We start from the raw sequence: 57,671 nt of genomic DNA on the forward strand, positions 1-57,671 counted from the left end.
TCTCTTAACTATGCGATTGTAGTTAGAATATGCATGAATATTCGATTATTCGCATTTTTGACACATCAGAAGATAAAATTCTAACTTTTTAAAATAAACATAAAAATTCAGTTGATTTTATATTTATGCATTGTTATACTAATCCCAACAGCAACGAAACAAGGAGAGAAGGCTATGAAATTACTCGAGGAAGTACAGTTAAAGTTAGTCACTAGCTTAAAAGGTAAGGACTTATTAACCTTGCTAGACTATACAAGTGAAGAGGTTCAACAGTTAGTTGAGTTATCAACACAGCTGAAAATGATTACTAAAGAAGGAAAATGTCCGAAGCTACTAGAAGGTAAGACACTCGGCATGATTTTTGAAAAACATTCAACTCGTACTCGTATTTCATTTGAAGTAGGGATGAACCAATTGGGCGGAAAAGGAATGTTTATGCATGCGCGTGATTTACAGATTGGTCGTGGTGAATCTGTTTATGATACAGCACATGTGTTATCAGGCTATTTAGATGGTATTATGATTCGCGCAAACTCTCATGCAATGGTGAAGGAGCTTGCAGAGCATGCATCTATACCGGTTATAAATGGACTAACGGATATTTATCACCCATGCCAAGCTTTAGCTGATTTAGAAACAATCTTTGAAAATAAAGGTGAACTAAAAGGGCTGAAAATTGCTTATGTTGGAGATGGCAACAACGTGGCGCACTCATTAGTAGTCGCTTCTGCGCATGTAGGAATGAATGTGGCAGTGGCAACACCGGTTGGCTATGAATGTGATGCAGATGTTATCGCAAAAGCACATGCTATCGCAGCAGCAAATGGTAGTACAATTACAATTACAAACGATCCTATAGATGCGGTTATAAACGCGGATGTAGTATACGCCGATGTATGGACGTCGATGGGGCAAGAAGAGGAAACTGCAAAACGTCTAAAAGATTTTGCAGGTTATCAAATTAATGATGAGCTTGTCGCATACGCAAAACCAAATTATATGTTCCTTCACTGTTTACCAGCTCATCGTGAAGAAGAAGTAGCATCATCTGTTATTGATGGCCCAAATTCCTACATCTTTGAGCAAGCAGAAAATAGACTTCATGCACAAAAAGCAGTGCTAGCATCAATTCTAGCTTAACTTCTTTCAGAGGGTGTCCAAACAAACATCCGCTGAAATAGAGGAACTCAGTCTAAGAGCGCCACGTCCTGTGGCAACGACTGAGTAACCAACATCGTGTTGGCCTAAGCACAAAGCCGATTCCGGACGCAATTATGCCGAGGCATAATTGATTGCAATAAATGAACATTTCGAGCAAGAACAGACGCCAAGTATTATACTTCTCAGTTTGAGAAATACTATATAGATAGAGTTCATATTGACAACAGGGGGTGTCAATGTGAATAGCATAACAGTGGTTGCAGACAGAGGGATGTAGGCCGCGCGTGATGTATGTTATCAAGATGGATGACCGCATCGCTACATAAAAAAGTAACCTGGGAGACGCTAGGTTACTTTTTTTCTTGTTGAACTGCTATTTACTTTTTTTCAGATACATTTTTAAAATATAATCCCTAGTTTTCCGATATTATATAGAGAATTAAAACGATTATCTATATAATAGGATAAATAAGTAATTTAAGGAGGGCTTTAGATGAACATTGACCATATCGAGGCGTTTTTATATGTCGTGCATTATAAAAGTATTCATAAGGCCGCAAATGCATTGTTTTTGTCCCAACCGACTGTGACGGCCCGTATTAAATCATTGGAGCGAGAGTTGAATGTAGAGTTATTTCATCGCGATGGACGAAGTGTAATATTATCGGATAAAGGCAAGGACTTTGTACCGTTTGCGACACAGATTGTGCAAACCTTTCAACAAGGAAAGAAACAATTAGAGGAAACGCAGGAGTCTGATGAAGTGTGCATTGGTACAAATGGCGTTACAGCGCAATATTTTTTAGCTTATGCATTGCCGAAATGGAAGAAAGACTTCCCGCATTTGCGTTTCCAGATCATCACGGGTTCAACTACAGTGATTTTAGAGAAACTGCAAAGTCATCAAATCCATCTTGCTCTTATTCAATACATGCATAGAGAAGGGATTGCGAATGAGTTATTGCTAAGCAATGCCGTTAAACTTGTGATGCATCGCGAGCATCCTTTTAAACAACAGCACCTAATGAAAGCAAAGGAACTGGCACAACAGAAAATGGTATTTTTTGAATGTGGGGCTTTTGATTGGAATTATGTGCATAAAATGTTTGAGGTAGAGGGCGTATCAGCAAATATTGAAGTGCGAACGGATCATTTAGAGGTAGCGAAAGAATTTATTCGTACGAGAGAGTATATGAGCTTCTTACCGTATCTTTGTGTAAAAAAAGAACTTGAAAGTGGTGAGTTTGTTGAGATTGATGTCAAACATTTACTTGATATGAATCAACACATTTTTTTAACGTATAAAAATAAACAGACGCTCGCACCAGCCTTTTGGAAAACAATAGTAGAAACAGCTGTGCAATTTGAAAGTATTCAAGAAAATCTGAATTGATAAAATTTTTTATAAGTCAGTAAATTTTTTTCTATTAAGTAGCCTATTGCAAACTGTATAAATGAACTGTATTATCTTCCTCAATCCTATTTTATTTATGAGTACCCATAAATGAAATATTTTTTTAAACATAAAACATACTTAACCACTGTGTTTAGTAAAAATAAAATTTGAGGAGGAACAAATATGGTGAGACAGGACAAAATTCGATTCGGGGCTATTATTCATGGTGTAGGTGGTAATATTTCAAGTTGGCGTCATCCTGAGGTGGCTAGCAATCAAAGTGTAAGCTTGCCGTTTTATATTCAGCAGGCACAAAAGGCAGAGCAGGGGAAATTTGATGTTGCTTTTATTGCAGATGGTTTGTTCATCAATGAAAAATCGATTCCTCATTTTTTAAATCGTTTCGAGCCAATAACAATTCTATCGGCGCTAGCAGTAACAACTAAAAACATCGGGCTAGTAGGCACTGTATCAACCTCCTATAGCGAACCATTTACAGTGGCACGCCAATTTGCCTCATTGGATCATATTAGCGGGGGCCGTGCAGGGTGGAATGTTGTTACGACACCATTAGAAAGCACTGCCTTGAACTACAATAAAACAATTGAGCAGCATCCTAGTCACGCAGAGCGTTATCAAATTGCTGAGGAATATTTAGAAGTAGCAAGAGGGTTGTGGGATTCATGGGAAGATGATGCTTTCATTGCAGATGTAGAAAATGATGTATTTTTCAATCCTGATAAGTTGCATACATTAAATCATAAGGGCAACTATTTTTCAGTTCAAGGTCCGCTAAATATTGCACGCTCTAAGCAGGGGCAGCCCGTTATTTTCCAAGCGGGTTCTTCAGATGCGGGTATTCGATTAGCGGCAAAAGATGCAGATGCAATTTTTACGCACGGTGCGTCGTTAGAAGCGTCACAGAAATTTTATAAAAGAGTAAAGACTGAGGTTGCAGCATTTGGACGCAATCCAGATGAAGTGAAAATTTTCCCAGGAATCTCTCCGATTATCGGCGATACGCTTGAGGAAGCGGAAGCAAAGTATCAGGAAATCGTTGAGCTCGTTTCAATAGAACGTGCACTTGCTTATCTTGGTCGATATTTCGATCATCATGATTTTACACAATATGATGTAGATGCTCCGTTCCCAGAGCTTGGTGATATAGGAGCAAATAGCTTTAGAAGTACGACCGATTATATTAAACAATATGCTAAACAAGAGGGTCTAACATTGCGACAAGTTGCGTTACGAGAAGCAACCCCAAAAACAGCATTCTTTGGTACAGCAGAGCATGTGGCTGACCTCGTGCAGGAATGGTTTGAGCAAGAGGCGGCTGATGGCTTTATTATAGGCGTTACTGTACCTGGAGCACTGGATGATTTTGTAGATAAGGTTGTGCCGATTTTACAAGCAAGAGGGCTATACCGTGAAGAATATGAAGCAGACACATTACGTGGTAACTTAGGTTTACCATTTAAAGAAAGCCGTTATATCAAACAGTCTGTCTAAAAACCTAGTAAATGTATAAGAATAAATGTAATTGAGGAGGCAAGGTATGAGCTATTCATTAGGCATATTAGATCAAAGCCCTATTATTGAGGATGCATCAAATGAGCGGACCTTACAAAAAACAGTGGCTCTAGCACAAAAAGCAGAGCAATTGGGCTACTCACGTTTTTGGGTGTCAGAGCACCATAATACAGATACATTAGCGGGGTCATCTCCAGAAGTATTAGTATCTTATCTCCTTGCTAAAACAAAATCTATCAATATTGGCTCAGGTGGAGTGATGCTACAGCACTACAGCCCATACAAAGTAGCGGAAAATTTTCACGTTCTCGCATCGTTGGAGCCAGGGCGAGTTGATTTAGGCATAGGGAAGGCACCAGGTGGTTTACCTCTCTCCACGAAGGCGTTGCAATACGGCACGCTCAATCAAGGCGAAGATTTTGAGGAAAGATTAACATTTTTACAGCAATTAATTGAGCAAACCGTACCAGCAGAGCACGAGTTATATGGAGTACAGGCAACGCCGATTCCAAAGGTAAAGCCAGCGTTATTTTTACTTGGGGCAAGTCCACAAAGTGCCGCTCTTGCAGGCACACTAGGCATTGCGTTCGTCTTTGCGCGATTTATTAATAGTGATAATGATGTATTAGCACAAGCAGCTACAGCCTATCGCAAGCATTATCCAAAGGGTCATTTCGCCGTTTCCATCGCAGCCCTTGCAGCCCCTACGAAAGAGGAGGCGAAAGAGCTTATTGGTGATCAAAAAATTACAAAGGTGCATTTAGCAAGTGGCAAAAGCCTAACATTACAATCGGTGGAGCTAGCAGAGAAATTTGGTCAGGAATCTGGAGAGGCATTTACAGTGAAGCAATATGATGCGGATATTTTATATGGGACTCCAGAAGACATTAAAACGATATTAGATGATTATCATGAGCGCTATCAAATTGATGAGTTTATTTTGCATACGCCAGTGTTAAAGGAATCTGAACGAGAACGATCATTTGAGTTATTAAGTCCAGTCTATTTACAACAAAAAGAAGCGGTTAGCTAAGGAGGAAATAAACATGGCAAAAAATATAGATGTAATTGTTTGGTCAAAGCAAGGCTGTAGTTATTGTGATGAAGTGAAAACATACTTGCAACAACAAGGTATTTCTTACAAAACAGTGGATGTAACACATAATGACGCTTTCCGTGACATCTTAGAAGCAAAATATGGTGTCCGTTATGTTCCGGTTGTCGAAATTGGAGCAAATGGTGTCTTTAAAGCAGTAACAGAGATTGGACTGGAGCATTTAAAAACAGCACTTGCTGTTGTTCTACCGTCGCACGCATAAGAAGAGAGGGATTTTATGAAAAAATTATCGTTTTATTTACTATTATTGCTAGCTTTACTTTTAACAGCTTGTACAAGTACGGAAAAGTCCGAAGGGGATACTAGTGAAAATAATGCAGCACAAGGTGGAAAAGGCGTTCAAAAAATTATTGTTGGTACAGGAACCCAATTTCCAAATATCTGCTTCATTGATGACAAGGGGAATTTAACCGGTTATGATGTGGAGCTTGTTCGCGCCATTGATGAGAAGCTACCAGAATATGAGTTTGAATTTAAAACGATGGAATTCTCAAATCTATTACTAAGTTTAGAGACAAGGAAAATTGACTTTATTGCCCATCAAATGGAAGTCAATAGTGAACGAGAGGAAAAATTCCTCTTTAATAAAGAGCCTTATAATGTATTCCCATTAAAAGTAACAGTCAATGCAAAAAACAATTCTATTCAATCCATTGATGATTTGAAGGGGAAAAACGTTAGTGTTTCACCAACTAGTAACTCTGCTGTCTATATAGAGAAATACAATAAGGAACATAATTTAGGTGCTAATATTGTCTATTCGTCCGGCTCGGTCGATATTCACAATCAACTTGCAACAGGTCGAATCGATGCAATCATTACAACACCGTTTGCAGTAAAGTACTATAACGAAAGCAATAAGGCACAAGAGAAGGTAGTAGGAGATGCTTTATTAAATTCAAAAGTTTACTTCTTATTAAATAAAGACGAGGCTGTCTTACAGGAGCGACTTGATGATGCTATTCGAGAATTAAGGGCAGAAGGCGTCATTAGTAAGCTAAGTAAGAAATGGCTTGGTGACGATTATACGGTAGACTTCTAAACGAAATAGGAGAGGGAGAAGGAAGTATGGCTAATGACTTTGACTTCACGCTAATCGCAAAAGTACTTCCAATATTGCTTCAGTATTTGCCAGTTACACTCGAAATTTTAGTGTTCGCCATTCTTTTTGGTATGCTGCTTGGTATAGTAATCGCTATACCAAAGCTGCTACACATACCAGTTTTGAAGCAAATCATAACGATTTATATTTCGTTTATTCGAGGTACGCCGATATTAGTACAATTGTTTTTAGTGTTTTATGGTATACCAGCATTATTAAAGCTTGTGCATATTGATGTAACAAGAATGGATGCTATGTATTTTGTAATTATTACTTATACGTTGAGCAATGCTGCATCGTTTGCTGAGATTTTTAGAGCGGCTATTTTAACAGTTGATCGCGGACAAATGGAGGCAGCTTATGCAGTTGGATTAAGTGGAATACAGGCTTTTCAACGTATTGTTCTCCCTCAGGCGATTCGTGTTGCCTTTCCTAATATGGCAAATACGATGATTAGTTCATTAAAGGATACTTCTTTAGCATTTTCAATTGGTGTCATGGATATGGTGGGACGTGGAGAAACACTTATTGCTTCCACGACAAGGGCATTAGAGATCTATTTGGCGCTGTCCATCGTTTATTTTGTCATTGTTATGCTGTTAGAAAAGATCTTAAAACGCAATGAACGGTATCTCAATCGATATATGCCAAAGGAAGCTGCATCTAACTAGGGGGAGAAGCTATGACGATAGATATTGCTTTTATTTTTGAAGCATTAAAAGAAATTAGTAAAGTATTACCATTAACTTTGTTCATGGCAGTTACACCTGTCTTATTAGGCATTTTTATCGGCATAATCGTTGCTTTTGTTCGGATACAACAAACAAAAATTCTCGCACCATTGTTGAATTTTTACGTATCTTTTTTTAGAGGCACACCAATCATTATGCACATTATGCTTGTTTATTTTGGCATACCAATTGTTGTTGATGTCATTGCAAAAGCTTTCAAGTTAGAGTTTCAATCAAGTTCTATCCCTATTTTATTTTTTGTTATTTTGGCTTTGACGCTAAGTGCAGGAGCTTATGCCTCCGAAATAATTCGGTCCGGTATTTTAAGTGTACCTAAGGGACAGCTAGAGGCAGCTTATGCAGTCGGTTTAACATTTTCACAGGCGATGCGACGTTATATTTTACCGCAAGCATTTAGTAAATCCATTCCTAACTTCACAAATGTCTTTATCGGTTTCTTACATGCCACGTCACTAGCTTTTTTCCTTTCAGTTAAAGAGTTAACAGGAGTCGCGAATATCATTGCTTCGATTAATTTAAAGTTTTTGGAGGCATTTATCGCTGTCGGGCTAATTTATTGGGGTGTTTCAGCTATCGTCGAATGGTTGGCACATCGTATTGAAAAAAGAGTAACTGCCTATAGTAAGGGTGCATTTAAATAGAGTCGATTAAATAGAAAGGGGATTGAACGATGACAGTAGCTGAAATAGTGATTGAACATTTGCAAGAGGAAGACTATGCACGGTATTTAGAGGTTCTAGTAGAAAGTTATGCACAATATGAAAAAGAATATGATAACCCAGAGGACTGGGGCTCATACTTAAGTGATATTCGGGCATCTGTTGGCAATCCTAATGCAGAGACAATTTTAGTGGCAAAGCGTGGTGATGAGATTTTAGGGGGACTGCAAATATTTACAGATTCTGAAAAAGCATATGGTTTACCAGAGCTTAACATACAGTCTACCATTGTGCGCTTACTTGGCGTGCATCCTAACGGAAGAGGGCTAGGTGTTGCTAAAAAATTATTGCACGAAAGCTTCGCCTTTGCACGCAATCGTCAGGATCAAGCATTATATTTGCACTCAGGTGATATTATGCAGGCCGCTATTAATCTTTATTTATCGCTGGGCTTTGTAAGAGACGAATCTAAAGAGTTTAATAAGGGAGATAAGCTTGTAAAAAGTTTCCGCTATGATTTATAAAAAAGAACCCGTTGATAATGGACATCAACGGGTTTTCTATGTTTGAACGTAAAAATGGTTTACATGTTGAAAATTTTCCCTGGATTCATAATATTATGTGGATCAAGTGCTACCTTTATGCTCTTCATCACTAATAGAGATGTACCGTGCTCTGTAGATTGATATTTCATTTTTCCAATACCAACACCATGTTCACCAGTACAAGTACCACCACGCAGCAAAGCATATTGGACAATATGTTCATTGAAGCGGTCTGCTTTTGCCTGCTCCTCGGCATCGTTTGGATCTAACATTAACAAGGCATGGAAGTTACCGTCTCCAACATGACCTACTATTCCACCTGCAAGACCAACATCATCAAGCTGTTCACGAGCATATAAAACGGATTCAGCAAGCATAGATATTGGTACACAAACATCAGTCGACATAAGCTTTTTCCCTGGATAAGCATGGATATATGCATAGGCCAATGAATGGCGCGCCTCCCAGAGCTTATTACGTGCCGCATTGTCTTGTTCAAATTCAACAGAAAGACAGCCAAAGTCCTCAAAAATTTCTTTAGCAAATTCTATATCGGCATGCATACCTGCTTCATTTCCGTGAAATTCTAAAAATAGTGTTGGTTTTTCATCATAGAATGTTTCATTATAAATATTTGCTTGTTTGATAGAGGCTTCATCGACCAGTTCAACACGGCCAATTGAAATGCCCGCTTGCAGCAATGCGGTTACTGTACTGACAGCATCGCCAACTGTCGCAAAAACTGCACGTCCCGCCGCTACAAATTCGGGGATACCATAGACTTGTAAAGTTAATTCTGTAAAGCAACCTAGCGTACCCTCAGAGCCAATGAAAAGGCCATTCAAGTGATAACCAGAAGAAGACTTTACAGCTAAGCTACCGGTATGAATGACTGAACCGTCTGCGAGTACAACCTCTAAATCTCGTACTTGATCGCGCATAACACCATATCGCACTGCTGTTGTACCGCTGGCATTCGTTGCGGCCATTCCACCAAGTGTAGCATCAGCACCAGGGTCAACTGTGAATTGAAGTCCATGTTTTTTTAATTCTTTATTCAATTGAGCACGTGTTACACCCGGTTGTACTTTTACTAGCAGGTCATCTGGTCGAATTTCTAAAATAGCATTCATGTCAGAGAAATCGATAGAAATGCCATTTGCAATGGGAATTGCATTTCCTTCCAAGCTTGAGCCAACACCAAAAGGTACGACTGGTATACGTTCCGCATGCGCAATTCTCAAGATGGCACTGACATCGGCCGTGGAACGAGGAAAGACAACGATATCTGGTAAGCTCATTGTATGATGAGATTCGTCCCTTCCATGTAGCTGTCGCACCGTTTCGTTTGTTGACACCTGTTCTTCAGTTAAAACCTTTTTTAGTTGATTTACTATTAATTCTACAGCAACAGTCATTCCAATCCCTCCTAATTTTCTGATAAGTTAAACTTTATCATGCATTTATTGGAAATGGAATGAACCGTCTATAAAAAATTAGTGAGCAAAGACTTTTTCAAGTTTTTGAACAAATTCATCCTGCTCAGTAGGACTAGATTGCTGCCACCATTTTTCGAAAAACACACCAAGCCCTGGAAGTAAATGCTCTTCACCACGGCTAATTGCATCTTCGACAATGTCCTTAAATTCAGCCGCTGATTGACCATGTACGTTTGTCGTAATCGCATCTCTTATTTGAAAATTCATCTATTTCGCCTCCTTAGTAGTAATTTGTCCAACCTTTTAAGAAATATGTATAGTGTGACAGCTAAAAGATATGATTTTTGAAATATCATACTGTTGTTATGTATAAATATTAAAAAGGACTTATAAAGACTTTCTAATCATACTGACAAAAGAGCTGTTCGACATCCTCCTAGTATAGTAACTAAGATAAAGGCACCTAGGAATAATGGACTGTGCACAGTCGACAGGACAATAGAATGACAACACAGCAAAATAAAAAAGAGTTATCACCTGAACTACCATTTGATGAAGTATTAGAATTAGCCCAGCCGATGATCACGTCGATTTTGGTAAAGTGCCAAATTTATAAGGATTTTGAGTATTATCGTCATATAGCAACCATAGCCGTGTGGGATGCTTGGCGTAAAGCGGATCAAACAAAAGGATTGTTTTCTGCTTATATTTATACAACTGTGAAAGGAGAAATTTTAAAAGAGCTTTCAAAGGAAAAGAGTTTTGAAAATATGAATACACCTATGGATCATGAAACGATAAATTATATTCGAGATCATGCAATAAGTGACAGAAATCCAGTTCTTATAGAATGTATTATGTCTCATTTAAAATTTGAAGACAGAAAAATATTACTACTTTTCTATGAAGAAGGTTACAGTTACTTTGAAATTGCTAAAGAACTAGGTTTATCTGTAGAGGCTGTTAAAAAAAGACGCACAAGAATAATGATTAAGCTTCGCGAGTTGTTATATTCTAAAGAAGAATAGTGCTATAAAGCATCAAAGGTATGCTAATATCAAAGAAAAATGAATATTGGCATACTTTTCATAATTGCATACAACTTCCAATAAAAATGCTATGATTCGTAATAAGTCAAAAAAAAGTACAATTTTTATTTTTTATATTTCCTTTATATAGGTGATATTACCCGTATAATTTGATGAATATTGGTATGGAGGGTTTCTGTTGGAAAAAGGGTTGAATCGATTAGAGATAGAAAAGAAAGAGATTTGGTATATAGTATTGCCATTATTCCTAGTCATGCCACTATTAGGTTTAAGCAATCAGGTATTTGTTTTTTTTAAGGAAGAAAGTTATATTTGTTTGAACTTGATTATACAAGTACTAATCATTGTTTTTACAATGGCAATCGCTATTCAATCTTGGCTCGTTTTTTCACACTTATTATCAAATCAAACATTATACATAGGTAATTTATTTTTTATTATCGCCTTGTTGGAAATGGTGAGCTTGGTTATTGCTCAATATCCAATGGCTGAAACACTATATTTGGAAATATGGTTGGATTTAATCATGCGTTTATGCTTATCAATCGGTTTTCTCTTTATTATTTTAAAGCCTAAAAAACGCTTAACGATGAATGATCGTAATTATACATATAGCAGTTCCTTTTTATTTGTACTACTGAGCCTTTTTCTAGTGTATTTCTCTTCAAAATATTTTTTACTCGAAGAACAAATGTTGCTTAAAGCAAACTCTATTGTTCATTTATTATCTGCTGTCTTACAAGGTGTAACGATAGTGATTTTAAGTAAGTATAAACAAAAGTTGCCTAAACGAGTTATGTGGCTTATTAGCGCAGCAGTTTATTTAATTATTAGTGATATTTTCTTTGCATTCATCAAAGATTTGAAATCAATTTGGGGCTTTTCAGCATTAATTTATCAATTTTTTGCATTCTTCTTTTTCCTAAAAGCCATTTACTATACAACTGTTGAAAAACCATATCAACAGCTTTTAAAAATAAAGCAAGATCTTGAGTATTCGCAGCAGGAGCTTCATTTTCGAGCTTTTCACGATGATATTACAAAGCTTCCAAATGAGCATTTATTATTGAAAACCTTAAAAGAGGATTTACATGACAATAGTCGTCAAAAAGCAATCGTTGCGATTGAGATTGATCGCCTTGCCGCTATCCGCTCATCTATAGGCATTAATTATTCTAATACAATGATGAAGCTCGTAGCTGAGAGAATTCAAGCCATATTACCTCCTCATTATTTTGCTACAAAACTTCATGAGGGGCAGTTTATTATTTATATTAATCATGTGAAGACGAGAGAAGAGTTAGTGCAATTTTGCTTGAACTTGAAGAGCGCTATGCAAAGACCATTACAAGTACAATTATTCACACTCAACGGGAATCTTAATATTGGAATTGCCCTCCATGAGGAAAATTGCTCAGGTGAAGAGCTTTTAATGCATGCGCAGTTAGCGATGAAGGAAGCGAGCCAAATACCTCAAAGAGTTCTTTTTTATAAGCCGTATATGTCAAATGGCCTTACTGATCGTATTTTGCTTGAACAAGAGCTCCATAAAGCATTAGCTAATGAAGAATTTTACTTAGATTTTCAGCCTCAAGTAAATTTAAAAACGGGTAAAATTGAATCTGTAGAAGCGCTAGTACGTTGGCGTCATCCAACCCGTGGATTTGTTTCACCTGAGTTGTTTATCCCAATTGCAGAAGAATCTGGCCTTATAATTCCATTAGGGAAATGGATTTTAGAGACAGCATGCTTTCAAGCGAATGCCTGGAAAGAGCAAGGATTGCCACCAATAAAGGTTGCCGTAAATTTGTCGCTTGGGCAATTATTTCAGCAAGATTTAGTGCAAATGGTGCAAGAGATTTTACAAAGAACAAATTTAGAACCAAACTATTTACAATTAGAAATTACGGAAAGTATGACGATGAATATCGATCAAATGACACAGTTACTTCATGAATTAAAGGCAATTGGAATTCAAATTGCTGTTGATGACTTCGGGACAGGGTATTCATCGCTTTCATATTTAAAAGATTTTCCAATCGATTGCTTAAAAATTGACCGGGCGTTCGTTCGAAATATTCAGCATAACCCAAATGATGAGGCGCTCGTTTCCATGATTTTATCAATGGCGAAGCATTTGAGATTAAAGGTTGTTGCTGAAGGAATTGAAGAAGTGGAGCAGCTTGCTTTCCTTATTAACGGTGATTGTGATTATATTCAAGGCTATTTATTTAGTAAACCGATTTCTGCTGAACAGATTTCCAATACCTTCACAGAGTTACACAATCGAGCGAGTGATATTTTAACAAAGTTTAAATATGAAGAGGATTACGTCATTTAAAGTTGGGATTTTCATAGGTGAGAAGTTGAGCGATGGATAGAAAGGCAAAAGCGACGGAAAGAAGAGTCAAAGTGGCGGATAGAGCAGCTAATGTCGTGGATAGAACCGTCAAAGTGACGGATAGAAGTTAGAATGATGAAGTGTTTGATTGGAGTGGAGGCTGGTCGACTCCTTGGGGATCATCGAACGCCCTCAGGAAAGCTCTAGCCGAAACGTTTCCAGAAGATACTTAATATTCCAGGAATAATAGTTTTTCAACAACATAAAAACTGCTTACTTCACCACAGGAAGTAAGCAGTTTTTTTATTTGAGGATAAAGTTTAATGTACGAGGTACTCTTCTTTTAATTCTCCTAAATCCACTTCGGATCGTTCCTCTAAAGAACGACGTAAATGGACAGTTGCAGTTTTACCATCATCATGAAGCTTGTCAATCCAGATAGATACGCCATTATAGCTTACTTCATATTCTTTTGGTGAGGCGACAATTTCTTGTGCACGTGTGTAATCCACTTGAAGGCCTCCTTATTTTTTCGTCTTGCCTTCTTTAGTGACTGAATTAATCATGTTCATAAACTCTTGAGAAAATTCTTCACTAGCTTTTTCACTAGCTTTTTCTGGCGCTATTTTTTGGTTTTTTGGCGTTTGAGGCAAAGACCCTTTGTTGGCGCTTTTACCTTGCTTATTGTCTCTTCCCATGTTTAGTTTCTCCTTTCGCTTTGATATTTCTTAATATGGCTCTGAATTGATTTTTTATCATGGGAAAAACTAGGGAAAGTAAGAATATATTGTAGAAATGTATAGGACTTTTTGGGTTAATAAATAAGCCTTAAATGCACATACTTAGCCATAATATCGCCTTCGTAATCAACAACTTTTTGACTAAAGTGGTTTATCGGACAACCACTGCTACCGAAAATCACCCTACGTTTATAATGAAACCTTTTTGATGGAAAACTCATTATTTAATAGTGCCCAATTTTGTGGGAAAGGAAAACCTAATGCCCAATAGCTAATACCACGAAGATTATATTCCTTCGTCATATTAAACTTAGCTTGTGCACTTCTAGCATCTTCAAACCATACCTCATGATTTTTACCTTGTTCATCAACATAACGGAAATACGGTGACTGTGCGGTCCTATCATATTGAATGGTTGCGCCATGTTTTATTGCTCTGTTAATGGCTTCTTGAGAGCTGAATGTTTCCGCCTCTTGGCCCTTAACGTGCGGTAGAAGCCAATCGCGAGCATAAATTTCAAAGCCTAAAAATATTTTGTTAGCAGGCATAACTGATAAAGCATATTCCACAACTTTTCTCATCTCGTTAATGGGTGAAATGGCTTGTGGTGGACCAAGTCGGTATCCCCACTCATATGTCATCAAAATGACAAAGTCTGCAATTCTTCCGTGTGCTTCATAATCATGTGCCTCATATAAAGTTCCTGCCTGCGTTGCGCTCGTTTTTGGAGCAAGTGCCGTTGATACTAGGAATCCTTTTGGGTGAAGACGATCAACAGCTAATTGGAGGAAAGTGTTGTAATTCTCACGATCTGCCGGTAGAACGTTCTCAAAATCAACGTTTAGCACTTTATAGCCCTTCTCCTGCATTACTTGCAAAGTATTGTTGATAACCTTTTCCCGTAAATCTGCACTAGATAAAATAACATGTGATAAGTTGGAACCAGTTTCTGTGGAAGAGAAATTCGTAAGGGTCAGCATAGGTGTAATGTTTTTGGCAATAGCTGCATCGATCATTTCTTTATCCTTTATAGGTTGTAATGTTCCATCCTCCTTCACCATATAAGCAAAGGGACTAAAATAAGTTAGTAGATGGCCGATTGCGTTAATCGACTGTACGGCTTCTTTAGGCTCTTCATACGTATAAGCATTTACTTCAATGGAAGGCTTTGCTCTCGGAATAATCAAATGCGCACCAGCATAAATCATGTTTGGATCTGAAACTCCATTTTCTAAAACAATTGCTTGAACAGTCGTTCCATATTGTGTAGCAATTTGCGATAGAGTTTCTCCTGGCAGCACAATATGTGTAGTGGGTGGAATAATTAGTCTAGTTCCAGGTGTTAAAACATCTGGATTCGTTAAATGATTTTCTGTGATAATCGATTGCATAGTCACCCCGTAATGTTGGGAGATCGACCATAAGGTGTCACCCCTTTTTACAATATGGGTTGTGTAGGTAGAAGGGATAACAAGTGCTTGCCCGATTACTAATTGATCTGGATTAGATAAAGCGTTTAATTGAATAATAGAATTGATAGGTACAGAATAGCTGTTTGCAATTTGCCAAAGCGTTTCACCTGCGCTTACCACATGAATAATCATTAGGACACCTCCTTAGTGGTTTCAATATAGCATCATATGTATGAATAAAGAGAATGAGCATTTATCTTTAATTTTTACGTGATAAAAATTTCAATCTTCATATTCTTTCCAAGTGATATGCATAGGATAAAACATATGCAATGCATCATTTGAGAGAGGAGCTGTATGTTGAAGAAAGTAAAGCTCACAGGAAGAATTGTTACCCCTAAAGATCCGGACTATGAGCAAGCAAGAACAAATAATAACTTAAATGATCCCAAATTTCCGAGTATCATTGTATTTTGTCAAAATACGAAAGACGTTATCCATGCATTAAGATGGGCGAGAGAAAATAATGAACCATTTCGAATCAGAAGTGAGAGACATAATTATGAAAATTATTCATTATTAAATGAAGGTCTTGTTATAGATGTTAGTGAAATGAATGACATAACAATTAACCAGAAAGATATGACAGCGAGAATTGAAGCGGGTGCTAATTTAGGAAAAGTGTATCGGGTATTATGGGAAAATGGGTTTACAATCCCAGCAGGAACTGAAGGTAGTGTAGGGGTTGTTGGTTTGACGCTTGGTGGAGGAATTGGCATGCTATCGCGTCCATTTGGGCTAACATGTGACAATCTACTAGAACTGGAAATAGTTGTTGCAAGTGGTCATGAAGGGGCTGAAGTAATCCAAGCTGATAAGCAGAGAAATAGTGATTTATTTTGGGCAAGTTGTGGCGGGGGCGGTGGGAATTTTGGCATCGTTACAGCTCTTACATTTAAACTGCATCCTATTTCTAACGTATCGATTTTCTCCATTACATGGGAATGGGAAGATTTTGAACGAGCGTTTGACGCATGGCAAAAATGGGCACCGTATACAGATGAACGCTTGACCTCACAGATTGAGCTTAAATCTAAGGAAGTTGGTGAAATTGTAGCTCAAGGTGAGTTTATAGGTACAGCATCTGAACTAAAGAAACTACTCCGTCCTATAAGAAAAACAGGTTCACCAACGAATATATGGATAAAGGAAGTACCGTATATTAAAGCTGTAGAATTTTTTGACTTACCGAGCGGCAATAAACCAGCTTTTCGTAAAAGGTCAGGATCCTTTATTGAAAGGCCATTCCCTCATGCTGCAATTGTTCAAATGAAAGAATTTTTATCTAACGCCCCAAATAGAGATACGTCCATTTGGCAGCAATCTCTTAGAGGGGAGGTAAGTCAAATTGCGTCAAGCCGAACAGCTTATTATTATAGAAATGCTTTAATTGCTCAGGAGTATATTACTTCATGGAAAAAGCCTAAAGAGGAAGAAAAAAATATTCAGTGGGTGGAGAATTTAAGACGAGCTTTATCACCTTTCACTACTGGTGATTATGTGAATTTCCCAGATCGTTTTATAAAAGATTGGCCAACTGCCTATTATGGTCGTAATCTTAGAATGCTTAGAGAAGTAAAGGGAAAATACGATCCGTTTAATGTATTTCATTTTCCTCAAAGTATTCCGCCAAATAAAAAATGGCTTTAGATGAGGGACAATAGAAAAAAGAAAGAGCAGACTGCAGAAGGTAATCTAACATTGCTGCTCTTTTCTCTCTACTATTCTTCTGCAAGTATTTTATTGATTGCGGGAATATCGGCAGGAGCAAAATTAAGATTGAGAAGTTCATTTCGAGGAACCCATCTAATTTCAGCATGTTCTAGCATGACCGGCTCTCCCTTTGTTATTGACGCTTTAAATGTTTCTAAGCGTACAATAAATTTTTCATATTCATAAATGGTATCCTCAACCTTTTCCTCAACTTGTATAGAGCAATCAAATTCCTCTAATATTTCACGAGATAAAGCTTGTTCAGGCGATTCGCCCTCTTCGATTTTACCACCAGGGAATTCCCAATAATTTGCTAGTACCATATTAGGATTTCTTAAGGCACAAAAAAATTCGTGCTTATCATTTTCAATAATTGCACCTACTACATGTACATTTTTTTTCATTCATTTTCACCCTTAAGTTTATTTATGAATCTTAGCCATCCCAAAAATGGGAATTGTTTGAACTATTGAAAATTATAACATGTAGTTCTGAATTGCCCCATTTTCTAGTGGATAATAATTTGTCTCATATCGTGGGGGTGATTTCCGTTCCGACTGAGCGGATCAAATGAGCCAAATATTGGTCAACAGTAAAATAACAATTAAACTGTTTTTTTGCATGACTATGTAATTTATCGTTTTCTACTGTATAATAATGAACAATATATAGGAAAAAGGCGGTACGAGGTACGATGAAAAGAATTGAATCTACGCAAAATGCGTTAGTGAAATATTGGAAGAAGCTTGCGACAACACGTAAAGAGCGTGAAAGATCTGGAGAATTCATAGTAGAGGGATTCCATTTGGTAGAGGAAGCATTAAAAAATAACGAGCAGGTGCTACAGCTAATTGTACGTGAAGGTGTAGATTTACCAATGCTTTGGCCGATTGATAATGTAGCCGTGGTTGAAGTAACAGCGGCTGTTGCCAAGGAGTTTGCTGAAACGGAGACATCTCAAGGTGTATTTGCAGTTTGTAAGCAACCTTTGTTAGAAGAAGATGTAACGGCTTCGTGGCGCACGGTGCTACTAATTGATGCCGTCCAAGATCCAGGGAATATTGGGACGATGATTCGTACTGCGGATGCAGCTGGTTTGGATGCAGTCATACTCGGTAAGGGCTGTGCGGATTTATATAATCCTAAAACGCTTCGCTCTGCACAAGGCTCACATTTCCATATTCCTGTCCTTCGTGGTGATTTAGAGGAATGGATTGAGCAGCTACAGGACAATGGTGTACCAGTATTTGGAACTGCTTTAGATGAGGATGCAGTAGTTTATAGTGATATTGAGCATACTGGTGCATTCGCTATCATGATGGGGAATGAAGGTAGTGGCATTCATCCACAACTACTTTCAATGACAGATCAAAATATTATTATTCCAATTTTGGGACAAGCAGAGTCTTTAAACGTAGCAGTAGCAACAGGAATCGTTTTATATGGATTTGTTAAGTAGTTAATAAAAGAAATCATAATTGTAATTTAAAGAATATAGTGAAATTGTTAAAATTGCCAATTATCACCATGATGAGTGGTTGATTTCCGTTCCGACTGGGCGTTTTGTTGCTGACGCTTCGCTTTCGCACAGAGCAGAGCTTCCTGGGGGCGTCCGATGAGCCGCTTGGGCCAACAGATGTTTTTTGCGCGAAAGCGTAGTGCTAACGTAGCGGCAGCAGCACCGATGTTGGTCACGAAGGCGTTATCACAGGACGTGATGGTTTTAGCCTTCGTTCCCCTATGTGCTCGCTCCAGGGTCTCGGGCCAACACGACGTTGGTCACGAAGGCGTTATCACAGGATGTGATGCTCTTAGCCTTCGTTCCTCTATCGCTGATCCCCAAGGAGTCGTCCAGTCTCCACTCCAATCAACTAAGACATGGCATATGTTTTAACTTCTTTCAGCAAGTGTTTTGGTAGCGAAAGTGAAGCGTCAGCTACAAATCTCTTTTGTACCGAAAGCGTAGCGACAGGTACAGAAGTCTCCCACCTCTATAGGTGGTGAGTTGAATGCGGTTTTATGTCACTTTTCAGTGGGTGTCCAAACATCCGCTGAAATAAGTTAAAGCCTCCGGCGGATGTCATGGAATTATGCCGAGGCATAATTGATCAAATGTCATCCACAATTTTTGATGATGAGCCTAAAATTGCAGATAGAACTATCAATATCGATGGCAATAGGCACATGGCTCTTGATTTGAATTGGTATAGTATTGTATAATCACATGTAAAATGTATATATGAATACTAAAATGCTTTGACCGGGAAGTAGTAAAGATTGTGAATGGACGACAGGGAGCGCAGGCGGAGATTGAGAGCCAGTGCCGTACCAATGCAGTTTTGAATTCACCCCGCGAGCAGCTACCGGGACCAGCGAAATGTTGTAAAGGTATGCCGGCTTTAATCTAGTCGTTATGTCAATGAAGTGATTGCTAGGAGTTTGCCTTGCAATAACTAGGGTGGTACCGCGAAAATGTCCTCGTCCCTTTTTTAGGGGCGAGTTTTTTTATGCCATCATTTGGCATTTATCTTCATTCAGCAGAAGACTCCCACCATTAATGGTGGTGAGATAAATGCGGATGTGGTTCCTTTTCAGTGGGTGTCCAAATACTTACTGAATGAAGATAAAGCCTCCGGCGGATGTCACGGATTTTCAAAGGAATGAATTGTGCCGGCACAATTCAAAATCCGGACGCATTGTTTATCTGCGCGAAAGCGAAGCGTCAGCGGCAAATGTTTTCTGTAGCGAAAGCAAAGCGACAGCTACAATTACGCCAAGGCGAAATTGATTTAATTAAGGAGGGTTTATTACATGGAAGAGCAATTAAAGCAATTAGAGCAAGAAGCACTTGCTAAAATTGAAGCGGCAGCAAATTTAAAGGAATTAAATGATGTGCGAGTAGCGTATCTAGGGAAAAAAGGACCGATCACTGATTTATTAAAAGGTATGGGGAAATTATCAGCAGAGGAACGCCCGAAAATGGGTGCTTTAGTTAATACTGTTCGTGAAAATGTAACTGCTGTGTTAGAGGGAAAAGTAACTGTACTAGAGGAAGCGGCCATTGCTGAAAAATTAGCAAGTGAGTCGATTGATGTCACTTTACCTGGACGTGAAATTAAAATTGGGAATCGTCATCCATTAACACGTGTTATTGAAGAAATTGAAGATTTATTTATCGGTATGGGTTATGAAATTGCAGAAGGTCCAGAAGTGGAAAAGGATTATTATAACTTCGAAGCACTGAACTTACCGAAGGGACACCCTGCTCGTGATATGCAGGATTCGTTCTATATTTCCGAGGAAATATTACTACGTACACAGACATCACCTGTTCAAGCTCGCACTATGGAGGCAAAAAAAGGTGAATCAATTCGCATTATTTGCCCAGGGAAGGTATTCCGTCGAGACAATGATGATGCTACACACTCTCATCAATTCATGCAAATTGAAGGGTTAGTGATTGGTGAAAATATTCGCATGAGTGACCTTAAAGGTACGCTTGATACATTAGCGAAAAAAATGTTCGGTGCAGACCGTGAAATTCGACTTCGCCCAAGCTTCTTCCCATTCACAGAGCCTTCTGTTGAAATGGATATTTCGTGCTTCAAATGTGGTGGTTCAGGCTGTAACATTTGTAAAGGCACAGGCTGGATTGAAATTTTAGGAGCAGGTATGGTGCATCCAAGAGTACTAGAAATGTCTGGCTATGATCCGAAGAAAGTGTCAGGCTTTGCATTCGGTATTGGTGCTGAACGTATCGCAATGTTGAAATATGGTGTCGACGATATTCGTCATTTCTATACAAGTGACACACGTTTCTTATCACAATTCGAGCGAACAGAGGCGTAAGGGGGATAAAAGATGTTAGTATCATTAGAATGGTTAAAAGATTATGTAAATACACAGGATTTAGCGACTGAACAGTTAGCTGAAAAAATTACACGCTCTGGAATTGAAGTAGATGCAGTAATTGACCGTGCTAACGGAATGGATAAAATTGTTGTCGGCTATGTCGTATCAAAAGAGAAACATCCTGAAGCGGACAAATTAAATATTTGCCAAGTGGATGTTGGTGAAGCTGAGCCACAACAAATTATTTGTGGTGCTCCAAACGTTGATGCTGGTCAAAAGGTTATTGTCGCTCGTCCGGGCGCACATTTACCAGGCGGCATTAAAATAAAAAAAGCAAAACTTCGTGGACATGAATCAAACGGTATGATTTGTTCATTACAAGAGGTAGGCATCGAAGGGAAACTTGTGCCTAAAGCATATTCTGAAGGTATTTATGTGCTTCCGGAGGGTGCTGAGGTCGGTTCAGATGCCCTTGCTATTTTAGGTCTACGTGACACAGTATTAGAGCTTGGTCTAACACCAAACCGCTCAGATGCACTGTCAATGCTAGGCGTGGCGTATGAAGTTGGCGCAATTCTTTCCGAAGAAGTGAAATATCCAGAAATCGCCTACAGCACATCTTCTGAAAAAGCTGAAGACATGTTAAAACTTCGAGTAGAAGATTTACAAGCGAACCCAATGTATGTAGCAAAAGTTGTGAAAAATGTAAAAATCGCAGAATCACCGATGTGGCTACAAAATCGCTTAATGGCAGCAGGCGTACGCCCACACAATAACGTTGTCGATGTAACGAACTACATTTTAATGGAATACGGTCAACCACTTCATGCCTTTGACTACGATAGCTTAGCAACAGGTGAAATCGTAGTACGTAAAGCAACAGAGGGCGAAAAAATCACGACTTTAGATGAGCAAGAGCGTACATTGAAAGCAACAGATTTAGTCATTACAAATGGCAAGGAGTCAGTAGCGATCGCAGGTGTAATGGGCGGTGCAAACTCTGAAGTAAATGATTCTACAACAACAGTTGTAATCGAATCTGCTTACTTCGACGGCTTATCTGTACGTCAAACATCTCGTCATCTTGGACTGCGTTCAGATGCTTCTGCTCGCTTTGAAAAGGGTGTAGACCCTAACCGTGTGCTACCTGCTGCAGAACGTGCTGCAGCACTACTAGCTGAACTTGCTGGCGGTGAAGTATTAGAGGGAACATGCATCGTGGATGAACTAGATAAATCACCAGCACGTGTTGTCGTTTCTCCTGATTTCATCAATGAACGTTTAGGTATGAAAATTTCGTTAGAAGAGATGCTGTCTATTTTAGAGCGTCTTAAGTTTGGTGTAGAAGCAGCAAATGGTTTACTAATCGTTGATGCACCAACACGTCGTCAAGATATTAAAATTGAAGAAGATATTGTAGAGGAAATTGCTCGTCTATATGGCTATGATGAAATTCCGATGACTTTACCAGAGGGAGCAAACCAAGCAGGTCGTCTAACGCCATATCAAGCAAATCGTCGTGTAGTTCGTAGTTACATGGAAGGGGCAGGGCTTTACCAAGCTGTCACTTACTCATTAACTTCAGATGCATTGTCACAACGCTTTGCATTGAAAGCTGAGCCAGTAACACGTTTACTAATGCCGATGAGCGAGGACCGTTCAACACTACGTCAAAGTCTTATCCCACATTTAATTGAAGCGGCTGCTTATAATGTTGCACGTAAAGCTGACAATGTAGCATTGTATGAAATCGGTTCAGTATTCCTTGGTCAATCAGAAGAGGGGCTACCATATGAGGAAGAGCATGTGGCGGCAGTAGTAACAGGAAAATGGCTTGACCATGCTTGGCAGGGTGAGAAAAAAGCAGTAGATTTCTTCGTCTTAAAAGGCATTGTAGAAGGTGTTATCGGTAAGCTTGGTTTAGAGGACCGTATTTCATTTGTGAAAGCTGAAGTAGATGGATTACACCCAGGACGTACTGCAAGCATTCTTTTTGACGGTGAACAAGTCGGCATTATCGGTGGATTACATCCAGCAGAACAAAAAGCATGGGGTGTAAAAGACACATATGTAATGGAAATGAATCTCGTAACATTATTAAATGCTAATGCAAAAGAAGCACCTCTTGCCTATACACCAGTGCCTCGTTTCCCAGCAATGTCTCGTGATATTGCGCTTATCATGAACCGTGCAACAACAGCTGGAGAAGTCATTACTGCTATTCGTTCGGCAGGCGTGAAATTATTGAAAGACGTTCGTGTATTCGACGTTTATGAAGGGGAAAAAATGGAGGCTGGTAAAAAGTCAGTGGCATTCTCCCTAACATACTTCGATCCAGAACGTACTTTAACAGATGAAGAGGTTGTTGCAGCACATAACAAAGTGTTAAAAGCTATTGCAACAATTGAAGGTACAGAAGTACGCTAAATTAATAATTTTTTTTTGAGCTGTCTCGTAATGAGGCAGCTTTTTGTTTTGTTAACATCATACAACTGCTACAAGTAGTTTTTGCAGAAAGTGTGAGAGAAGTAAGGCACGGGAGAGAAGATACTCTAAGCTAATTCTCAATTTAAGTTTTTCATCAATATTTAGAAATAACAAAAAATAAATTTTTCATCTATATTATGTGTATAGTAAGTTTTGGATAGAAAAATTTACTATGGGGTGGTAGTTATTATGAAAAATCATCGAAAAAGAAGAGGCTTTTCCGTGCGAGCCCGATTAATATGGGCGTTTACTTTGACACTTTTAATCCCCAGCATTGCTATTGGTACGTTTTCATATTTGAAGGCTTCTGATCAATATTATAAGGAATTAAGTAAAAGCTCACGCGAAAATGTCGATTTATTAAATACACTAATTTCAAATGAGATATCACCTATTCAAAGTGATGTGGAGTATTTAGCTGCTTCTTTTAATAAGAATGTGCAAGATGCAGATGCTTTAAAGGAATTAGAAAAATATAATGCTTTACATAGCAATGTCTCTGTTGTCAATTTGGCAATTGAGGGGCACAAATTTATGCGTGAACCACAAGCTGAATCCTCAACTGATTATGATCCATTTACGCGACCATGGTACTTAACGGCTATTGAATCACCTGGCAAAAACGTTATGATTGATCCATATAAATCAACGATTACAGGTGAATTAATATTAGCAGTATCAGCTGGTTTACAGGATCGTTCAGGAGTTATTTCTATTGGTCTAAATTTAGACGGAATTTCCGAGCTAGTGAATTCAGTGGAAATAGGTGATAATGGCTATGCTACATTAGTAAATGCCAATAATCTTATTATTGCTGATCCACAGTTAGAGGTAGGATCGGAGCTCAAAAAGTCATATATAGAAAAGATGCAAGGAAAAGAAGATGGTAGTTTTACCATGAAGGAAGATGGAAAAGAGTATCAAGTGTTTTTTACTACCAATAAACTAACAGGTTGGAAAATTGTTGGTACTATGGATTTAGCAGATGTAGCAACTGTCACAAAACCAATTTTAACAAACACTATGACAGTCATTGTTATTGCTCTTATCATATTTGGAATCATTGGTGTCTTCATTATAAGATCAATCATTCACCCATTACAAAAGTTGTCAACAGTAGCTGAGCAGGTAGGAGATGGTGATTTACGTAATTTAATTGAAATTAAAAGACATGATGAGATAGGTAAATTGGCGGATATATTCAATAAAATGATTCTATCTTTACGTGGAGTAGTTGGTAACATTGGTGAGGAATCAAATCAGTTAGCTGCATCATCGGAGGAACTTACAGCCAGTACATCAGAAAATAAACGAGCTACATCACAAATTGTTGATTCCATTCAAACATTTGCTGAAACGGTTGATTTGCAAGCCGAAACAATTAATGATAGCACTAACGCTGTACTTGAAATGTCTTCATCCATTCAGCAAATTGCAGTAAAGTCCGATACCGTTAATGAGATGTCGAATAAAGCAATGGAAGCTGTTGTGATAGGAGACAAAACTATTCAAACAGCAATTGGCCAAATGAAAATGATTCAAAGTACTGTCCAAGCACTTGAAAACACCGTACAAACACTAAGTGAACGTTCTAATGAAATCGGACGTATTGTAGAGGCAATTACGCAAATTGCTGATCAAACAAATCTTTTAGCTTTAAATGCTGCAATTGAAGCTGCTCGTGCAGGTGAGCATGGAAAAGGTTTTGCAGTTGTTGCTGATGAGGTGCGAAAACTTGCTGAGCAATCCGCACAATCAACAATGCAAATAAAAGATATCATTGATTATATTCAAGCTGATACAAAACTAGCGGTTGAATCGATGGCTGCTGGTTCAGCTGAGGTCGTAAAGGGAATTGATGTAACAAATATGGCAGGAAAGTCGTTCAAAGAAATTAGTGATAATGTACAAAGCGTAACCTATGAAATAGGACAAATTTCAGAGACAGCAAAAGTTATTTCTGAACACTCCAATCAAGTGGCAATGGGAATTGAAAGTGTGCTTCATCGAACAAATGAAAATACAGCAAGTGCACAAAATATTTCAGCCGCAACAGAGGAACAGCTTGCTTCTATGGAAGAAATCGCTGCATCGGCTGAAGCCCTTGCTAAAATGTCTGAAAATCTACAACAAACCATTAGACAGTTTAAATATTAAGCTAAACAAAAATCTGGTTATAATAAGTTTTTGATATAAAGAATTTCGCTAACTACAGTAGAGAGCAAGTTGTATAACTTGTAATATGCTGGAGTATAGCGAAATTTTTTTATTGTCTAGAAGACCAATTTTATTTCATCTTTTTAGCTTTCTCAGTATTCGCAAAATGCCATTTCGTAATGGAACGTAAAAATTCCTCGCCTTGTTTTCGCCAAATGCGAGCTGCTAAGGCATCTACTTTCGCTGAAGCCCCTTTCAACAACTCTATACCGGCAATCTCACTCAGTCGGTCCATTTCTTTTAAAAATGCAGCACGAGCTAATATCGATGCAGTTGCTACGGAAACATGTAATTGCTCGGCCTTCGTAGAAAACAGTACATCCTCTCGTACAATATCTCGTTCATTTTTCAAGTAATTGTAATACACGCCACGTTCCGCAAACTGATCAATCAGTATATGCTCTGGTTTTTCGGGTGCCATTTTTGATAGAGCATTTTTAAGTGCCTTATTGTGCATCATGGCTTTCATTTTACCTTGAGAGTAGCCTCGTGCTTGTAATTCGTTATATTTTTCGTTGCGTAGTACAAGCACACTATGGACGCAAGCTGCACGTAAATCAGGCGCTATTTTTCGCATGTAATCATCCGTTAGCATTTTGGAGTCTTTGACACCAAGTTCGTTTATAAGCGCAATTTTTGAGGAAGGAACATATACGGCCGCAACTGTAATTGGACCGAAATAATCACCAGTACCCGTTTCATCTGAGCCTAGTACCGACATCGCAGCAAAACCTTCTGGCAGCGCGTCGCCCTTTGCTCCAATCGATGATGTTTTCTGTGTGTTTGTTACTTCTATGTCTCCCCAGCGTGCAGCTTCTCGCTCAGCTCCTCCCCCTTGGAACATTAATTTTCCTGATTTGTACATCGTAATTGCTGTATCTTGGAGCTTTGCAGCAAAGATTACTCCTGGTGCTTTACGTTCTACAAAATGGTTTGCGTAGTAGGACATCACCTCTTTTTGTATATTTGTTGATATTAAAAGTACAATATTTGACATTTACTCGTTCCTTTCTGTCCTCGTTGTTCACAATTTTATACCTTTCATGGTATGATAATAAATAGCTTTTTTGTGTAAGCTGCTCACAATCGGAAAAATCGTGAGCACAAAATTATAAAGGAGGGTGCGACTATGGAAAATCAAGAAAAGAAAAAAATTTCTGTGGAAATATACGGTCATACATATAAAATGGTCGGCTCTGAATCCATTGGACATATGCGACTTGTCGCTTCTATTGTTGATGACCGTATGCGCGAAATGAATGTACATAATCCCTCTCTTGATAGCACAAAGCTTGCCGTTCTTACAGCAGTAAATACCGTTCACGATTATTTACTATTAAAAGAACGAATGGAGCAACTAGAAGAAGAATTGAAAAAATTAAAGGGTTGAAGTGAATGTTAGATCTAATCATATTAGCGGTACTATTAGCCGGGCTCGTCGTTGGAGCAAAACGTGGTTTCATTGTACAGATGATGCATATCGTTAGCTTTATAGTTGCCCTAATTGTTGCGTATATCTATTATAAACCATTAGCACAAAAAATGGTGTTTTGGGTCCCGTATCCAGGGGTAACGGATTCAGGTAGTCTTGGAGTAGTCATTGATAGCTTGGATTTAGACCGTACTTTTTACCGTGTCATTGCCTTTGCTGTAATATTTTTCGCGGTGAAAATTACCATGCAAATTGTGGCATCGATTTTTGATTTTATAGCGTATTTACCTGTGTTAGGTACAGTGAATCGTTGGCTTGGAGCATTGTTTGGCATGATTGAAAACTATTTAATTATGTTTATTTTGCTGTACATTCTTGCTTTATTGCCAGTTGATTCTATTCAAAGTTTAATGTCGAAGTCGTTGTTAAGTGGTCTTATTTTGGAGCATACCCCAATTATTACAAGTATGTTCCAAAACTGGTGGTATATTTATATGCAATAGCAAACTGTGCACTTCTCTCGGTTTTGAGGGAAGTGTTTTTACGATAGGAGGAATTCCCAATGAACAAAAAAACAATTATTCGCACATTCGAAAAGATTGCATTGTATATGGAATTACAAGGGGAAAATCCATTCAAAGTGTCTGCCTTTCGAAAAGCTGCTGCTGCACTTGAGGCGGACGAGCGCTCATTAAGTGAGATGGAGGATGTCACAAAGCTTAAAGGTATAGGTAAAGGTACAGCTGCTGTTATTGAGGATTTGATGACAAATGGTGAATCAAGCTTATTAAAAGAATTAGAAGACATTGTACCAAAAGGATTACTCCCATTATTAAAACTTCCGGGCTTAGGCGGTAAAAAAATCGCGAAGCTTCATCATGAGTTAGGAATTGATTCTGCCGAAAGTTTAAAGGCAGCTTGTGAGGCATGTAAAGTTCGGGAGCTAGCAGGTTTTGCAGCAAAAACTGAAGAAAAAATTTTAAAAGAACTTGCAAATTTATCAAATCGTTCAGAACGTTTACCGATTTGGCAGCTAGAGCCTGTTGTTTTACAAATTGAAGCGCTTCTAGGTAGTATGGAAGAAGTTGAGCGTGTTTCTGCTGCTGGAAGCTTCCGCCGTGCAGCAGAAACAAGTAAAGATATTGATTTTATTGTTGTAACGGAAGTAGTTGAGGCTGTACGTGAAAAGCTTCTGAATGCGCTTTCTATACAAGAAGTAGTAGCAGCTGGTGATACAAAGATTTCAGTTATTTTAGATTTAGAAGAGCCTGTAAGTGTAGATTTTCGATTAGTGAGGGATGCTGAATATGCAACGGCCTTACATCATTTCACCGGCTCGAAAGATCACAATGTCCGCATGCGCCAGTTTGCAAAAGCCCGAGGTGAAAAGATTAGTGAATACGGTGTGGAACAAGCTGATGGCACCGTTTTAACGTTTAAGGATGAAGAGGAATTTTTTGCCCATTTTGATTTACCGTTCATACCGCCTAGCTTGCGTACAGGAACAACGGAATTTGACAAAACGGATGACATTAAAAGTCTTGTAAGATTAGAAGATATTAAAGCAGACTTGCATATGCATACGACATGGTCTGATGGTGCATACTCTGTAGCTGAAATGGGCGAGGCATTAATAGCGCGTGATTATCAATATAGCGTTATTACTGACCATTCACAATTTTTAAAAGTAGCAAATGGTTTAACGCCAGAACGTTTAATAAAGCAACGTGCTGAAATTGAGGCATTTAATGAGGCACATCCAGATTTCCATTTATATGCGGGGACAGAAATGGACATTTTGCCAGATGGTTCACTTGATTTTGAAGATGATGTGCTGAGAGAGTTAGATTTTGTCATTGCCTCTATTCATTCTAGCTTTACACAATCGCAGGACAAAATTATGGCGCGTTTACTTACGGCGATGCAAAATCCATACGTTCATATGATTGCACATCCAACTGGCCGCATTATTGAGGATCGTAATGGCTATAATCCTGATATGGGACAATTAATCGCTTGGGCGAAAGAGTATGGTAAAATTTTAGAGTTAAATGCGAATCCATATCGTCTAGATTTATGTGTTGAGCATTTAGAAATGGCTTTAACAGCAGGCGTGCCTGTAGCAATCAATACGGATGCCCATGATATTGCTCATTTACGCTTTATGGATATAGGGGTGCGCTATGCGAACAGAGCATGGTTGAAAAAGGATATGATTGTGAATACATGGACGCGAGAACAATTTGAAGCGTTTATTCGACGAAATAAATAGGTTGAGGAGGTGTTCTCAGTGATTGCAGAACGCGCATTGAAAACACTAGAATATGATAAAGTACGTCAGCAAGTGGCTACATACTGTACTTCTTCAATCGGTAAATCTGCCGTTGATGAGCTTGTACCACAGACAGACTATGAAAAGGTTGTACAATTATTAGAAGAAATGGATGAAGGACTATCCATTTTACGTGTTAAAGGCAATGTACCAATGGGTGGGATTTTTGATGTACGACCAGCTGCAAGGCGTGCACAGATCGGTGGCATGCTTTCAGCGATGGAACTAATGGAAGTCTCAAGTACGATTCGAGCTAGTAGAATTCTTCGCAATTTTATTGAAGATATAGAATCGGAAGAAGTGATTGAGATTCCTCATTTCATCGCCAAAAAGGAGGCAATGCCTGTTTTGACAGGCTTGCAGCATGAAATTAATAACTGTATTGATGACAACGGCTCAGTGCTAGACTCTGCAAGCCAAACTTTGCGATCCATTCGCCAATCTTTCCGCGCTGAGGAAGCTAAAGTACGTTCTAAACTGGAAAGCCTTATACGTGGGAGCAATGCTTCAAAAATGCTCTCGGATACACTCGTAACGATTCGTAATGATCGCTTCGTTATCCCTGTTAAGCAAGAGTACCGTCATCATTATGGTGGAATTGTGCATGATCAATCATCTTCTGGTCAAACATTATTTATCGAGCCAGATTCGATTGTACAAGCGAATAATGAAATTCATCGATTAAAAATGAAAGAGCAAGCTGAAATTGAACGGATCTTACTTGCATTAAGTGCAATGGTAGAGGAAGTAGCTCCAGATCTATTTAACTTAGTAAAAGTACTAGGTGAGATTGACATCATTTTAGCTAAAGGTAAGTACGGTCAAGCGAACAAATGTACAATGCCTAAAATGAACAATGATGGCAACATTCGACTTGTGCGTGCACGTCATCCACTTTTACCAATTGAAACGGCGGTTGCTAACGATATTGAATTTGGAAAAGATATTACGGCAATTGTGATTACAGGACCAAACACTGGTGGTAAAACCGTCACTTTAAAAACAGTTGGATTGTGTACATTAATGGCACAGGCTGGATTACCAGTGCCTGCACTTGATGGTTCAGAGCTTGCCGTTTTCAAGCAGCTTTTTGCGGATATTGGAGATGAACAGTCCATTGAGCAGTCACTGTCAACATTCTCCTCTCATATGGTCAACATAGTAGATATCTTACAAAAGTTTGATGACGAATCACTCGTACTATTTGATGAATTAGGTGCCGGTACAGATCCTCAGGAGGGGGCAGCTCTCGCCATCTCCATTTTAGATGAAGTACATGGTCGTGGTGCCCGCGTTATGGCAACGACGCACTATCCTGAGCTAAAAGCATACGGCTATAATCGTCCAGGAGTTGCTAATGCGAGTGTGGAATTTGATATTGAGACATTGAGTCCAACATATCGTCTGCTTATCGGAGTACCAGGTCGCTCCAATGCATTTGAAATTTCAAGTCGCCTAGGCTTACCTGAGTCGATTATTGACCGTGCGAAAAGCTTTACAGGTACAGATCGCCATGAGGTAGAGTCAATGATTGCTTCACTTGAAGAGACTCGTCGCCAATCCGAAGATGATGCAGAACGCTCTCATGAATTAATGATAGAGTCTGAAGCCCTACGAAAAGAGCTACAAGAAAAACTACAAGCTTACGATGACCGCAAAGAGGCACTCGATAAAAAAGCGAAAGAAAAAGCTCGTAAAATTGTTGATGAAGCAAAAAGAGAAGCAGAATCAATTATTGCGGAGCTTCGAGAAATGCGCAAAAACGCAGACCAAGTTGTCAAGGAGCATGAGCTTATCGAAGCTCGTAAACGACTGGAAGAAGCTACACCGCTTGAAAACAATAAAGTGCTAAAAAAAGCGGCACAAGTAAAGGCCCGTGCACAAAACTTAGTTGTCGGAGACGAGGTAAAGGTGTTAAGCTATGGTCAACGAGGAACATTGCTCGAAAAAGTATCGAATTCCGAATGGGTTGTCCAAATGGGTATTTTGAAAATGAAAATCTCGGATAGTGATCTAGAGTACATTAAGCCAGAAAAAGAACCTGTGCAACGTATTGCTGGTGTGAAAAATCGCAGCAGCCATGTGAAATTAGAATTAGATTTACGCGGCGAACGATATGAAGATGCCATTATACGTACAGAAAAATATATTGATGATGCATTGCTTGCTAACTATGGGCGCGTATCAATTATTCATGGTGTCGGTACAGGTGCATTACGTCAAGGAATTCAAAACTATTTGAAAAAGCATAAGCGTGTAAAATCCTTCCGTTTTGGTGAAGCAGGCGAGGGGGGCTTAGGCGTCACGGTTGTGGAATTGAAATAAGCTGTAAAGGGGACGGAGAAAATGCTGAATTCTAGCTTTTGGCGATATCCAATTATCGAAACGGCAGGATATTTTAGTGTTGTTGTATTGTGTTTAGTCGTCTCGATGGCATTGTTCGAAGTCGTTACGAAATATAAAAATTGGGAAGAAATAAAAAATGGTAATGTCGCTGTGGCACTCGCAACAGGTGGGAAAATACTGGGGATCTGTAATATTTTTCGCTTTTCAATTGCGCGCCATAGTACCTTAAGTGAAATGATTGGCTGGGGCCTTTTTGGTTTTACATTACTAATTGTGGCGTATTTCTTATTTGAATTTATGACACCACGTTTTAATGTCGATCAGGAAATCGCAAATGATAATCGCTCAGTCGGCTTCATATCCTTCACTATTTCAGTCGGTCTATCGTTTGTTATTGGGGCAAGTATTGCATAGGAGTGTAATGACATGGAAAAATTAGCGAAAATACTAATCATTGTCTGCATCGCATTTTTGGCAGTCGGTGTCTATTATATGATGACCGTTTAAGCAAAAAGCGCATCCTTTTATGAGGATGCGTTTTTTTATGGGTAAAGAGAAGAACTGCTTGGGAAGCTAGCGACGGAAAGAAGAGTCAGGGCGACGGAAAGAAGAGCCGAAGCGACGGAAAGAAGGCAGGGCGACGGAAAGAATAGCCGAAGTGACGGAAAGAAGGCAGGGCGACGGATAGGAAAGCTCAAGCGACGGAAAGAATAGTCGAAGCGACGGAAAGAAGAGCCGAAGTGACGGAAAGAAGCCGGGGCGACGGATAGGAAAGCTCAAGCGACGGAAAGAATAGTCGAAGTGACGGAAAGAAGAGCCGAAGCGACGGAAAGAAGGCAGGGCGACGGATATGAAAGCTCAAGCGACGGAAAGAATAGTCGAAGCGACGGAAAGAATAGTCGAAGCGACGGAAAGAATAGTCGAAGTGACGGAAAGAAGAGCCGAAGCGACGGAAAGAAGTGTCGAAGCGACGGAAAGAAAGCAGGGCGACGGATAGGAAAGCTCAAGCGACGGAAAGAATAGTCGAAGTGACGGAAAGAAGTGTCGAACGACGGAAAGAAGGCAGGGCGACGGATAGGAAAGCTCAAGCGACGGAAAGAATAGTCGAAGTGACGGAAAGAAAAGTCAGAGCGATGGAAAGAATAGCCAGAGCGACGGAAAGAAGGCAGAGCGACGGAAAGAATAGCCGAAGTGACGGAAAGAAGGCAGGGCGACGGATAGGAAAGCTAAAGCGACGGAAAGAATAGTCAGAGCGACGGAAAGAAGAGTCAGAGCGACGGAAAGAATAGCCGAAGTGACGGAAAGAAGCCGGGGCGACGGATAGGAAAGCTCAAGCGACGGAAAGAATAGTCGAAGTGACGGAAAGAAGAGCCGAAGCGACGGAAAGAAGGCAGGGCGACGGATAGGAAAGCTCAAGCGACGGAAAGAAGAGCCAGAGCGACGGAAAGAAGGCAGAGCGACGGAAAGAAGGCAGAGCGACGGATAGGAGAGCTAAAGCGACGGAAAGAATAGTCGAAGTGACGGAAAGAAAAGCCAGAGCGATGGAAAGAATAGTCGAAGCGACGGAAAGAAGGCAGGGCGACGGATAGGAAAGCTCAAGCGATGGAAAGAAGAGCCGAAGCGACGGAAAAGAGTGAAGAACTGCTCACGCCCGAAGAGAAATCGCTAAGGTTAAGTGTGTAATCACTCCAATAGATAAAAAACTTCAATACTCTCGAAAAAAATCATAAGTTACATCCCCCTCACATCAACCCCCTCATAAAATACTACTAAAACCTATTAATATTCCTTCATCTATCTAAAAAGTTATCATTAAAAAATTATTTTTGGAATATAGAAATACTAACTCAGTCTTGTGCATGAAAAAAGAAAGAATGAATGAGTATTCACACGGCCTACTGATCCAAAATCCTAAGAAATACAGTTATATAAATGTTGTGAAATGCATAATAATTAATCGTAAATACATTTATTTTCTATTTTATGTTTGAAAGACTATTTCTTTTTCATTATAATTAAAGTAAGAGTTTACAAAGTTTGGGGCAAAGGGGAGAGGACGTATGACAACAAAACCATGGCTAAAAAATTATCCTGAAGAAATACCATCGTCTTTAACGTTTGAGGAAATTCCTGTGCAAGAGTTTTTGACACGCGCCTATAAAAAGAATCCATCCAAAGTTGCGATTCACTTTATGGGAAAGGATTTGACGTACACCGAGTTATATGAGTCAGCGCTAAGGTTCGCAAACTATTTACAAGCCCTTGGGGTGGAAAAGGGAGATCGAGTAGCGATTATGCTGCCAAACTCACCACAAAGTGTAATCGCTTACTACGGGGCAATGTATGCTGGAGCGATTGTCGTACAAACAAATCCACTTTATACTGAGCGTGAACTTCAATATCAAATGGCTGATTCAGGTGCGAAAGTTATTTTATTGATGGATATTTTGTATCCACGTGTTATGAAAATCATAAAAGAAACTGCACTTGAAAATGTAATTGTCACAGCTATTAAAGATTATTTACCGTTTCCTAAAAATTTAGTTTATCCCTATATTCAAAAAAAACAGTACGGTTTTAGCGTAAAGGTTGAACATAGTGGTCAAAATCATTTATTTACAGAAATTATGCGCTCTGCGCCCATCAAAATGATTGATATTCCATTTGATTTTGAAGAGGACGTAGCACTGCTTCAATATACAGGTGGAACGACTGGCTTCCCTAAGGGTGTGATGCTGACCCATAAAAATTTAATTGCTAATACAACAATGTGTGATGCATGGATGTATAAATGTGTACATGGTGAAGAAACCATTATGGGCATACTGCCATTCTTCCATGTTTATGGTATGACTGCTGTTATTTTATTATCTGTATTCACGCAAAATAAGATGGTGTTATTACCAAAGTTTGATGCAGAGACAGCCTTGAAAACGATTGATAAACAAAAACCAACACTATTCCCGGGTGCACCGACTTTATATATTGGTTTATTAAATCACCCGGATATTGCAAAGTACGACTTATCGTCCGTAAAAGCATGCATAAGTGGATCCGCTTCATTGCCAGTTGAGGTGCAGGAGAAATTTGAAGCGGTAACAGGGGGAAAACTTGTAGAAGGATATGGATTAACAGAAACTTCTCCTGTCACACATTCTACACCTATTTGGGGTAAGCGTGTCATGGGCTCGATTGGTTTACCTTGGCCAAATACGGATTCAATAATTTTACGTACAGGGGATACAGAGGCGCTTCCAGTCGGTGAGGTTGGTGAAATAGCTGTAAAGGGTCCACAGGTTATGAAAGGCTATTGGAATCGCCCTGAGGATACAGCTGCAGCGTTTGTAGATGGCTGGTTTTTAACAGGCGATCTGGGCTATATGGACGAGGAGGGCTATTTCTATGTAGTTGATCGTAAAAAAGATATAATTATCGCAGGTGGTTTTAATATTTACCCCCGTGAGGTAGAGGAAGTACTATATGAGCGAGAGGAAATCCAAGAATGTGTAGTTGCGGGCATACCAGACCCGTATCGAGGAGAAACAGTAAAAGCTTATATTGTTTTAAAAGAAGGATATTCGATTACAGAAGACGAATTAAATAAATATTGTCGTCAAAACTTGGCTGCTTTCAAAGTTCCCCGCTATTATGAGTTTAGAGATGAACTACCGAAAACAGCTGTTGGAAAAATTTTGCGTCGCTCGTTAGTGGACGAAGAAAAAACGAAATTGGTGAATAAAGAAGCAAAATAAATACGTGGTAAAGTATTGACAAGCAAAGATGTAAATTATAATATGAAAATATGAATGAATGACCATTCATATTTTCATATTTTTTTAGGTTTCCACGTCACATTTCCTTAAAATATATCAGTTTTAGATTGCTGATCATTGAGGGATGACATCATGTTGGTGTGTGCAAGTTTTTTTAGGTGGTGATATAAAGGTGAAACGTGATAAGCCAAAATATAAGCAAATTATTGATGCAGCTGTCATCGTTATTGCAGAAAATGGGTATCACCAAGCACAGGTATCGAAGATTGCTAAACAGGCAGGGGTGGCCGATGGAACAATCTATTTATATTTTAAAAATAAAGAAGATATATTAATTTCTGTCTTTAATGAAAAAATGGCTGTTTTTGTAGAGTCATTACAAGATATAATAGAAAATGGAAGTACGTCTAAGGACAAACTTTCACGAATGATAGAAAATCATTTTAATGTTCTAGCGACAGATCGATACCTAGCAACCGTCACACAATTGGAACTACGACAATCGAATAAAGATTTACGACTAAAGATCAATTCGGTGTTAAGAGAGTATTTACAATTACTGGATCAAATTTTAATCGAAGGTATGCTATCAGGTGAGTTCAATCAAACGATGGATGTACGCTTGGCGCGTCAAATGGTGTTTGGAACCATTGACGAAACCATTACGTCGTGGGTTATGAATGAATATCGATATGATTTGATAGAACAGGTTCCAAAAGTTCAGGCATTAATCCTGAACGGTATTAAAGCTTAAAAGGATGTGGAGAAATGGAATTTCTAAGTTGGAAAGCAGAGGATGGAGTAGCGATTATTACAATTGCACGCCCACCAGCAAACGCATTATCTCGCGGAATCATCGCCGAAGTAAATTCTGTGCTAGATGAAGTAGAACATGATGACGCTGTACGTGTCCTTGTACTTCATGGCGAAGGTCGTTTCTTCTCAGCGGGTGCAGACATTAAAGAGTTTACAGAGGTTGATTCTGGTGATGAATTTTCAAAGCTAGCGAACAATGGCCAACAAGTTTTTGAGCGAGTTGAATCGTTCTCTAAACCTATTATTGCTGCAATTCATGGTGCTGCACTAGGCGGGGGCCTTGAACTAGCGATGAGTTGTCATCTGCGCTTTGTGACAGAATCTGCGAAATTAGGGCTACCTGAATTACAATTAGGTCTGATTCCAGGTTTTGGGGGTACACAACGTCTACCACGATATGTAGGAGTTGCAAAAGCTGCAGAAATGATGTTTACAAGTGAGCCGATTTCCGGTACAGAAGCTGTACAATGGGGTTTAGCAAATCGTGCATTTACAGATGAAGCATTACTAGAAGAAACGCTAAAGGTAGCGAAGAAAATTGCGAAGAAGAGCCCAGTTGCTTTAAAAGCAGCTATTCAAACATTGCAATATGCAAAGCATGCTTCATTCTATGAAGGGATTGAGGCGGAAGCGAAATCCTTTGGTACAGTATTCGTTTCGGAAGATGCAAAAGAGGGAATTCAAGCATTTATTGAAAAGCGCGAGCCTGTGTTTACTGGTAAATAATATTCCATCAGTGTCGATAGCGACTTGAAAGAGTGTTATCGACGTTATCGACACTGAAAATATATAATATTTATAAGTTTACTTAGAATTAAAAAACGTTTCAGGGGGTATGAATATATGAATATTTTTGCATTAATTAAACGTACGTTTGATACAGAAGAAAAAATCGTTGTGTCGGGTGGTAAAATCCAAGAGGATGGTGCAGAGTTCATCATCAATCCTTACGATGAATATGCCATTGAAGAGGCCATCCAAGTACGAGACGCTGCTGGTGGTAAAGTAACAGTTGTTTCAATTGGTGGCGAAGATACAGAGAAGCAATTACGCACAGCTCTTGCAATGGGAGCTGATGAAGCGGTTTTAATTAATACAGAAGACGATTTAGATGAACTGGATCAAAATGCAGCAGCATATATTTTGGCTGAGTATTTAAAAGATAAAGACGCTGATTTAATTTTATCAGGGAACGTTGCAATTGACGGAGGCTCTGGTCAAGTAGGACCTCGTGTTGCAGATTTACTAGGCATTAACTATGTAACAACAATTACAAAGCTTGAAATTGATGGAACATCTGCGAAAATTGTACGTGATATTGAAGGTGACTCCGAAGTTATCGAGACATCATTACCACTTTTAGTAACAGCTCAGCAAGGTTTAAACGAGCCGCGTTACCCATCATTACCAGGAATCATGAAAGCGAAGAAGAAACCGCTTGCAGAACTTGAGTTAGATGATTTAGATATCGATGAAGATGATGTAGAGGTTAAGGTAGAAACGGTTGATATTTTCTTGCCAGCTCAAAAGGCAGCAGGTCGTGTTCTTGAGGGCGAACTTTCTGCTCAAGTAAAAGAGCTAGTAAACTTACTTCATACAGAGGCAAAAGTAGTTTAGGTCATCTGATGACACAAATCGAATCTTAAAGGGTAACGGAGGGAATATACTATGTCAAAAAAAGTATTAGTATTAGGTGAAGTTCGTGAAGGAAGCTTACGTAATGTTTCTTTCGAAGCAATTGCGGCTGCAAAGCAAATCGCAGATGGCGGTGAGGTTGTTGGTGTTCTTTTAGGAGATGCAGTGGCAAACTTAACAGGTCCATTATTTGAATATGGTGCTGATCGTGTTGTAACGGTAGAGCACCCACATTTAAAACAATATACATCTGATGGCTATGGTCAAGCTTTATTAGCTGTAATTGAGGAAGAAAAGCCAACAGGTATCGTTTTTGGTCATACTGCAAACGGTAAAGATTTATCACCTAAAATTGCAAGTAAATTACAAGCAGGTCTTGTATCTGATGTAACGTCTATTGAAGGTGCTGGTGATGATGCTGTATTCATCCGCCCAATTTACTCTGGTAAAGCTTTTGAAAAAGTGAAAGTAAAAGACGGCTTAGTTTTAGCTTCAGTTCGTCCAAATAATATTGCGCCATTAGAAAAAGTAGCAGGCAAATCAGGTGACATCACTTCTCTTACTGTAGATATTACAAACCTTCGTACAATCATTAAAGAGGTTGTTCGAAAATCTTCAGAGGGTGTCGATCTTTCAGAGGCAAAAGTAGTTGTAGCAGGTGGTCGTGGCGTAAAGTCGGAGGATGGCTTTGAACCATTGAAAGAGCTAGCGGATTTACTTGGTGGTGCAGTTGGTGCTTCACGTGGTGCATGTGATGCTGAATATTGTGACTACTCACTTCAAATTGGTCAAACAGGTAAGGTAGTAACACCAGACCTTTACATCGCAGCGGGTATTTCTGGAGCAATTCAGCACTTAGCGGGTATGTCAAACTCAAAAGTAATCGTAGCGATTAATAAGGATCCAGAGGCAAATATTTTCAAAGTTGCGGACTACGGTATCGTAGGTGATTTATTTGAAGTAGTGCCTCTTCTAATCGAAGAATTTAAAGCGTTAAAAGTGAATGCCTAATTAATTGATATTTAAAGTCAGGGAGGATTTATCTTCCCTGCTTTTTTTGTTGAATTTTTTGATTTTTAAAAGTTATTGCAAAATAAAATGTTGACATAATTAATTTTAGAACGTATAGTGATGAATATTAATTTAAATCAATTTGTAAACGCAAAGATTAGGAGTAGTAAAAGCTCATTATTTGGTGAAGAGAGCTGCGGGTTGGTGCAACGCAGTCCAATAAGACTTTGAACTTGCCTAGGAGCGGTAAAGATAAATGGAATTTGCAGAATATTCTATTTGTTGGACGGTTAACCTTCGTTATTAGGTTTTTAAGCAGGGTTCTTAAAGAACCAATTAGAGTGGTACCGCGGTTTGCTTATGGCATATCGTCTCTTCTTTCATTTGATAATGAAGGAACAGACGATATGCCTTTTTTGCGTCTAGGCTAAAGCGCTACATCCTCGAGGTCGCTTCGATCCCTCGGGCAAAAGTGGAGGAGCACTTACTTTTGCTTCGGGCTCTCCAGCGCTTGTCGGATGTAAACGAGCACTTTAGCGCATTTGTTGATTTTAGGAGGTAAAGAAATGGAAAATGACAATCAGAAATTACAGAGAACGATGACCTCACGGCATATTACGATGATGGCTTTAGGTGGTGCCATTGGTGCAGGGTTGTTTAAGGGAAGTAGTACAGCCATTGATATGGCAGGGCCATCAGTACTTATTGCGTACTTAATTGGTGGGATTATTCTGCTATTTGTTATGCAAGGTTTAGCAGAAATGGCAGTCCGCAATAGCGAAGCGAGAACATTTAGAGATTTAGTGCAAGCCGTTTTAGGAAAGTATCCAGCTTATTTCCTAGATTGGATTTATTGGAAAATGTGGGTGTTAAATATTGCGGCGGAATCTATAGTTGCGGCAATTTTTATTCAGTATTGGTTGCCAGATTATCCAATTTGGATACTTGCATTATCTGTTTCGGTGTTAGTTACAGCCATTAACTTGTTATCGGTGAAAGTTTTTGCTGAAACTGAATATTGGCTGGCGTTAATTAAAATTACCGTTATTGTGGTGTTCATTATAGCGGGATTAATTTTATTGCTTGTTACTTTTGGTAATCATACAGCTGTTGGTTTTTCAAATTTAACGGAGCATGGTGGTTTCTTCCCGAACGGATCAATGGGGTTGATTGCTGCAATGCTTGTAGTTATTTATTCTTATGGTGGTACTGAAATTATTGGTATTACATTAGCTGAAACGAAAAATCCAGAGAAAGTAGTGCCAAAAGCTGTTCGCAGTACATTAGTACGTATCGTGACTTTTTATTTAATTCCTTTCTTTATTATCGTTAGTTTGATTCCTTGGAATGAAGTAAATGGGGTGCCAGAAAGTCCGTTTGTAATGGTTTTTAAAATGATTGGGATTCCTGGTGCTGACCATATTATGAACGCTGTTGTTTTACTTGCCATTATTTCATCAATGAACTCGGGACTTTATGGTTCATCACGTGTTCTCTATACACAAGCTGTGGACGGGCGTGTTCCTAAAATCTTTGCCCATTTATCAAAAAGAAAAGTTCCTGTATATGCCATATTAATGTGTACGTTCGCTTTATATATAGCTGTAATATTTTCTTTATTTGCGGGAAGCAAAACTTTTGATTTCCTAATGGGTTCACTTGGATATACCGTGTTATTTATTTGGCTAATTATTGCGATTGCGCATTTGAAATCGCGTAAAAAACAGCCGGAAAAAACAAGTACCTATGCAGTAAAATGGTTCCCGTATACAACTTGGATAGCTATTATTGCGTTAAGTGCAATCCTAATTGGTATTATTTTTACAACATCTATTATCGTAACAGGTATTACATTAGCTATTTATCTCTTTATTACGTTAACGTATGTCTTTAAAGGTCGTTTTCAAGAAAATGAGGCTAAATAACAAATCAACTTAATGCCATTTTCGACCTTGTTTTTCATAAATTATGCATACTAGGCAGATTGTTCGCTCAAGAGAATTTATCCATGCTATACTACAAACATAGTAAGTTTAAGGAGGATTTCAAATGGCAATTGTACATGCAACAGATGCAACTTTCCAAGACGATATTAAAGAAGGTTTAGTACTAGTAGACTTTTGGGCTGCTTGGTGCGGACCATGTAAAATGATTGGACCAGTTCTTGAAGAAATGGATGCTGCAGGTAGTGCGGCTAAAATTGTAAAAGTAGATGTAGATAACAACCAAGGTACTGCAGCGCAATACCAAATTATGTCTATCCCATCATTACTATTATTCAAAGACGGTGAATTAGTAGATAAAACTGTTGGTTTCCAACCAAAAGAAGCGTTAGAAGCATTTATCGCAAAACATGCTTAATTTGTAAGAAAAAAAGAGTCGAGCCATCAATAGATGTGCTTGGCTTTTTTTCGTTATATAATAAAGAGATAAGTATCATAATGCATGTAAAGAACGAATGTTAGTTTGAACAAAAAGGGGGCAGGTAGGCGATGAATGATTTAATTAAACGAAAGCTTGAAATTTTACCAGATCAGCCTGGCTGCTATTTGATGAAAGATCGACAAGGAACGATTATTTATGTCGGGAAAGCAAAAGTGCTGAAAAATCGAGTACGCTCGTATTTTACTGGTACGCATGAAGGGAAAACACAAAGACTTGTAAGCGAAATAGAAGATTTTGAGTACATTGTGACATCCTCCAATATTGAAGCTTTAATTTTAGAGCTTAATCTTATAAAACTTCATGATCCGAAGTACAATATTATGCTGACGGATGATAAAACGTATCCGTATTTAAAAATTACAAATGAAAAACACCCACGCCTTATTACAACACGAAAAGTGAAAAAGGATAAGGCAAAATATTTTGGTCCATATCCGAATGCGTATGCAGCAAGTGAGACGAAAAAGCTGCTAGATCGTTTATATCCTCTGCGAAAATGTGTACAACTCCCTAGCAAGGTTTGTTTGTATTATCACATGGGGCAATGTCTAGCCCCTTGTGTGAAGGATATTGATGCTGAAGTTTACCACGATATGATTGAGGATATGACAAAATTTTTAAATGGTGGGGTTGAGGAAGTCAAAAAGGAGCTAGAGGTAAAAATGCTAGCGGCCGCAGAAAATTTAGAGTTTGAGCGTGCAAAGGAATTTCGTGATCAAATTGCACATATCGATACAGTCATGCAAAAGCAAAAAATCGTCTCAAGTGATACAACTAACCGCGATGTATTTGGCTATGCCGTCGAGAAGGGCTGGATGTGTGTTCAAGTTTTCTTTGTCCGTCAAGGAAAGCTTATTGAGCGAGATGTCTCGATTTTCCCAATTTACCAAGAGGCAGAAGAGGAATTTTTAACGTTCGTTGGACGATTTTACGAAAAGCTAGAGCACATTAAGCCTAAGGAGATCTTTATCCCACAATCTATTGATGCAGATATTTTAACGGAATTATTAGAAGTTAAGGTACTTACACCAAAACGTGGGCAAAAAAAAGAGCTAGTTGAATTGGCGACGAAAAATGCTGAAATTGCTGTAGCAGCGAAGTTCCAACTTATTGAACGTCAGGAAGAACGCACTATAGGAGCATGTGAGGCGCTTGGTGAAGCTATGAGCATTTCTACGCCTTTACGGATTGAAGCTTTCGATAATAGTCATATGCATGGGACAGATGCTGTATCTGCAATGGTTGTATTTATCGATGGAAAACCCGCAAAGAAGGAGTATCGAAAGTACAAAACACGTACAGCTGCCAAGCACGATGATTACGGGGCAATGCAGGAAGTAATCCGTCGTCGTTACACACGCGTATTAAAAGAAGGTCTACCTTTACCAGATTTAGTACTAATTGACGGTGGGAAGGGGCAAATGGAAGTTGCAAGAGAAGTATTAGAGGATGAGCTCGGCCTTGTCATTCCAATTGCCGGATTAGCAAAAGATGAAAAGCATAATACGTCACAGCTTCTATTCGGTGATCCACCTGAAGTCATTGCATTAAAGCGCACAAGTGATGGCTTCTATTTACTGCAGCGAATTCAAGACGAAGTACACCGCTTTGCTATTACCTTCTTACGACAGCAGCACGAGAAGCATGCTATACAATCTGTCCTCGATCATATAGAGGGCGTTGGTCCAAAGCGAAAACAGCAATTACTTAAGCATTTTGGCTCTGTCAAAAAAATTCGTGAGGCAAGTGTACAGGCGTTAGAAGAAGCTGGGATGCCTGCTAATTTAGCTAGCAATATTCATGCTTATTTTCAACAAGAGACATTGTCAAAGGATTAGACGTATGCTAAGGTTGTATATAACATTGTTCTTCAATATAGCAATGTTTATGTACGGAGCCTTAGTTTTTTGTAGTTTCTATTTATCCATAAACTATAAGGTTCAATTAAATACATTCACTATTTAGTGATGATAGAGGTGCAAGATTTAGGAGTAGTACATTCGAGGACGAACAAGTCCAGTGAAAATGTATGAAAGGGGATCTTGCCGAAGTGGAGCATCGTTGTTTCCGATGCTGTGCTGGTTTTACATTTAAGAGATGTAAGACTGTCGATTCTAATCGTTTCGGAGAGCTATCACACATGCGCAAGTTACTTTATTGTACATGTTATAGGCAGCTTTCACGTTATGTGGGAGCTGCCTTTTTAGCTTTCTTTCAAGGCAGTTACTACTATGTAAGAGGTGATGCCAACCGTATTAGTTCAAGCCCTATAACTTAATGTCGCTTTGAGTTTGCAGCGTTATCTTTGTAAAGAGCGGCAAAAGTATAGCTACTTTATAATCAGCAAAATGATTAAATACAAAGGAGAATGATAAGGATGGCGAGAATTGTGATGAAATTTGGTGGTGCTACATTAACATCAACAAAGCACATTCAAGATGTTGCGAAAAAGGTGATTGCAGAAAAGGAAAGAGGTACTGAGATTGTCGTTGTCACTGCGGCAATGAGGGGGATGTCTAAAGAATTAGGGAAGATGGCTCGTGATCTATCAGACAATGCGTCTAAGCGTGAACTAGACGCATTGTTGTCAACAAGCTCACAACTATCAAGTGCATTAGTGGCGATTGCTTTGCAGGAAGAAGGATATGAGGCAGTGTCATTAACAGGCTGGCAGGTAGGTATTCAAACCGATGTCATGTATGGCAATGCACGTATTGACGAGATAGACGCTAGTCGAATAGAAGAGCATTTTATGCAGGGGAAGATCGTCGTCGTTGCAGAGGGACAGGGTATCTGTAATTCTCGGAATATTACGACGTTCGGTAAAGGTGGTGCGGAAACGACGGCGATAGCTATTGCTGCAGCATTGGAAGCGGAGCGCGTAGATATTTACACGAATGTAGATGGAGTCTACACAGCTGATCCAAGTCAGATTGCTGGGGCACGAAAGCTAAAAGAAATTTCCTATGATGAAATGCTAGAGCTATCAAACTTAGGATCACAAATTTTACACCCGCGGGCTGTAGAAATAGCAAAGAAGTTTCAAATCCCAGTTACCATTCGGTCGAGCGAAAAAGATACAGTAGGTACTTTATTGAAGGAGGAAGTTGAAATGGAGAAAAATTTAATTGTACGTGGTGTTGCCTATGAGTCAGACGTTATTCGCCTAACGGTGGGTTATGATGCTTATTCTAATGCTTCGTTAGCAGATATGTTCACAATACTTGCAGAAAATCGCATAAACGTCGATATCATCGTACAAGCAATAATTGATGGCTTAAAGCCAACTGTATCGTTTACCATTTTAAAAGAGGAGTTCGCCGATGCATTACGTGTCCTAGAAGATAGCAAATTATCACTAGGGTTTAGTTTTGCTGATTTTGAAATCGGCTTAGCAAAAGTCTCTATTATTGGCTCAGGAATGGCATCTAATCCAGGGGTGGCTGCCCGTATGTTTGATTGTCTACGTCGTGAAGGTATCCCTGTAAAAATGGTCAGTACTTCTGAAATAAAAGTGTCTGTCGTTGTTCCTCAGGACGAAATGATTTATGCAGCAAATGCATTACATGATGAATTTAACTTAGAACAAGCGCTTTACATATAATGTTGAAGAAGATGTGTCAGTAAAAGGCACATCTTTTCATGTTGTTGAAAAACTATTATGTCAATGAAATTAATATGTCATATTAAATAAAGTAGGGTTCTATGGCAAAACGAGGGGTTGATTTCCGTTCCGGCTGGGCTCTTTGCCGCTGACGCTTCGCTTTCGCGCAGAGCAGAGCTTCCTGGGGGCGTCCGATGAGCCACTTCACTCGCTTTGCTCGCTCCAGGGTCTCATCTGTGACGCTGATCCCCAAGGAGTAGCCCAGCCTCCACTCCAATCAACTACTTCACTTAGAATGAATCTTCTGGAATGGGCACATCTTTTTTTGTTCAGATCAATTTAATATTTTATCCAATTATATTGTTATATAATAAAAGTGACATGTTTTACCAAGTGGAAGGTGGGAGTTTGTATGGTATTGTTCGGTTTATTTCAAAAGCCAGTAGATGAAGGTGTTGAGAGAAACAACGATTTAGAAATACAATTATTAAAAAAGCGAATCCTGGAATTAGAACTTGAGCAGGAAAGCATTGATGTGAAAAATGCGATTTTAGACTTTGTCCTAGCGCATATGGAGCTAATTAATTTTCAAACGGCTTTAAAGGTTCAAAATGTTTCAGCGGGTGTAGGGGATATTTCAGCAATGAGTGAAGAAATGTCGTCAAATACTGAAGAGATGCTTGCAGTTGAGCAAAATGTTAATGCAAACATTCAAGAGATAAAACAGCATTCATTACTCCTTGTAGAGGAAATGGAATCATCCATTTCAAAAGGTGAAATGGTTCAGGAGTTGTTGGCTAAAGGAGGTCATTCAACAGAGCAGTTATCTAATGAAATGACTAAAATGGATGATATTGGTAAAAGCGTAACCGGGATTGCTGATCAAACACAACTACTATCCTTAAATGCCTCTATTGAAGCCGCACGTGCTGGCGAGCATGGAAAGGGATTTAATGTTGTCGCGATGGAAGTAGGAAAGTTAGCCAGCAGCTCGAAAGGTTCATTGCAAGAAATGACGAAGATTCGATCAGTCATTGATAAGAAATTACATAATACAATAAACAATATCAAACAAGTTGAACATTATTTAACTGACTTTTTAAGCATCATGAAGAACAATATTGCTAATTTGACTGTCACAAGCAAAAATATTGAAGAAGCAGCACATGGCATTCATCAAATGACAGCTGCATCAGAAGAAAATGTAATAGCTGTAGGTCGTTTAGCGGAAACAACGACTGAATTATCTCATACTAGTGACTTCTCGGAAATAATACAAAATCAAGTATCTGAAATGTTAAAAGCTATTGCACCTACAATCCGTAAGCCCAAAGAGCAAACGGTAGTGAGCCAATTGGCAGCAAGGTTAATGGATCATGCTAGCTTTTTACGAAATGCTATTCAAAAGGCTGGCCATAAAGAAACTATAAAAACGCATCATCAATGTAAGTTTGGGGAATGGTATTATGGCCATTTTGAGGAATTTCGAAATTTACCAGAATATCGACATATAGAACAACCCCATGAATTAGTACATAGGGCCGCACAAAAATTAGTGAATGAACTGTCAATTATAAACTTAGAGGAAATGATTCAACACTCACTAAATATTTTAGAAGCGTTTATTTCGTTAATAGATGTGCTTTTAAAAGAAAGACATGGCCAACTATAAATATAGAAAAGGATTGCCATTCATCAATTTGGAATGACAATCTTTTCATGTTGTTGAAAAAACTATTTTTCAATGAATAAGGTGTCCTATCAAATAAATTCTGGCTCTCAGCAAAGTGAGGGGTTGATTTCCGTTCCAGCTGGGCGCTTTGTCGCTGACGCTTCGCTTTCGCGCAGAGCAGAGCTTCCTGGGGGCGTCCGATGAGCCGCTTCACTCGCGTAGCTCGCTGCAGGGTCTCGGGCCAACACGATGTTGGTCACGAAGGCGTTATCACAGGACGTGATGTTCTTAGCCTTCGTTCCTCTTTTGCTAATCCCCAAGGAGTCGCCCAGCTTCCACTCCAATCAACTATTTCACATAGCATATCAATCCAATTTATAGCGATAAAACAAAACTTCAGTTATGTCGAAAGCGAAGTGTCAGCAAAGGAGTTTGTCTGTGCGACAGCAACAATGGGTGTACAACCGCATCACTGTTATAAGTCTTTTCTGTTTGATTATGGTGAGTAGCAATAGTGTTAGTTTTACGCAACCGTTGATTGGAGTAGACTGGAACAGAAACCACCCTCATCTAAAGAGACACAACATTCACAAAGGTTTCCTTGGCCATTTTGTTTTCCAACACTAAAAAAGGATTGTCATCCATAAATTTAGGGTGACAATCCTTTTTGTTTTATTCTGTTGGAACAGTGTACATGATTCGTTCTTTGACGTCCCATTTTACTGTAAACATAACGTTCTGTTGCTTTTCGCGTTTTTCATCATAGCATTCTGTTAAATAACCTTTTGCTTGCTGGATTTGTTCAGCTATAAATCCTGCTTCAAGTCTAAAGCTACGAAGACCGATTTGTATCAGTTCTGGATCATTTGTCAACTGGAATATACGCCCATCCTTCGTTTCTTTGACAAGCTCTAAATTACCCCAACAGGCATCTGCGAAAAATGCGATAAGTTCTTCTTGACTTTTACATGGGAACTTACGAGCTAGATCTTTTCCTGCCCAGTAAAGTACATCTGCTTCATGTTTACCAAGAATAGAAGATAAAATATAATCGCGAATTATCTCGTAGCCAAATGCTGAGATTGTAGGTGATGAAGTGTTTAACATTTAAATCCTTCTTTCTTAGAATTTTCTTAAAATTTGACACTGATAAAGTAAAGATAGATTTTTCGAGAAAAAACGATGCATCATGTACTAGATTATTTCTTTAATAAGGATTGTGAAAAACTCTTAGTTGCCTTGACGCTCGTAGCTCTTGAGAGTACAATAAACATGTCATAATATTGTACCATGATGAAATACACAGTCAATGAAGTATCAGTTACAAAATGATGACTTCTTTTGTTGTGATATTTTAAGTACTAAGGGGGGTAACAGTCTTGTCGAAAGATCGAGAGTTTTTATGGCGTCGCTTACATTCTCTACTTGGTATCATTCCAGTAGGTCTGTTTTTAACGATGCACCTGTTCATTAACTTTACAGCAACAGGCGGAGCAGAAAGTTACAACGATGCTACCGCAGTAATGGAAAAGATTCCATTCCTTATCCTAGTTGAATGGATTGTCATTTATATTCCATTAATGTTCCACGCATTCTATGGTGTCTACATTGCATTCACTGCTACACCAAATACAGGACGTTTCAGCACATACCGTAACTGGATGTACTCATTACAACGTTTCACTGGTGTATTCTTAGTGATCTTCATTGCATGGCATATTTTCCAAACTCGTGTTCAAAAAGCACTTGGTACAGAAGTTGATTACGACATGATGGCGGATATCGTTTCTAATCCATTCATGCTTGGATTCTACATCGTTGGTATTATATCAGCAACTTTCCACTTATCTAACGGTTTATGGGCATTCCTAGTAAGCTGGGGTATTGTACAATCTCCTCAGTCTCAAAAGATTGCTACTTATGTAACAAACATTATTTTCGTAATTCTAAGTGTAGTTGGTGTGGCTGCTATTTTAGCTTTTGTTTAATTTAATAGAAGCTACTATAGAGTACATGCAATCATTGCAATTTTTTAAGAGGAGTGAGAAATAATCATGGCGAAAAGCAAAATAATTGTTGTCGGCGGCGGTCTAGCTGGTCTGATGGCAACGATTAAAGCAGCTGAAGTTGGTACTGAAGTTGATTTATTCTCATTAGTTCCTGTAAAACGCTCACACTCTGTATGTGCGCAGGGCGGAATTAATGGTGCGGTAAATACAAAAGGTGAAGGGGATTCTCCTTGGATCCACTTTGATGATACAGTTTATGGTGGGGACTTCTTAGCGAACCAACCACCTGTTAAGGGTATGTGTGATGCAGCCCCTGGTATTATTCACTTAATGGACCGTATGGGTGTAATGTTCAACCGTACACCAGAAGGTCTTCTTGACTTCCGTCGTTTTGGTGGTACTTTAATGCACCGTACAGCCTTCTCTGGTGCAACAACTGGTCAGCAATTACTATACGCACTAGACGAGCAAGTTCGCTCTCACGAAGTAGCTGGTTTAGTGAACAAATATGAGCACTGGGAATTCCTTGGTGCAGTAGTCGATCCTGACGGCGTTTGTCGTGGTATCGTAGCGCAAGATATGCGTACAGAAGAAATCAAATCATTCCGTGCAGACGCTGTTATTATGGCGACTGGTGGCCCTGGTATTATCTTCGGTAAAACAACAAACTCTGTTATTAATACAGGTTCTGCTGCTTCTATCGTTTACCAACAAGGTGCCTCATACGCGAATGGTGAGTTCATCCAAATTCACCCAACAGCGATTCCTGGAGATGACAAAAACCGTCTAATGTCAGAATCAGCTCGTGGTGAAGGTGGCCGTATTTGGACTTATAAAGATGGTAAACCTTGGTACTTCCTAGAAGAAAAATATCCTGCATATGGTAACTTAGTACCACGTGATATTGCAACACGTGAAATTTTCGACGTTTGTGTAAACCAAAAACTTGGTATCAACGGCGAAAACATGGTATACCTAGATCTTTCTCATAAAGATCCACATGAATTAGATGTAAAACTAGGTGGTATTATTGAAATCTACGAAAAATTCGTAGGTGATGATCCACGTAAATTACCAATGAAAATTTTCCCAGCAGTTCACTACTCAATGGGTGGATTATGGGTTGACTACAACCAAATGACTGAAATTCCTGGTCTATTTGCAGCAGGTGAATGTGATTATTCTCAACATGGTGCAAACCGTCTTGGTGCAAACTCATTATTATCTGCTATCTATGGCGGTATGGTTGCTGGACCAAACGCAGTAGATTATGTTAAACATCTTAAAAAGCATGCTGAAGATCTTCCTCAAGAAGTATTCGATGTTCGCGTTAAAGAAGAACAAGCTAAGTGGGATGCTGTCATGAAAATGGACGGCACAGAAAACGCTTACTTGCTTCATAAAGAGCTTGGTGAAATGATGACAGCTACTATGACAGTAGTACGTTACAACGACCAACTTCAAGATACATTGAATAAACTTGATGAATTCCAAAAACGTTGGGAAAACATTAACATCAACGATACTCAAAAATGGAGTAACCAAGGTGCTCACTTTACGCGTCAGTTGAAAAATATGATTTACCTAGCAAAAGTAATGACAAAAGGTGCATTACTACGTAACGAATCTCGCGGTGCTCACTATAAGCCAGATTTCCCGAACCGTGATGATGAGAACTTCTTAAAAACAACAATTGCGAAGTTTGACCCAACTACTGGTGATCCAATCATCACGTACCAAGAAGTCGACGTTTCATTAATTCCACCACGTAAACGTGATTACTCTGCGAAAGGAGACTAAGAATTATGAATATCGCAGCTAATACTGGAAGAATGGTCAAAGTGGAAATTTTACGTCAAGATACAAAAGGCGGCAATGGCTACTGGCAAAAATTCCAAGTGCCTTACCGTCATGGTATGAACGTAATTTCTATTTTAATGGAAATTCAAAAAAATCCTGTTACTGAAAATGGTGAAAACACTACTCCAGTAGCATGGGATATGAACTGTCTTGAAGAAGTTTGTGGTGCATGTTCAATGGTTATCAATGGCCGTCCACGTCAATCATGTTCAACTCTTGTTGACCAATTGACTGAGCCAATTAAACTTGAGCCTATGAAAACTTTCCCAGTTATTCGTGACTTACAAGTTGACCGTGAACGTATGTTCAATGCACTTAAAAAAGTTAAAGCGTGGGTTCCAATCGATGGTACTTATGATTTAGGTGAAGGTCCACGTATGCCAGAAGGTAAACGTCAATGGGCTTATGAATTATCTAAATGTATGACTTGTGGTGTATGTATGGAAGCATGTCCAAACGTGTCTGAAAAAGCTTCATTCATCGGACCAGCACCATTATCACAAGTACGTCTATTCAACACTCACCCAACTGGTTCAATGATTAAAGACCAACGTTTAAATGCAATCATGGGTGATGGAGGCCTTGCAAACTGCGGTAACTCACAAAACTGTGTAGCTGCTTGTCCAAAAGGTATTCCTTTAACAACATCTATCGCATCATTAAACCGTGCAACTTCAGTGCAAATGTTCCGTAACTTCTTCGGTTCTGACCACTACGTTGACTAATAATACAAGCTTTACTCCCAAACTCCCTTACACTCAATGTGTGAGGGAGTTTTTTTCTATGTGTAATAGTAAATAATTTTGTAGATTAATCGCTTGTAAATGTACGATGGATGAAGATTTATACGCAGTGGGGATGAAGAAGCTCTTTACTGATTAAAGTTTCGTAGTAGTGAGAGTTCTGAATAGGGACACTTTCAAGAAAGATTAATAAACTAACTATGATGATTTCCATACAGCATAGTATTATGCAAAAATAGAATACGAAGAACAAGAAAATTTGAAATGAATTAGCTCAAAAATCTGAATCTTCTATGATAATAGTGTGTTTTCTTTTATAATGAATATATATTCATTTATGACTTGCTAATTCCATCTGTTGTTTCGGGAATAAGCAATGAAAATTAGGGGGATGGCTAATATGAAAGCAAATTATATCGGAGATTTTCAGGAATGGACAAAGGATTTTGCATTTTTTATTGAGGTTCGTGTACGTTTTTCAGAAACGGATATGTACGGTCATATGAACAATACTGTTAGCTTTACATATTTTGAACAGGCACGAATCGATTATTTCCGTCATTTAGGTGTTCTCATGCCATCAGCAATTGATGGAAATGTAGAAGCGATTCCAATTGTAGCTGACTTACAGTGTGATTACGTAAAGCAAGTTTTCTTTGATGATGTGCTAAGAATTTATACGAAGATAGCGACAGTAGGGAACTCATCAATGGATATTCATTACTTAGCGAAAAATCAGCATGATGAGGTTTGCTTTACGGGGCGTGGGACGGTAGTGCAAATGGACCCTCAAACTGGAAAGAGTGTACCTTTATCTGAAGAAGAAAAAGTTCAGTTAGCAAGATTGGCATTCATATAATATTGGAAACGGATTGCGAAAGTTAATTGTCCATAGAAAGAAATAGTGAGAGTGATTTTTTTCAACTCATCACAAAAAAGTTGTGGATGACATTTGTTTAAAACGTATCTCATATATAAGTTGATTTCCGTTCCGACTGGACGCCCCCAGGAAAGCGCCCAGTCGAAATGAAAATCAACCATGCGTTATGGTGATGAGCCACTTTTACATAAAATTTATTGATATATGGAAGCAATTTCCGATTTTTTTTAGGAAACACGAGATATTCATGAAAATAGCCGTCACCGCTCTTCATTCCTTAACATAAGTTACAATACGTGCGGGGGAGGAGGGTGTAACTGAAAATGAATGGCTCTCATCATCGTTCTCTTTTAACTAACCGAGAACGTGAAATATTTGCGCTTTTATTAGCTGAAAAAACAACGAGGGATATTGCAGAGCAACTTGGTATTAGTGAAAAAACAGTGCGAAATCACATTTCCAATACAATTCAAAAGTTAGGTGTAACGAATCGATCTCAGGCGTTAATTGAGCTGTTACGCTTAGAAGAATTTAAATTAGACTAAATGGACACTTGCTATTTCAGAAAAAAAACGACAAAATAGAACTATTCAACGCATTTTTAGGAGTGAAATAGTTATATGTCGGATGAAGTAACAAAACACTCACCTGAAACCGTTGCAACGGTTGAAAAGGAATTACGCTATATAGCGGCGATTGTGAAGCAAAAAGGAAGAGAGATTGTTTCACAATATGCGATTACGCCGCCACAATTTGTTGCATTACAGTGGTTAGAAGAGCTTGGAGATATAACAATTGGCGACCTGTCAAATCGATTATACTTAGCTTTTAGTACAACAACAGATTTAGTGGACCGAATGGAGAAAAATGAATTAGTTAAGCGCGTACGTGACGAAAATGATCGTCGTGTCGTTGTTGTTCATCTTCTCGAAAAGGGCGAACGTATTATTCAAGAGGTTATTGAAAAAAGACAGCAATATTTGCAAGAGAAACTTGTTGGTTTTAACGAACAAGAAGTCGCGCAATTATCAAGCTATTTAGAAAAACTACATGTACACATGAAACAGGATTGAGGCGGAAAGTATGAATGCCCCGATAGGCGTTATTGACTCAGGAGTAGGCGGTTTAACCGTAGCAAAAGAAATAATGAAGCTATTACCAAACGAAACGATCTATTATATTGGTGATACAGCAAGATGTCCGTATGGTCCAAGAACTCGACAAGAAGTGCGGAATTTTACTTGGCAAATGGCAAAAGCACTAGAAAAAATGAATATCAAAATGCTCGTCATTGCATGTAATACAGCGACTGCAGTAGCACTCGAAAGTTTACAAAGAAATATGCCTTTTCCGGTACTAGGCGTTATTAATGCTGGCGCACGTGCAGCTGTAAAGAAAACGAAGCGACATGAAGTCGTTGTGCTTGCAACTGAAGGAACAATTAAAAGTGGAGCGTATGAGGAAGCCTTATTATCACTGAATACGTCAACTCATATAATTCCACTTGCTTGTCCAACATTCGTACCACTTGTAGAAAGTGGCGAATATAAAGGTGAATTTGCAAATAAATTAATTGCGGAAGGCTTAAAGCCGCTGAAAAATGAACAATTTGATACGGTCATACTAGGGTGTACGCATTATCCAATTTTGCAAAAACAAATTGAAGCTATTGTGGGAGAAGAAGTTTTTGTGCTATCTTCCGCAGAGGAAACAGCAAAGGATGTTCAAGAAATGCTTGCTTATAATGGCACTTTGGCTGACCCAGACGCTGTGCCTGCTCATAAATTTTATGCAACTGGTTCTGTTCCAATTTTCCGTTCGATTTCCGAAAGTTGGCTTGAGCAAGGTACACTCCATATAAAACGTATGACATTAAAATAAAAAATCAGCTTAGCTATGGGCTAGGCTGATTTTTGACGTTTTTAGCATTGTACATAGGGACTGAGTACTTTTTTGAAGGTCAAAATTATGTTAAGATGAGTGCGCGAAAGTTTTTAGGAGGAACGAAAAATATGACAAGATATGATGGTAGAAATGTAGATGCACTGCGTCCTGTGAAAATAGATAGTGAGTATCTATTGCACCCAGAAGGCTCAGTATTAATTCAAGTAGGAAATACGAAAGTGATTTGTACAGCAACGATTGAGGATAAGGTTCCTGGTTTTTTACGTGGACAAGGCAAAGGATGGATTACTGCAGAATACTCGATGCTACCTCGTGCAACAGCACAGCGTACAGCACGCGAATCATCTCGTGGTAAAGTCAATGGCCGCACAATGGAAATCCAACGATTAATTGGTCGTGCATTACGTGCAATCGTGGATTTAGAAGCACTTGGCGAACGTACTGTATGGATTGACTGCGACGTGATTCAAGCAGACGGAGGGACACGTACAGCTTCAATAACAGGAGCATTTGTAGCGATGACACAGGCAATTGCTAAGTTTGCTGAAGAAAAACCATTTAAAAAATTCCCAGTGACAGACTATTTAGCTGCAACAAGTGTTGGTATTGTAGAGGATCACGGGGCCATTTTAGACTTAAACTACGTTGAAGATGTCGCTGCTGCTGTAGATATGAATATCGTCATGACAGGAGCAGGACGATTTGTTGAGCTTCAAGGTACAGGTGAAGAAGCAACCTTTTCTCGTGAAGAGTTAAATGAACTACTGGAGTTAGGTGAAAAGGGCATTCAACAATTGATTGCACTTCAAAAAGAGACACTAGGTGAATTGGCTAACAAAGTGGGAGGAAATGAATAACATGAAACAAGTAGTAATTGCGACAAAAAATAAAGGAAAAGCAAAAGATTTCGAAGCGTTATTTGGACCACTTGGCTATGAAGTTGTAACGATGTTTGATGTTGCCCCGGATATGGAAATAGAAGAAACAGGCACTACCTTTGAGGAAAATGCAATCTTAAAGGCAGAAGCATTAGCAAAAGAGCTTGGTACAATTGTTATTGCTGATGATAGTGGCTTAGCTGTTGATGCATTAAATGGTGAACCAGGTGTGTATTCTGCACGTTATGCTAGTGATCATGATGATGAAGCCAACATGGTTAAACTACTAGAAAACTTAAAAAATGTCGAAGATGAAAAGCGTACAGCACGCTTCTGCTGTTGCATTGCTATTGCAGGGCCTGATTTTGAAACGACAACTGTCTTTGGTACTTGTGAAGGTGTTATTGCACACGAAAAACGTGGTACAAACGGATTTGGTTATGATCCAGTCTTCTTTGTCCCAAGCTTAAACCGTATGATGGCAGAGCTAACAGCCGATGAAAAAGGAGCAATTTCCCACCGTGGGAATGCGATTCGTAAGTTGAAGGAACAATTACCTAATCTTATAAAATAAGAGGTGATATCCATGCAAATACTGGTCATGAGTGATACACATGGCGATAGTAATGTAATTGAAAAAGTTCGTGGCTTTTACCCAAAGGTTGATGCTGTCATTCATTGTGGAGATAGTGAGCTTCCTTTCTCGCATAAAGCATTAGATGGCATGAAGAAAGTACGCGGAAATTGTGACATCGAAAAAGCCTTCCCTGATGAGGTAGTATTCGATTTAGAGGACGTCACAGTCTTTGTCACACATGGCCATTTATTCAATGTTAAAACGTCAATCTTGTCATTATCCTATCGTGCCAAAGAAGTAAACGCGCAAATTGCGTGCTTTGGTCACTCTCATATTCTTGGGGCGGAAATGATTGATGATGTGTTATTTTTAAATCCTGGGAGCTTATTGAAACCACGAGGTCGTAAAGAAAAAAGCTTTGCCCTTGTAGAGGTTGAAGACACGTGTTTTGAAGTAAAGTTCTTTACGGATGATAATAGCTGTATTTCCACCCACAAGTTTATGCGGAAATGATGAAACAAAAACGCTTAAGTTTTAGAAACTCTAAGCGTTTTTTGTTTTATCCCAATGCAAATGGTAAAAATGGCTATGAATTGTTTATGATGAAGTAGAAAAACTAAATATAAACGAACAAAGGAGAAAACATGGAAAATACAATAGGATGGAATTTTGATAATAGCTATACCCGCCTACCAAGCATTTTTTATTCATCAATCAATTTAAATCCAGTTCGTTCACCAAAGTTAATCATGTTAAATGAATCAGTTGCCAATTCACTTGGATTAAACAGCAATGCTCTGAAAAGTGAAGAAGCGGTAGCGATTTTTGCGGGTAACAACAACCCGACCGGAGGCTCACCCATTGCACAAGCTTATGCAGGGCATCAATTTGGTCACTTTAACATGCTAGGAGACGGAAGAGCACTGTTATTAGGTGAACAACTAACGCCAGCTCATGAACGCTTTGATATCGCACTAAAAGGCTCAGGAAGAACGCCTTATTCACGTGGCGGAGATGGCAGGGCTGCACTTGGTCCAATGCTACGTGAATATATTATGAGTGAAGCCATGTATGCACTTGGCATTCCAACTACTCGAAGCTTAGCTGTCGTGACTACAGGCGAAACGATCGTACGTGAAACAGAGCTTCCAGGCGCGGTTTTAACGCGAATTGCAAGCAGTCATTTGCGTGTTGGAACTTTCCAATATGCAGCGAATTTTGGTACGGAGGAGGAGCTAAAAGCATTGGCAGATTATGCTTTAGAACGGCACTTACCCAATGTTGATAAAGCTCAAAACCGTTATTTAACACTACTACAGGAAGTTATAAAGAAACAAGCATCTCTTATTGCAAAATGGCAGCTAGTTGGTTTTATTCATGGGGTCATGAACACAGATAATATGACCATTAGTGGGGAGACGATTGATTATGGTCCTTGCGCTTTCATGGATACTTATGATTCAGCGACAGTATTTAGCTCTATTGATCGACAAGGACGTTATGCATATGGTAACCAGCCTAATATCGGAGGATGGAATTTAACACGATTTGCCGAATCATTAATACCGTTAATCCACGAAAATGAGGAAGATGCTATACATTTAGCTCAAGAGGCTCTAAAGCAATATCCTCAATTGTATTATGCAAACTGGTTAGCAGGTATGCGAGCAAAGCTTGGGATATTTGACGAAGAAGATCAGGACATGGCACTAATTGAAGAGCTTCTAAAGTTAATGCAGCAACATCAAGCAGACTATACGAATACATTTATCGCATTAACCTTTAATAAATTTGATGACTCAACGTTATTTAGTACAAATGAATTTAAAGAATGGCATAAGAATTGGCTTGCAAGACTAGAAAGACAACAAGAAACAAAAGACATGTCTCAACAATTAATGCGTGAGCATAATCCAGCAGTAATTCCAAGAAATCACCGTGTGGAAGAAGCATTAGAGGCTGCTGTTGAACAGGAAGACTATAGCGTAATGGAGCGATTACTAGAAGCTCTTGCTCAACCTTTTGCGCATTGTAAGGAGCAGCAGGAATATGCAACATTACCAACACCATCTAACCAACCATATCGAACGTTTTGTGGCACATAAGTTGAAAGTATAATTGCCAAGGAAATTTTTGTTAGTGTTGAGGAGCTTTAATCGAAGGTAATTTCCGGGCAC

The 57,671-nt window shown here is 38.9% G+C and carries 56 protein-coding genes, 1 riboswitch and 1 other annotated feature; of the genes, 47 read left to right on the plus strand and 9 right to left on the minus strand.

The window, feature by feature from the left end; genetic code table 11:
• Positions 1–174: 174 nt before the first annotated feature.
• From argF to ACFCYJ_RS16595, 9 genes are all read left to right on the plus strand, one after another.
• Entirely contained in the window at positions 175–1,140 is a 966-nt protein-coding gene (argF, locus tag ACFCYJ_RS16555) for an ornithine carbamoyltransferase (RefSeq protein ID WP_376075098.1), read from the plus strand.
• A gap of 514 nt (positions 1,141–1,654) precedes the next feature.
• Positions 1,655–2,554 carry a LysR family transcriptional regulator gene (locus ACFCYJ_RS16560; protein WP_376075100.1) on the plus strand — a complete coding sequence of 300 codons (900 nt, stop codon included), beginning with the start codon at positions 1,655–1,657 and terminating at the stop codon, positions 2,552–2,554.
• 186 nt (positions 2,555–2,740) lie between these two features.
• The gene (locus ACFCYJ_RS16565) at positions 2,741–4,069 is read left to right on the plus strand and encodes an LLM class flavin-dependent oxidoreductase (RefSeq protein WP_376075102.1); all 1,329 of its coding nucleotides are present in this window, start codon (positions 2,741–2,743) and stop codon (positions 4,067–4,069) included.
• Positions 4,070–4,115: 46 nt separating this feature from the next.
• Complete coding sequence (locus ACFCYJ_RS16570) at positions 4,116–5,123, plus strand: LLM class flavin-dependent oxidoreductase (protein ID WP_376075103.1); 1,008 nt, start codon at positions 4,116–4,118, stop codon at positions 5,121–5,123.
• Between the two features lie 13 nt (positions 5,124–5,136).
• Positions 5,137–5,409: a glutaredoxin family protein gene (locus ACFCYJ_RS16575; protein WP_376075105.1), complete on the plus strand. Its 273-nt coding sequence runs from the start codon at positions 5,137–5,139 to the stop codon at positions 5,407–5,409.
• Between the two features lie 15 nt (positions 5,410–5,424).
• Positions 5,425–6,249 (plus strand): transporter substrate-binding domain-containing protein, encoded by an 825-nt coding sequence (locus ACFCYJ_RS16580; RefSeq protein ID WP_376075107.1) that lies wholly within the window; start codon positions 5,425–5,427, stop codon positions 6,247–6,249.
• A 26-nt stretch (positions 6,250–6,275) separates the two neighbouring features.
• Complete coding sequence (locus tag ACFCYJ_RS16585) at positions 6,276–6,980, plus strand: amino acid ABC transporter permease (RefSeq protein WP_376075108.1); 705 nt, start codon at positions 6,276–6,278, stop codon at positions 6,978–6,980.
• Between the two features lie 11 nt (positions 6,981–6,991).
• Positions 6,992–7,702 (plus strand): amino acid ABC transporter permease, encoded by a 711-nt coding sequence (locus ACFCYJ_RS16590; protein ID WP_376075109.1) that lies wholly within the window; start codon positions 6,992–6,994, stop codon positions 7,700–7,702.
• Positions 7,703–7,731: 29 nt separating this feature from the next.
• Positions 7,732–8,244 carry a GNAT family N-acetyltransferase gene (locus tag ACFCYJ_RS16595; protein ID WP_376075111.1) on the plus strand — a complete coding sequence of 171 codons (513 nt, stop codon included), beginning with the start codon at positions 7,732–7,734 and terminating at the stop codon, positions 8,242–8,244.
• 59 nt (positions 8,245–8,303) lie between these two features.
• Here ACFCYJ_RS16595 and ACFCYJ_RS16600 read toward each other — a convergent pair whose 3' ends face one another.
• A complete protein-coding gene (locus tag ACFCYJ_RS16600) occupies positions 8,304–9,683 on the minus strand; it encodes an FAD-binding oxidoreductase (protein WP_376075113.1) in 1,380 nt (459 codons plus the stop codon).
• 78 nt (positions 9,684–9,761) lie between these two features.
• Positions 9,762–9,971, minus strand: a complete 210-nt coding sequence (gene sspI, locus ACFCYJ_RS16605; RefSeq protein ID WP_376075115.1) for a small acid-soluble spore protein SspI — start codon at positions 9,969–9,971, stop codon at positions 9,762–9,764.
• A 236-nt stretch (positions 9,972–10,207) separates the two neighbouring features.
• On the opposite strand from sspI, the gene ACFCYJ_RS16610 reads away from it, so the two are divergent.
• Both ACFCYJ_RS16610 and ACFCYJ_RS16615 read left to right on the plus strand, forming a co-directional pair.
• Positions 10,208–10,732 carry a sigma-70 family RNA polymerase sigma factor gene (locus ACFCYJ_RS16610; protein ID WP_376075117.1) on the plus strand — a complete coding sequence of 175 codons (525 nt, stop codon included), beginning with the start codon at positions 10,208–10,210 and terminating at the stop codon, positions 10,730–10,732.
• 199 nt (positions 10,733–10,931) lie between these two features.
• Positions 10,932–13,094, plus strand: coding sequence for a bifunctional diguanylate cyclase/phosphodiesterase (locus ACFCYJ_RS16615; protein WP_376075118.1), 2,163 nt, complete (start codon positions 10,932–10,934; stop codon positions 13,092–13,094).
• Positions 13,095–13,414: 320 nt separating this feature from the next.
• Here ACFCYJ_RS16615 and ACFCYJ_RS16620 read toward each other — a convergent pair whose 3' ends face one another.
• From ACFCYJ_RS16620 to ACFCYJ_RS16630, 3 genes are all read right to left on the minus strand, one after another.
• The gene (locus ACFCYJ_RS16620; RefSeq protein ID WP_376075120.1) at positions 13,415–13,606 is read right to left on the minus strand and encodes a small, acid-soluble spore protein, H family; all 192 of its coding nucleotides are present in this window, start codon (positions 13,604–13,606) and stop codon (positions 13,415–13,417) included.
• Between the two features lie 12 nt (positions 13,607–13,618).
• Positions 13,619–13,792: a hypothetical protein gene (locus ACFCYJ_RS16625; protein WP_376075122.1), complete on the minus strand. Its 174-nt coding sequence runs from the start codon at positions 13,790–13,792 to the stop codon at positions 13,619–13,621.
• Positions 13,793–14,023: 231 nt separating this feature from the next.
• Positions 14,024–15,439, minus strand: a complete 1,416-nt coding sequence (locus ACFCYJ_RS16630; protein WP_376075123.1) for a LysM peptidoglycan-binding domain-containing protein — start codon at positions 15,437–15,439, stop codon at positions 14,024–14,026.
• 165 nt (positions 15,440–15,604) lie between these two features.
• Between ACFCYJ_RS16630 and ACFCYJ_RS16635 the strand changes: the two genes are divergently transcribed.
• Positions 15,605–16,957: an FAD-binding oxidoreductase gene (locus ACFCYJ_RS16635; RefSeq protein ID WP_376075125.1), complete on the plus strand. Its 1,353-nt coding sequence runs from the start codon at positions 15,605–15,607 to the stop codon at positions 16,955–16,957.
• Positions 16,958–17,028: 71 nt separating this feature from the next.
• Here ACFCYJ_RS16635 and ACFCYJ_RS16640 read toward each other — a convergent pair whose 3' ends face one another.
• The gene (locus ACFCYJ_RS16640; protein WP_376075127.1) at positions 17,029–17,424 is read right to left on the minus strand and encodes a (deoxy)nucleoside triphosphate pyrophosphohydrolase; all 396 of its coding nucleotides are present in this window, start codon (positions 17,422–17,424) and stop codon (positions 17,029–17,031) included.
• Between the two features lie 290 nt (positions 17,425–17,714).
• On the opposite strand from ACFCYJ_RS16640, the gene ACFCYJ_RS16645 reads away from it, so the two are divergent.
• The 6 genes from ACFCYJ_RS16645 (at position 17,715) to ACFCYJ_RS16670 (ending at position 25,516) form a co-directional block, all read left to right on the plus strand.
• On the plus strand, positions 17,715–18,479 hold the full coding sequence (locus tag ACFCYJ_RS16645) for a TrmH family RNA methyltransferase (RefSeq protein WP_376075129.1): 765 nt from the start codon (positions 17,715–17,717) through the stop codon (positions 18,477–18,479).
• Positions 18,480–18,635: 156 nt separating this feature from the next.
• Positions 18,636–18,914, plus strand: coding sequence for a hypothetical protein (locus ACFCYJ_RS16650; RefSeq protein ID WP_376075131.1), 279 nt, complete (start codon positions 18,636–18,638; stop codon positions 18,912–18,914).
• 766 nt (positions 18,915–19,680) lie between these two features.
• On the plus strand, positions 19,681–19,875 hold the full coding sequence (locus ACFCYJ_RS16655) for a hypothetical protein (protein ID WP_376075132.1): 195 nt from the start codon (positions 19,681–19,683) through the stop codon (positions 19,873–19,875).
• On the plus strand, positions 19,832–20,869 hold the full coding sequence (gene pheS / locus ACFCYJ_RS16660) for a phenylalanine--tRNA ligase subunit alpha (RefSeq protein ID WP_376075134.1): 1,038 nt from the start codon (positions 19,832–19,834) through the stop codon (positions 20,867–20,869). Before ACFCYJ_RS16655 ends, pheS begins: the two co-directional genes overlap by 44 nt.
• A 12-nt stretch (positions 20,870–20,881) precedes the next feature.
• Positions 20,882–23,299 (plus strand): phenylalanine--tRNA ligase subunit beta, encoded by a 2,418-nt coding sequence (pheT, locus tag ACFCYJ_RS16665; protein WP_376075136.1) that lies wholly within the window; start codon positions 20,882–20,884, stop codon positions 23,297–23,299.
• A 249-nt stretch (positions 23,300–23,548) separates the two neighbouring features.
• Complete coding sequence (locus ACFCYJ_RS16670; protein WP_376075138.1) at positions 23,549–25,516, plus strand: methyl-accepting chemotaxis protein; 1,968 nt, start codon at positions 23,549–23,551, stop codon at positions 25,514–25,516.
• Between the two features lie 130 nt (positions 25,517–25,646).
• On the opposite strand, the gene rnhC is transcribed toward ACFCYJ_RS16670, so the two are convergent.
• Positions 25,647–26,573, minus strand: a complete 927-nt coding sequence (gene rnhC, locus ACFCYJ_RS16675; RefSeq protein WP_376075139.1) for a ribonuclease HIII — start codon at positions 26,571–26,573, stop codon at positions 25,647–25,649.
• Positions 26,574–26,705: 132 nt separating this feature from the next.
• Here rnhC and zapA point away from each other — a divergent pair, with 132 nt between their 5' ends.
• The 16 genes from zapA to ACFCYJ_RS16755 all read left to right on the plus strand — a co-directional run bounded on the left by zapA (position 26,706) and on the right by ACFCYJ_RS16755 (position 44,970).
• The gene (gene zapA, locus ACFCYJ_RS16680; protein ID WP_376075141.1) at positions 26,706–26,966 is read left to right on the plus strand and encodes a cell division protein ZapA; all 261 of its coding nucleotides are present in this window, start codon (positions 26,706–26,708) and stop codon (positions 26,964–26,966) included.
• Between the two features lie 5 nt (positions 26,967–26,971).
• Positions 26,972–27,511 carry a CvpA family protein gene (locus ACFCYJ_RS16685; RefSeq protein ID WP_376075142.1) on the plus strand — a complete coding sequence of 180 codons (540 nt, stop codon included), beginning with the start codon at positions 26,972–26,974 and terminating at the stop codon, positions 27,509–27,511.
• A gap of 59 nt (positions 27,512–27,570) precedes the next feature.
• On the plus strand, positions 27,571–29,280 hold the full coding sequence (gene polX, locus ACFCYJ_RS16690; RefSeq protein ID WP_376075143.1) for a DNA polymerase/3'-5' exonuclease PolX: 1,710 nt from the start codon (positions 27,571–27,573) through the stop codon (positions 29,278–29,280).
• A gap of 18 nt (positions 29,281–29,298) precedes the next feature.
• The gene (locus ACFCYJ_RS16695; protein ID WP_376075145.1) at positions 29,299–31,665 is read left to right on the plus strand and encodes an endonuclease MutS2; all 2,367 of its coding nucleotides are present in this window, start codon (positions 29,299–29,301) and stop codon (positions 31,663–31,665) included.
• A 21-nt stretch (positions 31,666–31,686) separates the two neighbouring features.
• Complete coding sequence (locus tag ACFCYJ_RS16700; protein WP_053996402.1) at positions 31,687–32,100, plus strand: DUF350 domain-containing protein; 414 nt, start codon at positions 31,687–31,689, stop codon at positions 32,098–32,100.
• A 387-nt stretch (positions 32,101–32,487) separates the two neighbouring features.
• The gene (locus tag ACFCYJ_RS16705) at positions 32,488–32,709 is read left to right on the plus strand and encodes a hypothetical protein (protein WP_376075146.1); all 222 of its coding nucleotides are present in this window, start codon (positions 32,488–32,490) and stop codon (positions 32,707–32,709) included.
• On the plus strand, positions 32,646–32,933 hold the full coding sequence (locus ACFCYJ_RS16710; RefSeq protein WP_376075147.1) for a hypothetical protein: 288 nt from the start codon (positions 32,646–32,648) through the stop codon (positions 32,931–32,933). Before ACFCYJ_RS16705 ends, ACFCYJ_RS16710 begins: the two co-directional genes overlap by 64 nt.
• 813 nt (positions 32,934–33,746) lie before the next feature.
• Positions 33,747–35,438 carry an AMP-binding protein gene (locus ACFCYJ_RS16715; protein WP_376075149.1) on the plus strand — a complete coding sequence of 564 codons (1,692 nt, stop codon included), beginning with the start codon at positions 33,747–33,749 and terminating at the stop codon, positions 35,436–35,438.
• Positions 35,439–35,631: 193 nt separating this feature from the next.
• Positions 35,632–36,213: a fatty acid metabolism transcriptional regulator FadR gene (locus ACFCYJ_RS16720; RefSeq protein WP_049667778.1), complete on the plus strand. Its 582-nt coding sequence runs from the start codon at positions 35,632–35,634 to the stop codon at positions 36,211–36,213.
• A gap of 14 nt (positions 36,214–36,227) precedes the next feature.
• Positions 36,228–37,001: an enoyl-CoA hydratase gene (locus tag ACFCYJ_RS16725; protein ID WP_376075150.1), complete on the plus strand. Its 774-nt coding sequence runs from the start codon at positions 36,228–36,230 to the stop codon at positions 36,999–37,001.
• Between the two features lie 117 nt (positions 37,002–37,118).
• Entirely contained in the window at positions 37,119–37,892 is a 774-nt protein-coding gene (locus ACFCYJ_RS16730) for an electron transfer flavoprotein subunit beta/FixA family protein (protein ID WP_376075151.1), read from the plus strand.
• A 51-nt stretch (positions 37,893–37,943) separates the two neighbouring features.
• Positions 37,944–38,921: an electron transfer flavoprotein subunit alpha/FixB family protein gene (locus ACFCYJ_RS16735; protein ID WP_376075153.1), complete on the plus strand. Its 978-nt coding sequence runs from the start codon at positions 37,944–37,946 to the stop codon at positions 38,919–38,921.
• A gap of 144 nt (positions 38,922–39,065) precedes the next feature.
• Positions 39,066–39,300, plus strand: a binding site (T-box leader).
• A gap of 187 nt (positions 39,301–39,487) precedes the next feature.
• On the plus strand, positions 39,488–40,846 hold the full coding sequence (locus ACFCYJ_RS16740; protein ID WP_376075155.1) for an amino acid permease: 1,359 nt from the start codon (positions 39,488–39,490) through the stop codon (positions 40,844–40,846).
• A gap of 124 nt (positions 40,847–40,970) precedes the next feature.
• Positions 40,971–41,282, plus strand: coding sequence for a thioredoxin (gene trxA, locus ACFCYJ_RS16745; protein ID WP_004226420.1), 312 nt, complete (start codon positions 40,971–40,973; stop codon positions 41,280–41,282).
• Between the two features lie 131 nt (positions 41,283–41,413).
• Positions 41,414–43,204: an excinuclease ABC subunit UvrC gene (uvrC, locus tag ACFCYJ_RS16750; RefSeq protein ID WP_376075156.1), complete on the plus strand. Its 1,791-nt coding sequence runs from the start codon at positions 41,414–41,416 to the stop codon at positions 43,202–43,204.
• A gap of 125 nt (positions 43,205–43,329) precedes the next feature.
• Positions 43,330–43,508: riboswitch (Lysine riboswitch) on the plus strand.
• Between the two features lie 235 nt (positions 43,509–43,743).
• Positions 43,744–44,970 carry an aspartate kinase gene (locus ACFCYJ_RS16755; RefSeq protein ID WP_376075158.1) on the plus strand — a complete coding sequence of 409 codons (1,227 nt, stop codon included), beginning with the start codon at positions 43,744–43,746 and terminating at the stop codon, positions 44,968–44,970.
• A gap of 82 nt (positions 44,971–45,052) precedes the next feature.
• Here ACFCYJ_RS16755 and ACFCYJ_RS16760 read toward each other — a convergent pair whose 3' ends face one another.
• Positions 45,053–45,223, minus strand: a complete 171-nt coding sequence (locus ACFCYJ_RS16760; protein ID WP_376075160.1) for a hypothetical protein — start codon at positions 45,221–45,223, stop codon at positions 45,053–45,055.
• Positions 45,224–45,382: 159 nt separating this feature from the next.
• Between ACFCYJ_RS16760 and ACFCYJ_RS16765 the strand changes: the two genes are divergently transcribed.
• Entirely contained in the window at positions 45,383–46,642 is a 1,260-nt protein-coding gene (locus tag ACFCYJ_RS16765) for a methyl-accepting chemotaxis protein (protein ID WP_376075161.1), read from the plus strand.
• A 200-nt stretch (positions 46,643–46,842) separates the two neighbouring features.
• Positions 46,843–47,151 (plus strand): hypothetical protein, encoded by a 309-nt coding sequence (locus tag ACFCYJ_RS16770; protein WP_376075162.1) that lies wholly within the window; start codon positions 46,843–46,845, stop codon positions 47,149–47,151.
• Between the two features lie 163 nt (positions 47,152–47,314).
• On the opposite strand, the gene ACFCYJ_RS16775 is transcribed toward ACFCYJ_RS16770, so the two are convergent.
• Positions 47,315–47,749, minus strand: coding sequence for a YslB family protein (locus tag ACFCYJ_RS16775; protein WP_376075164.1), 435 nt, complete (start codon positions 47,747–47,749; stop codon positions 47,315–47,317).
• Between the two features lie 272 nt (positions 47,750–48,021).
• On the opposite strand from ACFCYJ_RS16775, the gene ACFCYJ_RS16780 reads away from it, so the two are divergent.
• The 11 genes from ACFCYJ_RS16780 (at position 48,022) to ACFCYJ_RS16830 (ending at position 57,599) form a co-directional block, all read left to right on the plus strand.
• Entirely contained in the window at positions 48,022–48,630 is a 609-nt protein-coding gene (locus ACFCYJ_RS16780; protein ID WP_376075165.1) for a succinate dehydrogenase cytochrome b558 subunit, read from the plus strand.
• Positions 48,631–48,696: 66 nt separating this feature from the next.
• Positions 48,697–50,451 (plus strand): succinate dehydrogenase flavoprotein subunit, encoded by a 1,755-nt coding sequence (gene sdhA / locus ACFCYJ_RS16785; protein ID WP_376075167.1) that lies wholly within the window; start codon positions 48,697–48,699, stop codon positions 50,449–50,451.
• A 5-nt stretch (positions 50,452–50,456) separates the two neighbouring features.
• The gene (gene sdhB / locus ACFCYJ_RS16790) at positions 50,457–51,236 is read left to right on the plus strand and encodes a succinate dehydrogenase iron-sulfur subunit (protein ID WP_376075169.1); all 780 of its coding nucleotides are present in this window, start codon (positions 50,457–50,459) and stop codon (positions 51,234–51,236) included.
• A 418-nt stretch (positions 51,237–51,654) separates the two neighbouring features.
• Positions 51,655–52,113, plus strand: a complete 459-nt coding sequence (locus tag ACFCYJ_RS16795; protein ID WP_376075170.1) for an acyl-CoA thioesterase — start codon at positions 51,655–51,657, stop codon at positions 52,111–52,113.
• Between the two features lie 344 nt (positions 52,114–52,457).
• Positions 52,458–52,679: a helix-turn-helix domain-containing protein gene (locus ACFCYJ_RS16800; RefSeq protein ID WP_004226437.1), complete on the plus strand. Its 222-nt coding sequence runs from the start codon at positions 52,458–52,460 to the stop codon at positions 52,677–52,679.
• A 75-nt stretch (positions 52,680–52,754) separates the two neighbouring features.
• On the plus strand, positions 52,755–53,207 hold the full coding sequence (locus ACFCYJ_RS16805; protein ID WP_053484913.1) for a MarR family winged helix-turn-helix transcriptional regulator: 453 nt from the start codon (positions 52,755–52,757) through the stop codon (positions 53,205–53,207).
• A 10-nt stretch (positions 53,208–53,217) separates the two neighbouring features.
• Positions 53,218–54,015 (plus strand): glutamate racemase, encoded by a 798-nt coding sequence (gene racE, locus ACFCYJ_RS16810; RefSeq protein WP_376075172.1) that lies wholly within the window; start codon positions 53,218–53,220, stop codon positions 54,013–54,015.
• Positions 54,016–54,146: 131 nt separating this feature from the next.
• Positions 54,147–54,896, plus strand: coding sequence for a ribonuclease PH (gene rph / locus ACFCYJ_RS16815; protein ID WP_376075173.1), 750 nt, complete (start codon positions 54,147–54,149; stop codon positions 54,894–54,896).
• 1 nt (position 54,897) lies between these two features.
• Positions 54,898–55,491 carry an XTP/dITP diphosphatase gene (locus tag ACFCYJ_RS16820; RefSeq protein ID WP_376075174.1) on the plus strand — a complete coding sequence of 198 codons (594 nt, stop codon included), beginning with the start codon at positions 54,898–54,900 and terminating at the stop codon, positions 55,489–55,491.
• 12 nt (positions 55,492–55,503) lie between these two features.
• On the plus strand, positions 55,504–56,007 hold the full coding sequence (locus ACFCYJ_RS16825) for a metallophosphoesterase (protein ID WP_376075176.1): 504 nt from the start codon (positions 55,504–55,506) through the stop codon (positions 56,005–56,007).
• Positions 56,008–56,138: 131 nt separating this feature from the next.
• Positions 56,139–57,599 (plus strand): protein adenylyltransferase SelO, encoded by a 1,461-nt coding sequence (locus tag ACFCYJ_RS16830; RefSeq protein ID WP_376075178.1) that lies wholly within the window; start codon positions 56,139–56,141, stop codon positions 57,597–57,599.
• The last annotated feature ends 72 nt before the right edge of the window (positions 57,600–57,671 follow it).

It is taken from the genome of Lysinibacillus sp. NPDC056232 (assembly GCF_042267565.1).
Lineage (GTDB): Bacteria > Bacillota > Bacilli > Bacillales_A > Planococcaceae > Lysinibacillus.

Coding starts and splice junctions, on each gene's coding strand:
- racE (WP_376075172.1), top strand. CDS start 53,218: ATGAATGCCCCGATAGGCGTTATTGACTCAGGAGTAGGCGGTTTAACC.
- ACFCYJ_RS16715 (WP_376075149.1), top strand. CDS start 33,747: ATGACAACAAAACCATGGCTAAAAAATTATCCTGAAGAAATACCATCG.
- ACFCYJ_RS16730 (WP_376075151.1), top strand. CDS start 37,119: ATGAATATTTTTGCATTAATTAAACGTACGTTTGATACAGAAGAAAAA.
- ACFCYJ_RS16560 (WP_376075100.1), top strand. CDS start 1,655: ATGAACATTGACCATATCGAGGCGTTTTTATATGTCGTGCATTATAAA.
- ACFCYJ_RS16765 (WP_376075161.1), top strand. CDS start 45,383: ATGGTATTGTTCGGTTTATTTCAAAAGCCAGTAGATGAAGGTGTTGAG.
- ACFCYJ_RS16735 (WP_376075153.1), top strand. CDS start 37,944: ATGTCAAAAAAAGTATTAGTATTAGGTGAAGTTCGTGAAGGAAGCTTA.
- polX (WP_376075143.1), top strand. CDS start 27,571: ATGAACAAAAAAACAATTATTCGCACATTCGAAAAGATTGCATTGTAT.
- ACFCYJ_RS16645 (WP_376075129.1), top strand. CDS start 17,715: ATGAAAAGAATTGAATCTACGCAAAATGCGTTAGTGAAATATTGGAAG.
- ACFCYJ_RS16670 (WP_376075138.1), top strand. CDS start 23,549: ATGAAAAATCATCGAAAAAGAAGAGGCTTTTCCGTGCGAGCCCGATTA.
- ACFCYJ_RS16600 (WP_376075113.1), bottom strand. CDS start 9,683: ATGACTGTTGCTGTAGAATTAATAGTAAATCAACTAAAAAAGGTTTTA.
- rnhC (WP_376075139.1), bottom strand. CDS start 26,573: ATGTCAAATATTGTACTTTTAATATCAACAAATATACAAAAAGAGGTG.
- ACFCYJ_RS16830 (WP_376075178.1), top strand. CDS start 56,139: ATGGAAAATACAATAGGATGGAATTTTGATAATAGCTATACCCGCCTA.
- ACFCYJ_RS16725 (WP_376075150.1), top strand. CDS start 36,228: ATGGAATTTCTAAGTTGGAAAGCAGAGGATGGAGTAGCGATTATTACA.
- ACFCYJ_RS16795 (WP_376075170.1), top strand. CDS start 51,655: ATGAAAGCAAATTATATCGGAGATTTTCAGGAATGGACAAAGGATTTT.
- ACFCYJ_RS16610 (WP_376075117.1), top strand. CDS start 10,208: ATGACAACACAGCAAAATAAAAAAGAGTTATCACCTGAACTACCATTT.
- ACFCYJ_RS16755 (WP_376075158.1), top strand. CDS start 43,744: ATGGCGAGAATTGTGATGAAATTTGGTGGTGCTACATTAACATCAACA.
- zapA (WP_376075141.1), top strand. CDS start 26,706: ATGGAAAATCAAGAAAAGAAAAAAATTTCTGTGGAAATATACGGTCAT.
- ACFCYJ_RS16595 (WP_376075111.1), top strand. CDS start 7,732: ATGACAGTAGCTGAAATAGTGATTGAACATTTGCAAGAGGAAGACTAT.
- argF (WP_376075098.1), top strand. CDS start 175: ATGAAATTACTCGAGGAAGTACAGTTAAAGTTAGTCACTAGCTTAAAA.
- ACFCYJ_RS16630 (WP_376075123.1), bottom strand. CDS start 15,439: ATGATTATTCATGTGGTAAGCGCAGGTGAAACGCTTTGGCAAATTGCA.
- ACFCYJ_RS16740 (WP_376075155.1), top strand. CDS start 39,488: ATGGAAAATGACAATCAGAAATTACAGAGAACGATGACCTCACGGCAT.
- rph (WP_376075173.1), top strand. CDS start 54,147: ATGACAAGATATGATGGTAGAAATGTAGATGCACTGCGTCCTGTGAAA.
- sspI (WP_376075115.1), bottom strand. CDS start 9,971: ATGAATTTTCAAATAAGAGATGCGATTACGACAAACGTACATGGTCAA.
- ACFCYJ_RS16805 (WP_053484913.1), top strand. CDS start 52,755: ATGTCGGATGAAGTAACAAAACACTCACCTGAAACCGTTGCAACGGTT.
- ACFCYJ_RS16570 (WP_376075103.1), top strand. CDS start 4,116: ATGAGCTATTCATTAGGCATATTAGATCAAAGCCCTATTATTGAGGAT.
- trxA (WP_004226420.1), top strand. CDS start 40,971: ATGGCAATTGTACATGCAACAGATGCAACTTTCCAAGACGATATTAAA.
- pheS (WP_376075134.1), top strand. CDS start 19,832: ATGGAAGAGCAATTAAAGCAATTAGAGCAAGAAGCACTTGCTAAAATT.
- ACFCYJ_RS16640 (WP_376075127.1), bottom strand. CDS start 17,424: ATGAAAAAAAATGTACATGTAGTAGGTGCAATTATTGAAAATGATAAG.
- sdhA (WP_376075167.1), top strand. CDS start 48,697: ATGGCGAAAAGCAAAATAATTGTTGTCGGCGGCGGTCTAGCTGGTCTG.
- sdhB (WP_376075169.1), top strand. CDS start 50,457: ATGAATATCGCAGCTAATACTGGAAGAATGGTCAAAGTGGAAATTTTA.
- ACFCYJ_RS16590 (WP_376075109.1), top strand. CDS start 6,992: ATGACGATAGATATTGCTTTTATTTTTGAAGCATTAAAAGAAATTAGT.
- ACFCYJ_RS16655 (WP_376075132.1), top strand. CDS start 19,681: ATGAATTGTGCCGGCACAATTCAAAATCCGGACGCATTGTTTATCTGC.
- ACFCYJ_RS16700 (WP_053996402.1), top strand. CDS start 31,687: ATGCTGAATTCTAGCTTTTGGCGATATCCAATTATCGAAACGGCAGGA.
- ACFCYJ_RS16625 (WP_376075122.1), bottom strand. CDS start 13,792: ATGGGAAGAGACAATAAGCAAGGTAAAAGCGCCAACAAAGGGTCTTTG.
- ACFCYJ_RS16580 (WP_376075107.1), top strand. CDS start 5,425: ATGAAAAAATTATCGTTTTATTTACTATTATTGCTAGCTTTACTTTTA.
- ACFCYJ_RS16685 (WP_376075142.1), top strand. CDS start 26,972: ATGTTAGATCTAATCATATTAGCGGTACTATTAGCCGGGCTCGTCGTT.
- ACFCYJ_RS16800 (WP_004226437.1), top strand. CDS start 52,458: ATGAATGGCTCTCATCATCGTTCTCTTTTAACTAACCGAGAACGTGAA.
- ACFCYJ_RS16775 (WP_376075164.1), bottom strand. CDS start 47,749: ATGTTAAACACTTCATCACCTACAATCTCAGCATTTGGCTACGAGATA.
- ACFCYJ_RS16575 (WP_376075105.1), top strand. CDS start 5,137: ATGGCAAAAAATATAGATGTAATTGTTTGGTCAAAGCAAGGCTGTAGT.
- uvrC (WP_376075156.1), top strand. CDS start 41,414: ATGAATGATTTAATTAAACGAAAGCTTGAAATTTTACCAGATCAGCCT.
- ACFCYJ_RS16635 (WP_376075125.1), top strand. CDS start 15,605: ATGTTGAAGAAAGTAAAGCTCACAGGAAGAATTGTTACCCCTAAAGAT.
- ACFCYJ_RS16650 (WP_376075131.1), top strand. CDS start 18,636: ATGAGCCGCTTGGGCCAACAGATGTTTTTTGCGCGAAAGCGTAGTGCT.
- ACFCYJ_RS16770 (WP_376075162.1), top strand. CDS start 46,843: ATGAGCCGCTTCACTCGCGTAGCTCGCTGCAGGGTCTCGGGCCAACAC.
- ACFCYJ_RS16820 (WP_376075174.1), top strand. CDS start 54,898: ATGAAACAAGTAGTAATTGCGACAAAAAATAAAGGAAAAGCAAAAGAT.
- ACFCYJ_RS16565 (WP_376075102.1), top strand. CDS start 2,741: ATGGTGAGACAGGACAAAATTCGATTCGGGGCTATTATTCATGGTGTA.
- pheT (WP_376075136.1), top strand. CDS start 20,882: ATGTTAGTATCATTAGAATGGTTAAAAGATTATGTAAATACACAGGAT.
- ACFCYJ_RS16585 (WP_376075108.1), top strand. CDS start 6,276: ATGGCTAATGACTTTGACTTCACGCTAATCGCAAAAGTACTTCCAATA.
- ACFCYJ_RS16825 (WP_376075176.1), top strand. CDS start 55,504: ATGCAAATACTGGTCATGAGTGATACACATGGCGATAGTAATGTAATT.